Source organism: Bradyrhizobium sp. S3.2.6 (genome assembly GCF_040546885.1).
Classification (GTDB): Bacteria; Pseudomonadota; Alphaproteobacteria; order Rhizobiales; family Xanthobacteraceae; genus Bradyrhizobium; species Bradyrhizobium cytisi.
Window position 1 is genome coordinate 1 of record NZ_JBEPOS010000034.1, and the last position, 57,671, is coordinate 57,671.

At 59.1% G+C, this 57,671-nt stretch carries 44 protein-coding genes and 4 pseudogenes; 34 read left to right on the forward strand and 14 right to left on the reverse strand.

Annotated elements, in window-relative coordinates:
- Positions 1–119 precede the first annotated feature (119 nt).
- The 8 genes and pseudogenes from ABID58_RS34680 to ABID58_RS34715 all read left to right on the forward strand — a co-directional run.
- Positions 120–422, forward strand: a pseudogene (locus ABID58_RS34680) (zincin-like metallopeptidase domain-containing protein); the annotation flags it as partial.
- 107 nt (positions 423–529) lie between these two features.
- Complete coding sequence (locus ABID58_RS34685; RefSeq protein ID WP_354037402.1) at positions 530–2,647, forward strand: ParB/RepB/Spo0J family partition protein; 2,118 nt, start codon at positions 530–532, stop codon at positions 2,645–2,647.
- A gap of 183 nt (positions 2,648–2,830) precedes the next feature.
- Positions 2,831–4,111, forward strand: a pseudogene (locus ABID58_RS34690) (methylase); the annotation flags it as partial.
- Positions 4,108–5,130 (forward strand): annotated as a pseudogene (gene trbL, locus ABID58_RS34695) (P-type conjugative transfer protein TrbL); the annotation flags it as partial. The pseudogenes ABID58_RS34690 and trbL, both read left to right, overlap by 4 nt.
- 51 nt (positions 5,131–5,181) lie before the next feature.
- Complete coding sequence (gene trbF, locus ABID58_RS34700; RefSeq protein WP_085399897.1) at positions 5,182–5,862, forward strand: conjugal transfer protein TrbF; 681 nt, start codon at positions 5,182–5,184, stop codon at positions 5,860–5,862.
- 2 nt (positions 5,863–5,864) lie between these two features.
- Positions 5,865–6,836 carry a P-type conjugative transfer protein TrbG gene (gene trbG, locus ABID58_RS34705; RefSeq protein WP_085399898.1) on the forward strand — a complete coding sequence of 324 codons (972 nt, stop codon included), beginning with the start codon at positions 5,865–5,867 and terminating at the stop codon, positions 6,834–6,836.
- The gene (locus ABID58_RS34710) at positions 6,833–8,038 is read left to right on the forward strand and encodes a TraB/TrbI/VirB10 family type IV secretion system protein (protein WP_354037404.1); all 1,206 of its coding nucleotides are present in this window, start codon (positions 6,833–6,835) and stop codon (positions 8,036–8,038) included. The genes trbG and ABID58_RS34710 overlap by 4 nt, the downstream gene beginning before the upstream one ends.
- A gap of 6 nt (positions 8,039–8,044) precedes the next feature.
- Positions 8,045–8,287, forward strand: a complete 243-nt coding sequence (locus tag ABID58_RS34715; RefSeq protein ID WP_085399900.1) for a DUF2274 domain-containing protein — start codon at positions 8,045–8,047, stop codon at positions 8,285–8,287.
- On the opposite strand, the gene ABID58_RS34720 is transcribed toward ABID58_RS34715, so the two are convergent.
- From ABID58_RS34720 to ABID58_RS34730, 3 genes are all read right to left on the reverse strand, one after another.
- Positions 8,260–9,213, reverse strand: a complete 954-nt coding sequence (locus ABID58_RS34720; RefSeq protein ID WP_085399901.1) for a LysR family transcriptional regulator — start codon at positions 9,211–9,213, stop codon at positions 8,260–8,262. The two genes, ABID58_RS34715 and ABID58_RS34720, sit on opposite strands and share 28 nt — an antisense overlap.
- A gap of 71 nt (positions 9,214–9,284) precedes the next feature.
- The gene (locus tag ABID58_RS34725) at positions 9,285–9,917 is read right to left on the reverse strand and encodes an acyl-homoserine-lactone synthase (protein WP_354037405.1); all 633 of its coding nucleotides are present in this window, start codon (positions 9,915–9,917) and stop codon (positions 9,285–9,287) included.
- 95 nt (positions 9,918–10,012) lie between these two features.
- On the reverse strand, positions 10,013–10,735 hold the full coding sequence (locus ABID58_RS34730) for an autoinducer binding domain-containing protein (protein WP_085399903.1): 723 nt from the start codon (positions 10,733–10,735) through the stop codon (positions 10,013–10,015).
- A 581-nt stretch (positions 10,736–11,316) separates the two neighbouring features.
- Between ABID58_RS34730 and ald the strand changes: the two genes are divergently transcribed.
- Entirely contained in the window at positions 11,317–12,429 is a 1,113-nt protein-coding gene (gene ald / locus ABID58_RS34735; protein ID WP_085399958.1) for an alanine dehydrogenase, read from the forward strand.
- Positions 12,430–12,796: 367 nt separating this feature from the next.
- Here ald and ABID58_RS34740 read toward each other — a convergent pair whose 3' ends face one another.
- Both ABID58_RS34740 and ABID58_RS34745 read right to left on the reverse strand, forming a co-directional pair.
- On the reverse strand, positions 12,797–14,479 hold the full coding sequence (locus tag ABID58_RS34740) for an MFS transporter (protein ID WP_354037407.1): 1,683 nt from the start codon (positions 14,477–14,479) through the stop codon (positions 12,797–12,799).
- 691 nt (positions 14,480–15,170) lie between these two features.
- On the reverse strand, positions 15,171–15,647 hold the full coding sequence (locus ABID58_RS34745) for an Lrp/AsnC family transcriptional regulator (protein WP_085399906.1): 477 nt from the start codon (positions 15,645–15,647) through the stop codon (positions 15,171–15,173).
- Positions 15,648–15,837: 190 nt separating this feature from the next.
- Between ABID58_RS34745 and ABID58_RS34750 the strand changes: the two genes are divergently transcribed.
- The 3 genes from ABID58_RS34750 to ABID58_RS34760 all read left to right on the forward strand — a co-directional run bounded on the left by ABID58_RS34750 (position 15,838) and on the right by ABID58_RS34760 (position 20,401).
- Positions 15,838–17,316 (forward strand): NAD-dependent succinate-semialdehyde dehydrogenase, encoded by a 1,479-nt coding sequence (locus tag ABID58_RS34750; RefSeq protein WP_354037421.1) that lies wholly within the window; start codon positions 15,838–15,840, stop codon positions 17,314–17,316.
- Positions 17,317–17,327: 11 nt separating this feature from the next.
- On the forward strand, positions 17,328–18,728 hold the full coding sequence (locus tag ABID58_RS34755; RefSeq protein ID WP_085399907.1) for an aminotransferase: 1,401 nt from the start codon (positions 17,328–17,330) through the stop codon (positions 18,726–18,728).
- Between the two features lie 581 nt (positions 18,729–19,309).
- Positions 19,310–20,401, forward strand: a complete 1,092-nt coding sequence (locus tag ABID58_RS34760) for an alpha/beta hydrolase family protein (protein ID WP_085399909.1) — start codon at positions 19,310–19,312, stop codon at positions 20,399–20,401.
- 121 nt (positions 20,402–20,522) lie between these two features.
- On the opposite strand, the gene ABID58_RS34765 is transcribed toward ABID58_RS34760, so the two are convergent.
- A complete protein-coding gene (locus ABID58_RS34765) occupies positions 20,523–21,008 on the reverse strand; it encodes a MarR family winged helix-turn-helix transcriptional regulator (protein WP_354037409.1) in 486 nt (161 codons plus the stop codon).
- A gap of 490 nt (positions 21,009–21,498) precedes the next feature.
- Here ABID58_RS34765 and ABID58_RS34770 point away from each other — a divergent pair, with 490 nt between their 5' ends.
- Positions 21,499–23,013, forward strand: a complete 1,515-nt coding sequence (locus ABID58_RS34770; protein ID WP_085399912.1) for a porin — start codon at positions 21,499–21,501, stop codon at positions 23,011–23,013.
- Positions 23,014–23,229: 216 nt separating this feature from the next.
- Here the strand turns inward: ABID58_RS34770 and ABID58_RS34775 are convergent, their stop codons facing one another.
- Positions 23,230–23,400 carry a hypothetical protein gene (locus ABID58_RS34775; protein ID WP_161495786.1) on the reverse strand — a complete coding sequence of 57 codons (171 nt, stop codon included), beginning with the start codon at positions 23,398–23,400 and terminating at the stop codon, positions 23,230–23,232.
- Between the two features lie 302 nt (positions 23,401–23,702).
- Between ABID58_RS34775 and ABID58_RS34780 the strand changes: the two genes are divergently transcribed.
- The 7 genes from ABID58_RS34780 to ABID58_RS34810 all read left to right on the forward strand — a co-directional run bounded on the left by ABID58_RS34780 (position 23,703) and on the right by ABID58_RS34810 (position 31,528).
- The gene (locus ABID58_RS34780; RefSeq protein ID WP_144030671.1) at positions 23,703–24,152 is read left to right on the forward strand and encodes an ATP-binding cassette domain-containing protein; all 450 of its coding nucleotides are present in this window, start codon (positions 23,703–23,705) and stop codon (positions 24,150–24,152) included.
- Positions 24,038–25,210 (forward strand): M20 aminoacylase family protein, encoded by a 1,173-nt coding sequence (locus ABID58_RS34785; protein WP_085399914.1) that lies wholly within the window; start codon positions 24,038–24,040, stop codon positions 25,208–25,210. The genes ABID58_RS34780 and ABID58_RS34785 overlap by 115 nt, the downstream gene beginning before the upstream one ends.
- 624 nt (positions 25,211–25,834) lie before the next feature.
- Positions 25,835–27,622, forward strand: a complete 1,788-nt coding sequence (locus ABID58_RS34790) for a peptide ABC transporter substrate-binding protein (RefSeq protein ID WP_085399916.1) — start codon at positions 25,835–25,837, stop codon at positions 27,620–27,622.
- A 115-nt stretch (positions 27,623–27,737) separates the two neighbouring features.
- A complete protein-coding gene (locus ABID58_RS34795; protein ID WP_085399918.1) occupies positions 27,738–28,697 on the forward strand; it encodes an ABC transporter permease in 960 nt (319 codons plus the stop codon).
- Positions 28,663–29,580 carry an ABC transporter permease gene (locus ABID58_RS34800; RefSeq protein ID WP_354037411.1) on the forward strand — a complete coding sequence of 306 codons (918 nt, stop codon included), beginning with the start codon at positions 28,663–28,665 and terminating at the stop codon, positions 29,578–29,580. The genes ABID58_RS34795 and ABID58_RS34800 overlap by 35 nt, the downstream gene beginning before the upstream one ends.
- The gene (locus ABID58_RS34805; protein ID WP_085399921.1) at positions 29,580–30,560 is read left to right on the forward strand and encodes an ABC transporter ATP-binding protein; all 981 of its coding nucleotides are present in this window, start codon (positions 29,580–29,582) and stop codon (positions 30,558–30,560) included. The genes ABID58_RS34800 and ABID58_RS34805 overlap by 1 nt, the downstream gene beginning before the upstream one ends.
- Positions 30,557–31,528, forward strand: coding sequence for an ABC transporter ATP-binding protein (locus ABID58_RS34810; protein WP_085399922.1), 972 nt, complete (start codon positions 30,557–30,559; stop codon positions 31,526–31,528). Before ABID58_RS34805 ends, ABID58_RS34810 begins: the two co-directional genes overlap by 4 nt.
- 314 nt (positions 31,529–31,842) lie before the next feature.
- On the opposite strand, the gene ABID58_RS34815 is transcribed toward ABID58_RS34810, so the two are convergent.
- Together ABID58_RS34815 and ABID58_RS34820 are read right to left on the reverse strand one after the other, a co-directional pair.
- Positions 31,843–33,153 carry a type I glutamate--ammonia ligase gene (locus tag ABID58_RS34815; RefSeq protein WP_085399924.1) on the reverse strand — a complete coding sequence of 437 codons (1,311 nt, stop codon included), beginning with the start codon at positions 33,151–33,153 and terminating at the stop codon, positions 31,843–31,845.
- A complete protein-coding gene (locus ABID58_RS34820) occupies positions 33,143–34,015 on the reverse strand; it encodes a MurR/RpiR family transcriptional regulator (RefSeq protein ID WP_085399925.1) in 873 nt (290 codons plus the stop codon). Before ABID58_RS34820 ends, ABID58_RS34815 begins: the two co-directional genes overlap by 11 nt.
- Before the next feature lie 128 nt (positions 34,016–34,143).
- On the opposite strand from ABID58_RS34820, the gene ABID58_RS34825 reads away from it, so the two are divergent.
- The 11 genes from ABID58_RS34825 to ABID58_RS34875 all read left to right on the forward strand — a co-directional run bounded on the left by ABID58_RS34825 (position 34,144) and on the right by ABID58_RS34875 (position 46,448).
- Positions 34,144–34,986 carry an N-formylglutamate amidohydrolase gene (locus ABID58_RS34825; protein WP_085399927.1) on the forward strand — a complete coding sequence of 281 codons (843 nt, stop codon included), beginning with the start codon at positions 34,144–34,146 and terminating at the stop codon, positions 34,984–34,986.
- Positions 34,979–35,635 carry a cysteine hydrolase family protein gene (locus ABID58_RS34830; RefSeq protein WP_085399929.1) on the forward strand — a complete coding sequence of 219 codons (657 nt, stop codon included), beginning with the start codon at positions 34,979–34,981 and terminating at the stop codon, positions 35,633–35,635. Before ABID58_RS34825 ends, ABID58_RS34830 begins: the two co-directional genes overlap by 8 nt.
- 142 nt (positions 35,636–35,777) lie before the next feature.
- The gene (locus tag ABID58_RS34835) at positions 35,778–37,007 is read left to right on the forward strand and encodes an ABC transporter substrate-binding protein (RefSeq protein ID WP_085399931.1); all 1,230 of its coding nucleotides are present in this window, start codon (positions 35,778–35,780) and stop codon (positions 37,005–37,007) included.
- Between the two features lie 117 nt (positions 37,008–37,124).
- Positions 37,125–38,441, forward strand: coding sequence for a M20 family metallopeptidase (locus ABID58_RS34840; protein WP_085399933.1), 1,317 nt, complete (start codon positions 37,125–37,127; stop codon positions 38,439–38,441).
- A 33-nt stretch (positions 38,442–38,474) separates the two neighbouring features.
- Complete coding sequence (locus ABID58_RS34845) at positions 38,475–39,710, forward strand: ABC transporter substrate-binding protein (RefSeq protein WP_085399935.1); 1,236 nt, start codon at positions 38,475–38,477, stop codon at positions 39,708–39,710.
- An 81-nt stretch (positions 39,711–39,791) separates the two neighbouring features.
- Positions 39,792–40,547, forward strand: a complete 756-nt coding sequence (locus ABID58_RS34850; protein ID WP_085399936.1) for an ABC transporter ATP-binding protein — start codon at positions 39,792–39,794, stop codon at positions 40,545–40,547.
- Positions 40,544–41,275 (forward strand): ABC transporter ATP-binding protein, encoded by a 732-nt coding sequence (locus tag ABID58_RS34855; protein WP_245344012.1) that lies wholly within the window; start codon positions 40,544–40,546, stop codon positions 41,273–41,275. Before ABID58_RS34850 ends, ABID58_RS34855 begins: the two co-directional genes overlap by 4 nt.
- Positions 41,276–41,277: 2 nt before the next feature.
- Positions 41,278–42,156 (forward strand): branched-chain amino acid ABC transporter permease, encoded by an 879-nt coding sequence (locus ABID58_RS34860; protein WP_085399940.1) that lies wholly within the window; start codon positions 41,278–41,280, stop codon positions 42,154–42,156.
- Positions 42,156–43,223 (forward strand): branched-chain amino acid ABC transporter permease, encoded by a 1,068-nt coding sequence (locus ABID58_RS34865; RefSeq protein WP_085399962.1) that lies wholly within the window; start codon positions 42,156–42,158, stop codon positions 43,221–43,223. Before ABID58_RS34860 ends, ABID58_RS34865 begins: the two co-directional genes overlap by 1 nt.
- A gap of 87 nt (positions 43,224–43,310) precedes the next feature.
- Entirely contained in the window at positions 43,311–44,744 is a 1,434-nt protein-coding gene (locus ABID58_RS34870; protein WP_085399941.1) for an amidase, read from the forward strand.
- 147 nt (positions 44,745–44,891) lie between these two features.
- Positions 44,892–46,448: an amidase gene (locus ABID58_RS34875; protein ID WP_354037413.1), complete on the forward strand. Its 1,557-nt coding sequence runs from the start codon at positions 44,892–44,894 to the stop codon at positions 46,446–46,448.
- Positions 46,449–46,686: 238 nt separating this feature from the next.
- On the opposite strand, the gene ABID58_RS34880 is transcribed toward ABID58_RS34875, so the two are convergent.
- The gene (locus ABID58_RS34880) at positions 46,687–47,994 is read right to left on the reverse strand and encodes an aspartate aminotransferase family protein (protein WP_085399944.1); all 1,308 of its coding nucleotides are present in this window, start codon (positions 47,992–47,994) and stop codon (positions 46,687–46,689) included.
- A 1,027-nt stretch (positions 47,995–49,021) separates the two neighbouring features.
- Between ABID58_RS34880 and ggt the strand changes: the two genes are divergently transcribed.
- The gene (gene ggt, locus ABID58_RS34885) at positions 49,022–50,746 is read left to right on the forward strand and encodes a gamma-glutamyltransferase (protein ID WP_085399963.1); all 1,725 of its coding nucleotides are present in this window, start codon (positions 49,022–49,024) and stop codon (positions 50,744–50,746) included.
- A 63-nt stretch (positions 50,747–50,809) separates the two neighbouring features.
- The gene (locus ABID58_RS34890; RefSeq protein WP_085399946.1) at positions 50,810–52,243 is read left to right on the forward strand and encodes an amidase; all 1,434 of its coding nucleotides are present in this window, start codon (positions 50,810–50,812) and stop codon (positions 52,241–52,243) included.
- A 101-nt stretch (positions 52,244–52,344) separates the two neighbouring features.
- Here the strand turns inward: ABID58_RS34890 and ABID58_RS34895 are convergent.
- Together ABID58_RS34895 and ABID58_RS34900 are read right to left on the reverse strand one after the other, a co-directional pair.
- A pseudogene (locus ABID58_RS34895) lies at positions 52,345–53,555 on the reverse strand (CaiB/BaiF CoA transferase family protein).
- A gap of 20 nt (positions 53,556–53,575) precedes the next feature.
- Positions 53,576–54,334, reverse strand: a complete 759-nt coding sequence (locus ABID58_RS34900; protein WP_085399948.1) for a maleate cis-trans isomerase family protein — start codon at positions 54,332–54,334, stop codon at positions 53,576–53,578.
- A 658-nt stretch (positions 54,335–54,992) separates the two neighbouring features.
- On the opposite strand from ABID58_RS34900, the gene ABID58_RS34905 reads away from it, so the two are divergent.
- The gene (locus tag ABID58_RS34905) at positions 54,993–55,772 is read left to right on the forward strand and encodes a cysteine hydrolase family protein (RefSeq protein ID WP_354037414.1); all 780 of its coding nucleotides are present in this window, start codon (positions 54,993–54,995) and stop codon (positions 55,770–55,772) included.
- 142 nt (positions 55,773–55,914) lie between these two features.
- Here the strand turns inward: ABID58_RS34905 and ABID58_RS34910 are convergent, their stop codons facing one another.
- Positions 55,915–56,241 (reverse strand): AtuA-related protein, encoded by a 327-nt coding sequence (locus ABID58_RS34910; RefSeq protein WP_354037415.1) that lies wholly within the window; start codon positions 56,239–56,241, stop codon positions 55,915–55,917.
- Between the two features lies 1 nt (position 56,242).
- On the reverse strand, positions 56,243–57,571 hold the full coding sequence (locus tag ABID58_RS34915; RefSeq protein WP_354037416.1) for an acyclic terpene utilization AtuA family protein: 1,329 nt from the start codon (positions 57,569–57,571) through the stop codon (positions 56,243–56,245).
- Between the last annotated feature and the right edge of the window lie 100 nt (positions 57,572–57,671).

The following is a 57,671-nucleotide window of genomic DNA, read 5'->3' on the forward strand; positions in this document are numbered from 1 at the left end:
CTCTGATTATGCCGAACAGCCGCATGGCCAACACCGGGATATCCAGCCTCCAACAGAGGCCATGCGGCATAATCTGGATCGCGGCATTATGACCGTTATGCCGATATCGGCATAAGGGGCATGCCAGCGGCCATCCGTCACGTCTCAACCGTGACCTGTCAGGCAGCTTTGGTACCAAGAAGTATGCCTTTGAGGAGTTGGTTGCGGAAATCGCGTCTGCGTTCGGTTGCGCTTCGCTTGGTATCGTGCCGACGGTGCGGCACGCCGATTATATTGGCTCGTGGCTTGACGTGTTGCGCGAGGACAATCGCGCGATCGTGCGAGCTGCTTCGCAGGCCAGCAAGGTTGCCGATTATCTCCTTGGATTCCTGCCGGAAGTGGTTGTCGACATGACAACCGAGAGAGCGGAGGAGGCCGCGTGAAGATCTCACCTGTTGCCTCGAACAAGAGAGTGAGAGGGAGCGGCGTTTTTCGCGACGGGTTGGAGGCCGAGAGAGAGGCTCCCGGCCGCCCGTTGTGGAGAATCGACATGACCAAGGCTGTCCAAAAGATCACGCTGTCCCCCTCACGTGACATTCCGTTCAACAAGCTGGTGCTGAGCCAGTCCAACGTCCGGCGTGTGAAGGCGGGCATTTCCATCGAACAACTCGCCGAAAGCATCGCGCAGCGTACGCTCCTGCAAAGTCTCAACGTGCGGGCGGTTGTGGACGCCGAAGGCAATGAGACCGGCATGTTCGAGGTGCCGGCCGGCGGCCGGCGCTATCGCGCCCTGGAGCTTCTCGTCAAGCAGAAGCGCATGACTAAGACGCAGCCGGTTCCTTGCGTCGTGCGAGAGGGAGGCATCGCTGAAGACGACTCGCTTGCAGAGAATGATGAGCGGATCGCGCTTCATCCGCTCGATCAGTTCCGAGCCTTCCAGAGCTTGAGTGGCGCCGGCATGTCCGAGGAGGATATCGCTGCCCGGCACTTCGTGACGCCGGCCGTCGTGAAGCAACGCCTCCGGCTGGCGTCCGTGTCGCCAAAGCTGCACGACGTCTATGCTGAGGACGGCATGACTCTCGAGCAACTCATGGCCTTCTCTGTTACAGCCGACCACGCCAGGCAGGAGCAGGTCTGGGAGAACGTCAGCCGATCCGGCTATGATGAACCCTATCAGATCCGGCGAATGCTCACTGAAAATACCGTACGCGCATCTGACGGCCGCGTTCAGTTCATTGGTCTGGATGCCTACGAGCGGGCTGGTGGCGGCGTTTTACGGGATCTGTTCGAGCACGATCATGGCGGCTGGCTCCAGGACGTCGCCTTGCTCGACCGTCTCGTGACAGAAAAGCTCAAAGCCGAAGCGGAGACGATTGCAGCCGAAGGCTGGAAGTGGATTTCGGTTGCCGTCGAATTCCCCTACGGCCACACGGAGGGCCTGCGCGAGCTCGAGGGCAAACCCGTCGATTTATCCCCCGAGGAGCAGGCCACCATCGACGCCCTGAACGCCGAGCAGGCCAAGCTTGAAGCCGATTATCAGGATGCCGACGAGTTGCCCGACGAGGTCGACCAGCGTCTCGGCGAAATTGAGACGGCACTGGTCGCGTTCGAAGGCCGGCGGATGATTTACGATCCGGCTGAGATCGGCCGCGCTGGCGTCTTCGTCAGCATCGATTCCGAAGGGCGCCTCTCGGTAGACCGGGGATACGTCCGGCCAGAGGACGACGTGCCGGCAGCCGAGCCCGATGTCGGGCAGGGCGCCGACACACAGTCGATCGAGGGGAAGGCGGCTGGTGCTTCCATCCAGCGCACGGTCATTGCGGTCGCGGGCGGCGCTACTGATACCGAAGATGATGACGAGGACGCGACCAAACCTCTGCCGGATCGCCTCATCACCGAGCTGACGGCGCATCGCACGCTGGCGTTGCGGGATGCGCTGGCAGAAAATCCTGCGATCGCATTCCAGGCGGTGCTGCACAACTTCGTGCTGACGGCCTTTTACCGGTTCGCATCGTCCGGCAGCTGCCTTGAGATCGGACTTCGCACGCCGGCCTTTCCAGCTCAAGCGTCTGGCTTGAAGGAAAGCGCGTCGGCGAAGGCCGTCGAGGCGCGGCATGAATCCTGGAAAGCACGGTTGCCGAAGGGCGAGAACGATCTCTGGAATGCGCTCACAGCCCTCGACGGCTCTGCACAGGCATCCCTGTTCGCTCACTGTGCGTCATTTGCGGTCAACGCCGTCCATGAGCCGGCCAACCGCTACAATCAGGGCCGCGTCTCCGCCCACGGCGTCCGTACCCGGCTCGACCAGGCCGATGTGCTGGCGCGCGCTGTCGGCCTCGACATGGTTCAAGCGGGGTGGAAGCCCTCCGTCGACAACTATCTCGGCCGGGTCACCAAGCCTCGCATTCTGGAGGCGGTGCGGGAAGCAAGAGGCGAGTCTTCCGCACAATTGATCGACCACCTGAAGAAGGCCGACATGGCCAAGGAGGCCGAGCGTCTTCTCGATGGTTCGGGCTGGTTGCCGGAGCCGCTGCGTCTGGTCGATCCCAATGCGGCGTCCGGGGTGCAGGAGAGTGAAGCGGGTCCGCTGCCCGAATTCCTCGGCGGGGACGAGGATCCGGACAACGCCGGCGACGATGATCCGCAACAGCTTGACGCGGCTGAGTGACATCGTTGAAGGGACGGCTCCGGCCGTCCGGCAATCGCCTGGGGACCGGTGTGTCGCGCCGGTCCCCATTCTCATGGGCGAGGGCTGAGAGGGAGAGTCGGGCCGGGAAGGGTTTGAGCCGTCGGGTCTTAAGGAGAGCGCCTGATGGTTCGACCCGTTCCCGCTCTCCGAAAGAACCCTGTCATGACCGAATCTCTCGCCGGCGGCGCTGCCGCCGCGCCGCTCTCGATGCGTGCCGCTGCAACTCTCACCTCCGCCGCCGTCAGGGCCGCGCGACAGCTCGTGATTGATCTCGAGCGCGGCCGTCGCATCGATGCCGCTGTCCTGCGTAGCGCCATGGAAGCTGCCTTCGACGCTTCCGACGCCTCTGGCGTCTGGAACTGGAAGACCGCCTATGACGTCTGCGAGGCGGCAACCGTCCTGTTCCTTCGCAAGTTCGGTCCGGCCATCCGGACCAAGGCTGGCTCAACGGCCGCGATGCTGCCGATGCTCGCGAGAATCGCGCGCTGTCTGCCGACCCACACGCGGCGCTCCGAGGACAGCCAGGCCCTTCAACAATTCTCGACGCCGATCCCGCTTGGGCTTGCCGCATGCACCGCGGCCGGCATCACGCCGTCCGATCGGGTTCTGGAGCCGTCCGCGGGGACCGGCTTGCTCGCCATCTTTGCCGAACTCGCCGGCGGCGGCTTGGTATTGAACGAGCTGGCCGAGACTCGCGCAGAATTGCTCGACCAATTGTTTTCCAACGTTAAGGTCACGCGGTTCGACGCCGCCCAGATCGATGATCATCTCGATGCGGGTGTCGTACCGAGCGTCGTCTTGATGAACCCGCCGTTCTCGGCACTAGCAAATGTCGATCGACGGATGGCGGACGCGGCTTTCCGGCACATCGCCTCAGCCTTGGCGCGTCTTTGCGATGGTGGGCGTCTGGTCGCTATCACCGGCGCAAGCTTTGCGCCGGACAATCCGGCATGGCGAGATGCCTTCGTTCGCCTCCAGGAATGCGGGCGGGTGGTGTTTTCTGCCTCCATCGATGGCGCGGTCTACGCGAAACACGGCACGCAGACGGACACGAGGCTGCTCGTAATCGACAAGAAGCCGGCCGCAGATCCGAAGATCTTTCCAGCATCGCTGGGCGTGGCAGGCGATGTCGCCACGTTGCTCGACTGGGTAAGCCAGCATGTGCCCCCGAGGCTGCCCGTTGCCACCCCCGTCATGGTCGACGCCATCAGGCGCCCCACGACGTCGCGGCCGGTCAGCGCCTTTGCGCCACGGCCGTCGTCCACTTCCAAAGATGGCGCGACCGAGGGCGTTGAGCTCCACTACGAGACGGTCGACTGGACGCCTCCGGAAGGCGCTCGACTGACCGACGCGTTGTATGAGGAATACGCACTGCAGGCGATCCGTTTTCCGGACGCGCATGCGCATCCGACCAAAGTCGTGCAGTCCGCCGCGATGGCTACCTGATCAGCAATTGGAACAGCCTCGCGCGCATCGTCTTCGAGAGCTTTGCCGGTCTTGGCCTCAAAGCCTCGGGCACGAGCCTGTCCTCGGCAGATTTCTTGCGGCCAGGCCGCATCGCGCAGGTGGGGCTCGATGCCGGCCGTCCGATCCTGGACTCGATCTCGGGGCTGATGGGGTATGTCAGTTTTTTTGAAAATTTCGTCCAGATCGCGGTCCTGCTGTTCGCCTGGATCGTGGTGCTTCTGGCCTTCTTTATTCTCGCCATCCAGCTCTTCGTCACGCTGATCGAGTTCAAGCTGACGACGCTTGCAGGTTTCGTCCTGCTCCCTTTCGGTCTGTTCGGCAAGACCGCCTTTGCGGCCGAACGGGTGCTGGGCAACGTCATCTCCTCCGGCGTCAAGGTATTGGTCCTCGCCGTCATCGTCGGCATCGGCTCGACCTTATTCTCGCAGTTCACGGCAGGTTTCGGCGGCAACCAGCCGACCATCGAGAACGCGATGGCGCTTGTACTGGGCGCGCTCGCCTTGTTGGGCCTCGGCATTTTCGGACCCGGGATTGCCAACGGCATCGTCTCCGGAGGCCCGCAGCTCGGCGCAGGCAGCGCCGTTGGGACGGGACTTGCCGCCGGTGGGGTCGTTGCGGCCGGCGCTGGCCTTGCGGCCGGCGCTGCCGGCCTCGCCGGCGGAGCGATTGCAGGCTCGCTACGAGGTGGAAGCGCGATTGCAAGCGGCACCATGAGCGTGTTTCGGGCGGGGAGTCAGTCCGGCTCCGAGGCGAGCGCGTCCGGGGCTGCAAGTCCCTTGCGTTCGGTGGCAGCTGGTCTTGGCGGACCGGCGAGCAATGCCGGCAAGGGGGAAGGGGACGACTCGAGAGCTTCCGACAGTGCGCCCGCTTGGGTTCGGCGCATGAAGAGAGCGCAGACCATCAGTCATGGCGCATCAGCGGCGACCCACGCGATCCGTTCGGGTGATCACGGAGGCGGCGGCGGATCTGTCGACCTCTCCCAACATGACCGCTGACTCTTCTGATCGACCAATTCGGTTTTCTCACCCGTCACTTGAGGTCTAGCAATGTTCAAACGATCGGCCGTTCACTATGGCCGCACGCCAGAAGCCGTCACCCCCTATCAACGCGCAGCCCAGGTCTGGGATGATCGCATTGGGTCTGCGCGCGTGCAGGCCAAGAACTGGCGCCTGATGGCCTTTGGCTGCCTCTTCTTATCAGCCGGCTTTGCCGGCTCCCTGGTCTGGCAATCCGCTCAAGGGACGATCACGCCCTGGGTGGTCGAAGTTGATCAATTGGGCGAAGCGAAAGCCGTTGCTCCGGCAAATGCCAGCTACCAACCGACCGATCCGCAAGTAGCCTTTCACCTGGCGCGCTTCATCGAGCATGTGCGAGGCCTCCCGATGGACGCCATCGTCCTGCGCGAAAACTGGCTCCGCGCCTACGACTTTACAACCGATCGCGGCGCGGCCGCACTGAACGACTACGCCCGCAACAACGATCCATTCGCCAAGCTCGGCAAGACGCAGATTGCGATCGAGGTCTCGAGCGTCATCCGGGCGTCCCCTGAGAGTTTTCGCCTTGCCTGGGTCGAACGCCGCTACGACAACGGTCAGCTTGCCGCAACCGAGCGGTGGAGCGCGATCGTTAGCATCATCGTGGAGATGCCGCGCGATCTCGATCGCCTCCGCAAGAATCCGCTGGGCATCTATGTCAACGCCATCAACTGGTCGAAGGAGCTGGGCTAGTCATGCTGTCAGGTCTCATTGCGTCACACAGGGTCCGCCCGAGCCTGGCTCTGGCTCTCGCTATTGGTGTGTCCACCCTTGGCGGGTGCACCACGTTCAAGCCGCCGCAAATCAGTTACGATAGCGATGTCCCGCCAGCTCCAGATCTGCCGGCGCTTTCCGACGATCGGCCGCGGCCGCTGCATGTCCCACCGGCCTGGAAGGCGGCGCGCGGCGGCAAGAACGCGGAAGCCAAGGAGCCCGTCGAGCGGATTGAGACCGCGAATGACGCCGCACGTGTGCAGCCGCGAAAGGCTGGCTACTTCAATGCGGTGCAGGTATTTTCGTATAGTCCGGGCGCTCTCTATCAGGTCTATGCCGCGCCGGGGCAGATCACCGACATCGCCTTGGAGCCCGGCGAGCAGCTGATCGGCTCGGGACCGGTCGCCGCGGGTGACACCGCCCGCTGGGTGGTCGGCGACACCGAGAGCGGCAGCGGCGACACGCGACGTGTGCACATCATGGTGAAGCCGACACGACCGGCGATCGAGACCAATCTCGTCGTCAACACGGACCGGCGCACTTACCTGATGGAACTGCGCTCCCGGGAAAAGCCCTACATGCCACAGGTCGCATGGTTCTATCCGGAGGACCGGACCGCGCGTGGTCGAGCTCTGCCGCCCACACCCGTCATCCCGGATCAGGTGCAGCGCCGTTACCGCTACGCCATCGAGGGAGACAGCCCACCCTGGCGTCCTGTCAATGCCTATGACGATGGGCGCAAGGTCTACATCGAGTTTTCGCCCGGCATCGGCCAGGGCGAGATGCCGCCGCTGTTCGTGATCGGGCCTGATGGCAAGACCGAGCTCGTCAACTATCGCGCTTACGGCAATGTGCTGATCGTCGACCGGCTTTTCGCGGCCGCGGAACTGAGGTTGGGCGAGGAGCACCAGCAGAAGGTCAGGATCATCCGAACCGACGGGAGGTCGCTATGACAGAAACTGGCCAGCCGAATGACACGCCCAAGGACGCTCCTTGGGTTAAGCCGCCGGAAGATATCGCCGAAACCCTTCGGCTCCGACCGGAACGGCCGCAAGTTACGCGCCTCTCGCGCAAGGTGCTTGCGGGTGGCAGCGCCCTTCTGCTGGTGCTCATCTCTGGTGCGGTCTTCTGGGCTCTGCAGGAGAAGCGATCGCGCACGCCGGCCGCCGAGGAGCTTTACGCGACCGACCACCACAATGTCGCCGATCAGCTTGCAACCTTGCCGAAGGATTATGCTGAGATCCCGAAGGAGGTGCCGCGTCTTGGACCACCTTTACCCGGCGATCTTGGCCGGCCGATCGTAGCAGCACAGGGCGCGTCGACGCCGAGCCCGCTCGGTGTTGACGCCGAACAGCAGCGCGTCAATCAGGAGAGCGAGGCGGCACGCACCAGCAAGGTGTTTGCCAGCACGAACGTCCGCGCACAGGCCTCTGTCACATCGCCAAGTGAAGCCCCATCAAATGCAGCGCCATCATCCGACGAAGCATTTGCTCAGAATGGCCAGGATCGAAAACTTGCGTTCGTCAGCGCTTCCGTTGACCGTCGAACCATCAGTCCCGATCGCCTGGCAAGACCGGTCTCTCCCTTTGTGGTCCAGGCGGGAACGGTCATTCCGGCTGCTCTTATCACGGGGATTCGGTCCGACCTGCCTGGGCAGATCACGGCCCAAGTCACAGAAGCGGTATATGATTCCCCGACCGGGCGAGCTCGCCTTATCCCGCAAGGAGCCCGGTTGATCGGGACGTATGATAGCCAAGTCGCATTTGGCCAATCGCGCGTCCTCCTGGTGTGGACGCGCCTCATCATGCCAAATGGGCGGTCAATCGTGCTGGAGCGGCAGCCGGGCGCAGATGCCGCGGGCTACTCTGGGCTTGAGGATGAGGTCGACAACCATTGGAAGGAGCTGTTGGGGGCCGCTGCGCTTTCGACGCTGCTCGCCGTCGGCACCGAGGTGAATTCCGGATCGGATACGGGTAGCACTAACAGCGACCTCATCGCTGCGCTTCGCCGCGGGGCGGGGGACTCCATGAACCAGACGGGCCAGCAGGTGGTCCGCCGCAATCTCAATATCCAGCCGACCTTGACGATCCGTCCGGGATTTCCGGTTCGGGTGATCGTCAATCGCGACCTGGTGCTCGAACGGTATAGGGGGTGAGGTACGATGGCTAAGCTTAAACTTGGAGCGCTCGAAGACGATAAGCCGATCAAGATTACGCATGAACTCCCGGCGAGTGTGCACAGGGATCTCGCAGCGTACGCCGAAATCCTCGCACAGGAGAGCGGACAGCCGATCGGGGAGCCGGCCAAGCTTATCGCTCCCATGTTGGCACGGTTCATGGCAGCGGACAGAAGTTTTCGGAAGGCTCGACGGGCGCGTCAGCGTCCGAGCGGAGATGAGGGATAGCGCTCTGAGAGCAACTTGAGGAAGGCAGCTAGGACAGGGTTTTCATTGTCGGCACGCCAATAGGCCGAAAAGTCGAACCGGCTCGGGCCGGTGCCATCGCGCAGCTCCCGGTAGACCAAGCCGGCAAAATTGGCTCCAAGATCGGATTCGAGCACCAGGCTGATTCCCGACTTCATGCTGATCAGGCTCTTGATGATGCCGCGGCTGACATCGTGACGCTCGACTTTGGGACGATCCTCAGGTGAGACGAGCTTCGAAACCAAAAGGTCTTCAAACTCCCGCCCGGGATCGTAGTGGCTTAGCAGCACCGTCTCGCCGCGCAGGTCGGTCCAGTAGACAGTCTCGCGCGCCGTGAGCGGATGGTCCTCGGGTAGGACAACCAGAACACGCTCGCCCCACAACGACATGGTCTCGCTCTCCAATAGAGGCAGGCTCCCTGTGACGATCAGGATGTCAAGCACGCCGTTGCGGAGTGCCGTTGCCAACCGCGTCCGAGATCGTTCGACGGTCGCAAGTTCAATTTGCGGGAATCGCTGCTTGAGCTCGAGCAACGAGGCCTGCAGATTGCCTGCCGAAAGAGATGTGCAGAAGCCGACTGCCAGCCGACCGGTTTCGCTGGTCCGAACAGAGTTTGCCGTTGCTACCAGTGCGTCGAATTCTTCCAAAATCGTTCTTGCCAGGCGAAGAACGCTGCGGCCAGCCCGCGTCGGGCGTACACCTCCGCTGTAGCGCTCAAAGATCGTAAAGCCCAGGTAATGCTCAGTCTGATGAATTGATCGGCTGAGGCTCGACTGTTGCAATCTCAGCAACTCCGCGGCTTGACGAATACTGCCACAATCGGCCGCGATGACGGCAGATCGCAGGTGCTTCAGTTCGAGAGCTTTGATGCCTTGAAAGGATGGACTTGTTGGTTGGAAATTGCTCATCTTGAGACTTAACCGAGAAGCTTGCCGCCCGATGTGGACCTTGGGGCCGCCGTGTGCTTGATTCCAAAGGCCTAGGCCGCTGCTCGCATGACCGGAGCCCAGAGCACCGGACCTGAGATGCGACCCGCATTGCGGATCCGCTCCAAGGTATCAGTCGACACCTCCAGATAGCCCGCCATGGCCAGAGTGTTTCCGAGAGGTCGTGCTTTGCCGATCGGGCGGAGTGGCCACCCGGCGCGCCGAAGAATGCGCTCCATGCGCGCGTCAGTGACGGTGACGATTTCGGTCAAACGAATGGAAAGGCCGAACTCGACCATGCCCGCAAAGAGCTCGTACGTGGCAGCAGCAAGTCCACCGCTCGCCTTCGGCGCATCCGGAGGAACATCGAGAGCAAAGCGACTGCTCTCCCAGATGTGGTCGGTTCGTGGCGCCGGCTGCTCGTCCAGAAGAATTGGGAAAGTGTCCCTAAGCATAGTTGGACCGGTCGTCGGGAGAAGTCGAACGCAACCCTGAATCCGTCCATCCGCTGAGCGATGCAGCAAGTGGACTGGCCGAAGTACGTCAAACTCGTCCACCTCCATGTCGCCGCCGACCTGGACATCCCATTGCAGACGCTGTTTGAAAACGCGGTAGCGCAATCGATGCATCTCAGCGAGTTCGTCGACGAACTCGCCATAGTAGTCTGGTGTGATGAGCAGCATCATTGCTGTCCTCCCTGCTTTGTATCGGCGATCAAAGCAGAAGCTGACGCAAATGCATCCTGTGCAGATGCACAGCATGCTTATGTACGAGCGGTCGCTTATCTTCGAGATTTTGATTCAACGAGCCGCACGACTGCTTGGCGAAGCGTACGGACGCCGAGCTTCGCTCGTGCGTTATCCAGATGAAAGGCAGCGGTGCGTCGCGAGATGCCGAGAATATTCCCGATCTCCCAAGCAGACTTGCCGTGAGAAGACCATTCGAGACATTCAAGCTCACGAGGAGACAACAACACTCCATCGACCACGCGATCGGACCCCAACATGCGTCCAGCGTGCGCATGGAAGAACATCGCGATTAGCCGCAGAACTTGGGCGTGCTCGCTTATAGAGCGCTCGAAAGAAATTCGCCGCTCGTCGGACGCAAAGGTCACGGCGGCGATCGCACCTTTGTTGTCGTGGATTGGAATCGTGAATCCACACCGAATGCCGAACTTGGCGGCTTCTTCAAATAGTGCACGCTCGGATTCCGACCGAACTCGCGGTTCGAATCCAAGACCCCATCGGAACGGTTGAGTATGGCTTATCGCTCGGCGAACCACGGGATCGAAGGATTCATAATGGTGCTGCAGATAGTGTGCCGTCCAGGATGGGGGATATGTCGAGATTAGATTGGGGGCACCGCCGGGTTCGTGAGGCAGAGCAAGATATGCAAAGCACGACAGGTTCAGCGCGGCGGCCATATCCGCCATGCTCTGCTGAGCAGCATTTCGGTCGGTGCCCTCGGTCAGCCGATCGACGAATTTTTGAAAAGCGCGATACATCGTGGATAAACAAACGGCGTCCCTAGTAATCGGTACTTGCCACATCTGGATCTACTGAGCTGACTGACAGAACCTTGCAGTCCTGCGCCGCCATGGCAATCAATGCCGGTCAGTTGCGGGTTCGATCAGCGAGGCCATGCAGGCCCGGTTCTTAGCCCGCTGCGGGAGGCTTCGCCGTGAATGCGGCGAAAAGCAGGAAGACAGCTTCCTGAGGTCCGATCTATTGCATCGCAGTTTCGTTTTGATGGGCGATAGGCAGGACGGTGGGTGTTTGAGGCCAAATCGGCGTAGGTTCAGTACTTCCTGCTACTCTGTGGTATCCTTCGTCCTTCCAGCGGCGCTTCCCGCGCGTGACCGTCTTGCTTGATGGTCTCAATCGATTCGAGGGTGCGGCCTGACTGATCTGCGCATTGATACTAACCTCGATAAGAATTGTCAGATCGATCTGCCAGCGACCGCCTGTTGTGAATCCTGCGTTTTGTACAAAAAACCGCAGAATTTATGCGCCATTTGGCCAAGTACGTCGCATGTTTGCACCGCTCTTCCGATTAGAAAAGGTCGTCCAGTTAGGAGATTCGCAAATGAAGGTCGGTGTTCCCAAGGAAATCAAGACGCACGAATACCGCGTTGGCCTGACACCCGGAGCCGTCCGCGAATATGTGGCCGCCGGCCACAGCGTGCTAGTCGAAACCAATGCCGGCGCTGGCATTGGCGCTACAGATGAAAATTATCGCAAGGCCGGCGCAACGATTTTGGACTCCGCTCGCGAGGTATTTGCATCGAGCGAGATGATCGTAAAAGTCAAGGAGCCCCAGCCGTCCGAATGGGCGCAGCTACGAGAGAACCAGATCCTCTTCACGTATCTGCATCTGGCGCCAGATCCGGAGCAGGCCAAAGGCCTCATGAAATCTGGGTGCACTGCAATCGCCTACGAAACCGTGACCGATGCGCATGGTGGGCTTCCGCTGCTTGCGCCGATGAGCGAGGTCGCGGGCAGGCTTGCGATTGAGGCGGCAGGTAGCGCTCTGAAGCGGTATACAGGCGGGCGGGGGCTGTTGATCGGGGGCGTGCCGGGTGTCCAGCCGGCCCGTATCGTGGTGATCGGAGGCGGGGTCGTCGGTACGCATGCGGCACGGATGGCGGCGGGCTTGGGTGCTGAGGTCACAATCCTCGACCGTTCGCTACCCCGCCTGCGCGAGCTGGATGAGCTCTTCGAAGGGCGCGTTCGTACCAGGTTCTCAACAATAGATGCGGTTGAGGAGGAGGTATTTGCCGCGGACGTCGTCATTGGCGCGGTACTCGTTCCTGGCGCGAGCGCGCCGAAACTTGTCAGCCGCGGCATGTTGAGCTCGATGCGTAAAGGCTCCGTGATCGTGGACGTAGCTATCGATCAGGGCGGATGCTTCGAGACATCGCGTCCGACGACTCACGCTGATCCAACTTATGAAGTCGACGGCGTCATTCATTACTGCGTGGCCAATATGCCGGGAGCCGTCCCGCTTACCTCAAGCCAGGCACTGAATAACGCCACGCTGCCGTTTGGTTTGGCTCTCGCCAACAAGGGATTTGCAGCCGTGCTCGAAAATCCGCATCTGCGTGCAGGCCTCAATGTTTATCGGGGCCGGCTAACCTATAAGGCTGTGGCCGAGAGTCTCGGTCTGCCATTCTCACCGATCGAACAGGCTGCGGCCTGATCCCAAGAGGCTCCCTAGGGGGCGTTCCTCCCAGACTTGGTGGGCCACTCCTTCGGAGTGGCCCCTTTTTTTTTCGGCTACAAGTCCGCTCAGTCTTAAGGCTGTCCGGGCAATACGAAAACGTAAGCGTCCGGCGCCGCGATCGATGGCGGGCCCGTTTGCCTTGGTCATTTGCAGGAAAGATCCTCCGCTCATTTTGTAGAGAAGCAGACTCCCTACGGGCGTGATCCTCGGTTGTTGAGTAGGCCATCAACTGCTCGAGCGAGATTCAAGCGATCGCAGCAGCGACCCACCGTGGCTTTCTCCTGCTGCCAATGTCGACCTCCGCTTAGTCAGAAACGCCAGAGTTCTCAGTTCTTAGCGGAAACTACGAGTGCCTGCCGGCGCGCTTGCAATCACCGGGCAGGCCCTTGTTCGTGGCCCGGCCCGGGGCGTCTTCCTTCCGGCCCACAGATCCGAACGGGCGCTCCAGCATGCGGCGGACCCGCACGGGCGCAGGGCCGACGTGGAAATCCGCCGCTTGCGCATCCAGCGCGCGCTCCGACTGCGTCGAGCGGTTACGCTGGCGCAAATAGTCGAGCCATGTCGGGCAGTGAAAGCGCTCGGTCCACAATTCGGGATCGGCGATGTCCCGCGCAATCGACCATCCATAGGCGCCGTTGCGCTGGCGCGACCGCTGTACGTCCTGCATCACGTTGTGAAAGGCCCGCGCATTCTCTTGGGGCACGCGATATTCGATTTCGACCACAAGCGGCCCGCTGCGCCCGCTAAGCGCAAGTCGCACCTCAGGATCTGCCAGCGCCTCGGCATCTTCATCACGCGCGCTGATCGGCGGCATGCGGAACCACAGGCCGAGCAGCGGCGACAGCAGCATGAGCGCGGCGGAGACAAGCAGCCCGATTTGGACTCCAGCAGCGTCGGTGAGGCGTCCCCATGCCCAGCTGCCAACAGCAATCCCGCCCGACGCCGCCGCCTGGTAGGCCGCAAGCGAACGCCCCGCCACCCAGCGGGGCGACGACAGCTGCACCCCGATGCTGAACAGTGCCCAGGCCATCATCCACACGGCCCCCGCCACGATCATCGCAGCCGCCGTCAACGCGGGCTCGCGGCTGAGCGCCACCGCGGCGATGGCTCCGCCCATCGCCAACATGCAGGCGCGAATCGCCGCCTCGCCGCTCATGCGCTTGCGCACCTCGGTGATGTTAAGCGCGCCGATCACCGCGCCCAGACCAAAGGCACTGAGCATGATACCGTAGGTCTGTGCGCCACCATGCAGAAGATCGCGCGCCACCAGCGGCATCAGCGCAATGATCGCGCCGCCGATCACACCGGTGACCATAGAGCGGGTCAACACGATCTTGATCGACGGCGAATTGCTGACGTACCGGACGCCTGAAACAATCGCGCGGCTGAGCTTTTCAGGCGGCAGACGCGAGGGTTCGGAGATGCGTTTCCATAAGAACAGCGCGACCATCAGCGGCAGATAAAGCAGCGCGTTGAGCGCAAACGCAGCCATTGCGCCGGCGGTCGCCACAACGATCCCCCCGATTGCCGGGCCGATGCTGCGGGCGATATTGTAGCTGATCCCGTTGAGCACAACCGCGGACGGCAGCGCCTCCGCGGGCACCTGTTCACTGACCGAAGATTGCCAGGCCGGTCCCATCAGCGCCATGCCAGTGCCAACCGCAAAACAGAGTACCAGCAAGAGATTCGGCGTGACCAGGTCGAGCCAGGCGAGCGTCGTCAGTGCGGTCGCGCCGGCAAGCGTAATGCCTAGTGAGACCAATGCCACAATGCGTCGGTCATGCATATCGGCAATGGCTCCCGCAGGTATCGAAATCAGCACGACCGGCAGCAACAGCGCTGTCTGGACCAGCGCGACTTTGTCGGCCGATGACGTCATCTGCGTCATCGACCATGCCGCGCCGACGCCCTGAATCAGGATCCCGAGATTAGAGAGAAGGCTCGCGAGCCAAATGCGACGAAAGGTCGGATACTGCAGCGACGCCAAGACGCCATCTGCGCCGAGGGGGTTGGACGGATCGCTCATCTCGGCTCCTGCCTCGCTTCGGGCAGGGTGATTCTGGACCCGAACAGTGATGGCCCAGGAAGTTGGCCGCTAGCGAGCGGGTAAGCGCTTCCCCCACCTCGTGCATTTTGCGCACCTTGCGCTTGAGCATGAGCGCCGTTTATGTCCTGTGGCGTCCCACTTGGTTGGTGATCACTATCTCGGGCGCGAGGATCGGTATCTCGCGGTAGGAGAATAAGCGCAAAGTACCCCTCGCGCTGACTTGTCAATTTCCGATCAAAAGCGGTGCGATTGTCCGGATGAGGCGCGACGCTGTCCCGTTTTTGGGCGGAGCTCCCCGCGGTCAGGTACGGCCTACGTTGCTCGGCCGCGGCCTTGACTTCAAAATTGTTGCCGCTCGCGTAGCGGATGAACATGGCATTTTGGTCACGGTCGCTTCAGGCGAGGTCGCAATTCGTGAGCCGAACCTCAGATGAACGCGCCGAATTCCTATGTTCTGGATGTTCTCATCAGAGTGGAAGGGTCATGCAAACTGAATGAGACGTCGTGGACATTAATCTGCTCTCGAACACAATTCTGAAGACGACTCTCCTCAGCCCAACTGTCGCAGAAGCTTAGCGTAGAGGAGCGGCACCGCGGGTTTCTTGCGTTCTATGCGAATGAGCGAAGAAAAAGCGCGCAAAGCTCAGATCCGCGGAGTGAGACACCCGCATCAATCCTCAGACGGAGCCTCGATCGGAATGGCAAAGCCCGCCTTTACGCGGTCCATTATGACCATCGTCTTGAAGCCCTTAATGTCGGGATTCTCATAGAAGAATCGCCGAGTGAACTGCTCATAATCTTCCATTGTCCGCGCGGTAATGTAGAGGACAAAGTCGGCGTCGCCGGTGACGTAGTATCCGTTGACGACTTCAAGTGACGATTTGATGGCCTTCTTGAACCTGTCGATTATGTCTGAACGTTCCCGCTCTAGGCTCACTAGAACGAGCATTTGAATAGGTCTTCCTACCGCTTTCGCAGAAACAATCGAGACATCGGCCTCGATGATGCCTTCCGAACGGAGCCTCTTCAGTCGTCGCTGACAGGCGGTAGCAGAAAGTCCCGCCATTTCGCCGATCACCTCGGAAGTTAGACGGTTGTTTTTTTGCACGATCTCGAGGATGCGGGCGTCTATTCGATCGTATTGCATAGTCGGCTCCAGCCTTCAGGTGAATTTCGCCGCAAAATGCCCGTGCGATGCAGGAAATCCTCCGAACGGCAGGAAAATGCGACGCAAATATCTAAACGATACCAGTATCCTGAATGTATAGGGAATTTCAACAAGCGAGAGCGTGGGACCTGCAATGGCCCTTCAAACTATTCGGGACACAAGTCCGCATCTGGTCGGCCTTGCCGCCAGGCACCTGCAAAATCTGCGTCGTCGCGACTTCGTGGCGGGGGCTGCGCTGATCGACGGCCGTTGGATTGCGGGCGAGCAAAGAGACGTTGTGGTCGATCCGGCTACTGGGGAAGAGATCGCGGATGTTGCTCGTTGCGGTGCCGCGGATATGAACTTGGCGATCGCGGCAGCAGAACGATCGTTTGCTGCATGGCGAGAATTGTTGCCGGCAAGGCGCGGGGCGATCCTCAAATCTTGGGCGTCATCGATGCTCGACCACTCGGAGGAGCTCGCCACCCTGGTGACGATCGAGCAAGGCAAGCCCCTCGCTGAGGCGCGCCACGAGATCGCGTATGGTGCTGGATTTCTCGACTGGTTCGCTGCAGAGGGGGAGCGCGCATACGGAGAGACGATCCCCAGCCACAAGTCTGGAAGTATCCTTCAAGTGCGAATGCAGCCAATCGGTGTTGCCGCCGCGATCACTCCTTGGAATTTTCCAGTCGCCATGATTACCCGAAAGGCGGGAGCCGCTCTTGCCGCTGGTTGTCCGATCATTGTGAAGCCTGCCCCCGAGACGCCGCTGTCTGCTCTTGCCGTGGCCAGGCTGGCCGAAGAGGCGGGGATCCCGCGTGGCGTGTTTCAGGTGGTGGTCGGTAATCCCATAGAGCTTTCGACGCCTCTGTTGCGCGATACAAGAGTACGGGCTCTTTCGTTCACAGGTTCGACGGAAGTTGGCCGTCTCCTTCTGAAGGGGGCGGCTGACACAGTGAAGAAGGTGTCGCTAGAATTGGGGGGGCATGCTCCCTTTATCATTTTTGATGATGTCGATCTTGAAAAAGCGGTCAAGGGAGCGATGGCAGCAAAATTCGCCACGTCGGGTCAGGATTGCTTGGCTGCTAACCGCATCTACGTACAAAGAGGCATCTATGATGCCTTCGTCGAGGCATTTGCTGCGGCAATCGTGCAACTCAAAGTCGGTCACGGTCTGGAGCCTGCGACAGAAATCGGGCCAATGACAAAGGTGTCGGTTGCCAACAAGTGCAGGACCCAAATCGATGATGCGGTGAAAAAGGGGGCGCGACTAGTTTCCGCGCAACAAGGCGCCAGTCTAGGTCCGAACTTCGTTCCTCCGACGCTGCTTAATGAAGTCACCGACGACATGCTAATCGCGCGTGAGGAAACCTTTGGGCCGGTAGCTGCAGTCCTTCCATTCGATTCTGAAGAAGAGGTCATTGCCCGGGCCAACGCCAACGAAATGGGGTTGGCTGGATACGTCTACACGGACAGCTTACGTCGAGCGCTTCGACTCTCTGAGCAAATCGAATGCGGCATGGTCGGTATCAATACAGCTTCATTCACAGGGCCACCCATTCCGTTCGGGGGATGGAAGCAATCCGGGCTCGGCCGCGAGGGCTCACGACACGGCTTGGCGGAATACATGGAACTCAAATACGTCTGCTTCGGCGATTTGGTGGCTTAGGGAGAATTCGCATGGTGGATATCAAGACAATCGCTGAACGAGATCGCTCGACGGTTCTACATCCCTTCACTCAGCTCAAGGAATTCGCGACTGGCAAAATCGGTGATCCCACAATTGTTGTTGGGGGCAAAGGCATCCGAATCGAAGATGCGCAGGGTCGTAGCTTTATCGACGGCTTTGCCGGCTTGTACTGTGTGAATATTGGATACGGCCGAACTGAAGTTGCTGAAGCCATCGCGCGGCAGGCTTACAAGCTGGCATACTATCACACATATGCGGCGCACACGACCGAAGAGCTGGCTACGCTTGCGGATCGTCTCGTAAAAATGGCGCCAGGCAAACCGAGCAAGGTGTTCTTTGGGCTGTCCGGATCGGATGCGAATGAGACCCAAGCGAAGCTCGTCTGGTACTATAACAATCTACGAGGCCAGCCCAAGAAGAAGAAGATCATCTCGCGCGAGCGGGGCTATCATGGCTGCTCAGTAATCTCCGGTTCAATGACGGGCATGTCATTTTACCATGATCACATGGACCTTCCCTTTCCAGGCATTTTGCATACTGGCACGCCGCATCACTACTGGGGCGCTGAGCCGGGGGAAACGGAAGAATCGTTTTCTCGTCGGCGTGCGAGCGAGCTTGAAGAGCTGATCCTGCGAGAGGGCCCGGAAACGATTGGTGCGTTCATTGCCGAGCCAGTGCTCGGTACGGGCGGTATCACGCCGCCGCCTACGGGGTACTGGCGTGAAATTCAGGCCGTGCTCAGGCGCTACGACGTTCTCTTGATCGCCGACGAGGTGATTTGTGGTTTCGGTCGAACCGGCGCAGACTTCGGCAGTACTTTGTATGGGATTGAGCCGGACCTGGTGACAGTGGCCAAGGGTCTGACCTCGGGATACGTGCCCCTCTCGGGAGCCATCGTTGGTGAGAAAGTTTACGCCGTTTTGGAAGAAGCGGCAGACCGTGTCGGGGTATTCTCCCACGGCTATACCTATTCAGGCCATCCGATTGCGGCAGCGGCTGCCAATGCAGTCCTCGATATTGTCGAGAATGAGCGACTGAGCGACAGGGCGAGAACCGTCGGCGCGCACTTCCAGCGTCGACTTAAGGAGCGGTTTGCTCAACTCGAAATCGTTGGGGAAGTTAGAGGGGTAGGATTACTAGGTGCCATTGAGTTCGTGGCGGATCGGCAGGCCAAACGACGATTTGATCCGCAGCTCAAGGTGGGTGCGCGCATCTCGAAGGCCGCTCGCGATCGGGGGCTTATTGCACGAGCAATGCCGCATGGAGATATCCTTGGTTTTGCTCCGCCTCTCGTCGTATCCGAAGCGGAAATCGACGAGATCGTTGAGCTCGCCTATCGAGCAACTAAACAAGTGATGGACGAGCTTGCGAAGGAAAGCGGTCACGCTTGAAAGTCGACTCAAGTAGCCGCTGCGGATGCCTGCTCACGATCGAGCGGATTTGGCCAAACACGAAGAGCTGCACGTTAGCCGTGCAGCTCGGCATCGAACCGTCGATGGAAGAAAAATCGTCCCGCATGACGATTGTTGCCATCGCTTGCGTTTTGTCCGCAGGACGGCCTCCTGGTCCCTTGGATTCGAGTGTTGCCATCTAGGCTGATCGTGTCGTTGGAGCGATGCGCAACCCATACGCCGCCAGCGGTTCAGTCGATGATCCGATATTCCCGTAAATTGGAAATCTGACAGAGGTTTATTTAATGGCAACGGGCACGCGCGGGACCGCCCGACTTTAATAGTGTGAAAAGCTGCGAATTGTCGCACCCAGGCGCGGGATTTCGGAGTTACCCGGCCCGATATAGCGGAACTTCGACTTTAGTCTCCCCGTAGTATTTTCGTTACAAATGGAGATAAGGCAAAGCCTGAGAGCCGTCCTTTACCAATCTACTCGAGCGGCTCCTAGTATCTCCAGACGAGGAAACTTGCTGACCATTCCCGGGCAGGGATGAGGGGGCGGCACTAGGGGGGCGAATCGGATGGAGCAGGCCTTTTGGCGTCATGTGAGGGGCGATCTTTCGTCCGCAAGGCGCGGCGCTGCGGCGTTCCTAGACAGTCTACCTGTTGACGACAGCAATAACGCCAAACGTCGCCAAGACTGGATCGCCGAATGGAGAAAGATCGGAGATGAACACTACAATCTTGGTGACCTGAACCTGAAAAAGAAAGCGTTCGGTGAGGCGGCCGAGGCCTGGCTCTATGCGCTAACCGCTTTTGAGATTGCCAGACGGCTAATTGACGAGGACGACCTGCAAGGTGAAGACATTTCGTCCAAAGTCAACGGCGGCATTCGGAGGTTCGAATCATCCAAGGCCCAGAAGCTGGAGCGGGTGAAAATCCCATGTTGCGATCAGACTGAACTTGAAGCCTTCTACTTGCGCTCCGGTGGTCCCCATCTGCCCACTTCGGCAGTCATGTGCATTAGCATGGAAGATGAAACGGCGGCGACGCTGCTCGGAAGGCTCCTGCCTGCCGTGATCGGCCGGAGCATGTCAGTTCTCGTTCTCTCTCACGACGACGTCTCACGTCACTCACGCGGTCAATCGGAAACATTGTTGTCGTCTTGCTTGGACTATTTGGCAGTTCGGCCTGACGTTGATGCTAATAGAATAGCTATCTATGGGGAAGGGTTGTCGGCTGCTCTGGCCACCGAATTTGCCGTATCTGATCATCGCCTTGCTGCAGCGGTGTGTGATGGTGGACTTTGGAAGTGGGCTCGGATTCTGGCTTCCGTCGGCTGGATGACGAGGACTACAAATGGAGTTCCAGAGCAGGGCGCAATGTCGGCGCGACGATCCCAAATTATTCGACGCCTGAGGTGCCCTGTTCTCGTGGTTGCCGGTGGGCGTGGCATCGTTAGCGTGTCGGAGGCGATCAAACTGCAAGCTGATTGCATGGCCGAGCGCATTGATCTGGAGCTGGCCCTTCCCCGGATGATCAGAAGCCTCGGGGCGGACATCGAAAATTTCGTAACTTCCGATGATTGCATCTTCGGATGGTTGGAGCAAAAGCTCCACACACGTTGCAGCTCAGCAAGCGTTGCTGCTCAGCGACACCAGATCAGCAGCTAACCGTCTAGAAACTTCATGACGTGGGTTTCAGGCATCTTCGGTCGCGGATCATCAGATTACTTCGCGATCCCATTTTGCGACTTGCGGGATGCTGATTAAATGGCAGGGTCGGCTCTGCTGCCTACAGCGCGCCTATATTCAATTTTTGAGATGCCAATCGGCCATTCTTGGCGATCAAAGCTAGTCGCCTGTTGAGATATTCAATTGACGCCTCGTCCAATCCATCAAAGATTGTCGAGTTGAGGGCTTGTCTTTTGGCTGACAGCTTCGCTACTTCCGCACGCGCCTTTTGAGTCAATGACATCTGGAGGAACCGTGCGTCCTCGGGCGATGGTACGCGGGCGAGATACTCCATTGCTTCGAGTTTCTTCGTCTGGTTGGTAACGAAGGCAGGATGAATTCCTAGCTTGTTTGCGACTCCTGTGCCGGACACGCCGCGACCTTCATCAAGCTGTTCAATGGCCATCAGGATCAACCATTGTGGTTCGCTAATTCCCAATAGTTGAGCCCAGCTCTTGTGTATCTCCTCGAGCTGCAGATGTATCTCGACAATTTTCCAGATGAAGTCGGTAACGGCTCTGTCAAGTTGTTCGTGTTTTTCGACCATGTTGGTTTTCCGCCAAACTTCATGTCACCGATCGGCGGTCGGTGCCCATTTAAGCGACAGGTACCTGTCTTCGCTCGCCCGGGAAAGGCCGCGGGCGACATAGGATCTATGTAAGAAAGCAATTGACAAATGCAATTAATATGAGGTATTTCTGATCTCGGATCATTGCAGGCTCTTCTCCAGCAATCATCTTAAACCTCCAAGGAGAACCCCCGGGATGCCCCCTGGGGGTTCTTTTTTTGCGTCTGGCCTCGTATTAGAGCAGATGACGTCCGGAAACGGCGTATATGTTGCCGAAATGACACACAAACGGCCAATCAGATGATTGTTGAAATTAATTAATTGAAGCAATTGATGAACCGAATTAGTTGTCGATGGACAGCGAGGGGACGCCTCGAAGTCGTTCCGTCAAGCAGCATGCCTCATCGGAGGTTAGCAGCGGCGGATCTTTGAAGGGCGGAAACCACGTTTCCAACTTGGAGGTTCATCGATGAAGTTGACAAAGAGTCTTATTCTCGGGTCTGCGGCGATTTTGGTGGGGTCCGGGGCGCAGGCAGCCGATCTTCCCGTGAAGGCCAAGGCGGTCGAGTACGTGAAGATCTGTTCGCTGTACGGCGCCGGCTTCTACTACATCCCCGGCACCGATACCTGCATCAAGCTCGGAGGGTATCTGCGGGCCGACTTGGCGCTAAACACCAATTCGATTTATTCAAATGGCCGAGTGAACGGTGTGGGCGGGGCGAACAATCGCCTGAGCAATTATTTCACCACGCGTTCTCGTGAAGACCTCAGCATCGATACGCGTACGGCGACGGAGTATGGTGTGCTGCGCACCTTCTTTGAGGGCGTCTTCACGTGGACGTCGGGTAGCTACACCGGTGCCGGCGCTGGCACCGGCGGTGGTGCCACCGCCTACTCTGGTGATGGCATCGCGGGCGGTTCGCTCGGCGTCTACTACGCGTTTATGCAGTTTGCTGGTTTCACTTTCGGAAAGGCGCAGTCGCAATTCTCCGCGCCGTGGTCGAACTATCCTGGGAACAACTTCGACGGCCTGCCGGGGGGTGGCGGCTGGGATCCCGTGAACCAGTTCACCTATACAGCGGATTTAGGTCAGGGCATCTCGGCTTCCTTTTCGGCAGAGGATCAAGTTGTCCATAACACGACCAATATCTGGAACGTAAGCGGCGCCACAGCCGCAGGTCTCGCTACCGGCGCGTATGGTGCGAACGACATCGGCGGCTCGCGAGCTCCGGACCTCATCGCCATGCTTCGTGTGGATCAGGCTTGGGGGCTCGTCCAAGCGTCGGTCGCCGCGCACAACAATCAGGCTGCTTATTACGGTGCTACCGAACTCACTGGCCACCCGGACAACAAGTGGGGCTGGGCCGGTCAGCTGGCCTTGTCGATCAAGAACATCCCGACGGGCGCGGGTGACAGCATTAACGTCCAAGGCGTGTATACGAACGGTGCAAGCCGTTACAACTTCCAGCAATATGCGTCGAGCACCTACGCGATGTACGGTGGTACAGGCTTGGCGGGTGCTTACCAGAGCGTCGGCCTTGCTGGTCTCTCCGACTCTGTGTTTGTCGCAGGTTCTGGCCAGGAGTTGACTACGACTTATGGCTTCAACGGCGCCTTCAACCACAACTGGGATCCCCGCTGGAGCACCTCGATCTACGGTGGGTGGGGTGCTGTGCGGTACAACGACACGGCCAAGGGTTATATCTGTGGCGCCGTCGTCGCAGGCCTCGCGCTCTCGACCGGCGTTGCCGGCTGCAATCCCGACTTCAACTACTCGGTTGTTGGCACGATTACCCGCTGGACCCCGGTCAAGGGTCTGACCTTCTCGGCCGATCTGGCTTATACCATGCTCGATCAGAAGTACGCGACCGGAAGCACGGTGGTGTTGCCGACGCAGGCAGGTATCGCCAAGCCGGGCGCAACCTACGAGTTGAAGGACCAGAACACGCTGAGCCTGCTGCTCCGAGCTCAGCGCAGCTGGTAAACTTCCACCAAGAAAGGCCCCCGGCATGCTGCTGGGGGCCTTTCCGATGTTCGTACCACGGCTTGCGCTGGCCGGAGTCGCAGCCTCGCGACTGGAAGGGGCGGTCTAGTTCGCGCATCTTTGCGCTCCTATGCTGAAGCAGGTTCGAGCGTCAACAGTATCTGCCATTCTCGTCGGTCCATGAGGCGGGAGATTGGTCGCCCAGTTACTCCATCCTCACCTTGCAACTATGTCGTTGACGACAACACGCGCCATCGGCTGATCAGCGAACTTCAGGCAAGCGATTGGCATAAAAGCAGAGATTCCCCAGATAAATACGCGGAACTTCAGCGCGAAGCGGTTCTCTATCAGTGAAATGCGGCGGTCGAAGTTTAATACAATCGGCATGTCATAGTCTCTGGTTGATCAAGCCGCGGATCGAAAATCGCTGGGGAAGGAAAAAATGAGACATTCGCTCAAGCTAACGCCTCATGCTGGCCAGCACGTCCGCTCTCGCAGTCCGCAGTTGATCCTCTGCAGAGCGAATGAGTCTTTCTGCAAGCCAGTCGTGTGACCGAGGTCTTCATTGCTCCAGGCGCGATTTACCTGCTTCAGTCTTGACTTGACCGGGCACTTGCTTTGCTCAAGCGGACCTTGTTGCCCGCATCCTGCGAATCGCGCAGGGTCTCTCCATAAGCTCGGAGTAGCCCATGGCTGATCTACAAGAGAGCTGTCGGGTCACTCTCTCAATTTCAAACTTGCGAAAGAGCTTTGGAGATTTTCCGTTTCCAAAGGGCATCAATCTTTCCGCTCGTGAAGGTGAGGTGATGTCGGTCCTCGGATCGTCTGGATCAGGCAAATCTATGATGCTCCGCTGCATCAGCATGTTGGCGAGGGGCGTTCGGCCCAAGAATCATCACCAAGTCGATGGATTCAGGAGCTCGGTTGCAATGGTCTTTCAATCAGCGCCGCGCGCAACCGATACACGCACGCAAAGCTCTCGGTGTACGCGCCACCCGCACGACCTCGACCATAAGGAGATTCAATGCCAATTCTCAATCGTGTCGCAGACCTGCATCCTGACATCCAGGCCTGGCGTAGAGACATTCACGCCCATCCCGAGCTGGGCTATGACGTTTTCCGTACTTCGGCCTTCGTAGCAGAGCGCCTTCGTGAATTCGGCTGTGACGAGGTTGTGACGGGCATCGGCAGGACCGGCGTCGTCGGAATCATTAGAGGCAAGAAGGCAGCAAGCAACGGCACCATCAAGGTGATTGGGTTGCGAGCTGATATGGACGCCCTACCGATCGAAGAGGCGACCGGCCTGCCTTATGCTTCCAACAGCCGCGGCGTCATGCACGCATGCGGTCATGACGGCCACACGGCGATGCTATTGGGGGCGGCACGCTACCTTGCGGAAACCCGGAAGTTTGCCGGTGCGGCAGTAGTGATCTTTCAGCCCGCGGAAGAGAACGATGCGGGAGCAGCCGCGATGATAAAGGACGGCTTGATGGAGCGCTTCGGTATCGAACAAGTTTATGGGATGCATAACTTGCCGGGCATTCCAATTGGCGCTTTCGCCATCAGACAAGGGCCAATTCTGGCGGCAACAGACGCACTCGAGATCAACATTGAAGGCCGTGGTGGACATGCCTCGCAACCGCACAAATGCATCAACTCTGTCTTGGTCGGCGCGCAGCTCATAACGGCGTTGCAGCAGATCGTTGCGTACAACGTTGATCCTGTGGAAGCCGCTGGGGTTTCGGTCTGTGTGTTCCATTCCGGCACCGCCGCCAGTGTGGTTCCACAGACAGCAGAGCTCCGGGGCACCGTCCGCACGCTAACACCCGAGGTGCGTGAACTCGTGAAGAAGCGCGTGCGCGAGGTCGTCTGCGGCATTGCTCAAGTAACAGGCGCCAAAATAGATCTGACTTTCCGTCCAGGCTACCCCTCCACAGTCAATCATCCTGCGCCGACCGAGCTTGCGACCAATGTGGCAAAAGAGGTGGCCGGGCCAGACAATGTCCATGAGAAGCCACCCGGAATGGGAGGGGAAGATTTCGCCTACATGCTCCAGGAGCGGCCGGGCGCCTTCATCTGGTGCGGGAACGGGGACAGCGCAGGGCTTCATCACCCCGCCTTCGATTTTAACGACGAGGCGATTCTATACGGGACGTCGTTCTGGATAAAGCTCGTCGAAACTGCGCTTGCTGCTTGAGTTGCTCGCGATCGGGAAGCATCGCGGTGGGCCGATTGATTTTTGGTACTGTAACGATTGGGCGACAGGCTCCTTGCAGCTATTGCGCCTCAAGAGTCCGCGTCGAATTCGGTCCGTTCGAAGCCCAGAAGCTTTTCGTACGCTCAGCTCTAGATCCGACGCACGATCGAACGAAATGATTGGATTCTCCTAGTTCGGCGCAGGATTTCGGCAATGAGAAGCTGTGCATTGAAGAAAGTCGGCCTTCTGCAGCAGTAATATTGGGTCAACGTTGAAGTGCCCGTCGACCAAGATCGCGGGTCGGCTGGGGAGCGAAACTATGAGCCAAATTGGCGGAATCCCTGCGAACTCGTGGACTCTTCGCAGTCGGCACTCAGAAATCGTGCCTGCCGAGCGTTTGGCCGGAAAGCTAAAGCTTGGCCGGTTATGCGCCGTGAGCAAGGACTGATCGCGTGAAATTTAAGAAACCTCGAATCCATGCCGGTGATCCGAACTGGTCTGCAAACGCGCGGAAAATTCGGCAGCTGCAGCCGTCAGTGGACAAGCATCCACGCCTTTAACTCCGACCTGGCGTCAACGAGTGCCGATGCGAAATTTGACGACCGAAAAACCTGGAGCAAGCTTATGAAAGAAAATGAATTGCCTGAACTTATCGGAGATGTCAGGGAGGGGAGGCTCTCGCGGCGTGCCTTCGTTCAGCGTATGATAGCAGCCGGGCTCACTGCGCCGATGGCGACCCAGATACTCGCCTTCGGCGGCGTCGCGATGGCCCAGACTCCCACGTCATACAAGCCGACCAAGGCCGGTGGTGGCGGGCCGCTCAGGTTATTGTGGTGGCAGGGACCTACACTGCTAAATCCGCACTTCGCTACCGGCCAAAAGGACTCGGAGGGCGCACGCCTGTTCTACGAACCGCTCGCCGTCTGGGATGCCGACGGCCATCTTAAGCCGATCCTCGCCGCCGAAATCCCTTCTCTTCAGAATGGCGGCCTCGGCTCCGATGGTAAATCGGTCACATGGAAGCTCAAGCCGGGCGTCAAATGGCACGATGGCAAGCCATTCACCGCCGATGACGTTGTTTTCAATTGGGAGTACGCCAGGGATCCCGCAACCAGCGCGACCACGATCGGCACGTATCGCGACATCGTGGTTGAAACGGCTGACGAACTCACTGTTCGCATCTCGTTCCGCAAGCCAACACCGTTCTGGGCCAATGCTTTTGTGGGCGGCGGCATTATCCCGAAACATCTGTTTGCGGAATACAAGGGCAGTAAATCCCGTGAGGCTCCTAACAATCTGAAACCGATCGGTACAGGCCCTTACAAATTCGTCGAGTTTCAGCCAGGGGACCTGTTGCGAGGTGAGATCAACCGCGACTACCACATGCCAAATCGCCCCCACTTCGACACGATCGAGATGAAGGGCGGGGGCGATGCGGTGTCGGCCGCACGCGCGGTGATCCAGACCGGCGAATATGATTTTGCCTGGAACATGCTGGTAGAAGACGAGGTGCTGCAGCGTCTGGAAAAAGGCGGCAAGGGCAAAGCCGTCTACGTTCTGGGCGGCAACAGCATTGAAAGTATCTTTATTAACTTCACCGATCCGAATACCGAAGTCGATGGTGAGCGCTCGTCGCTCAAAACCAGGCATCCGGCGTTTGCGGATCCGGCGGTGCGCAGAGCGCTATCGATGCTGGTCGACCGCGAATCCATTAAGAAGGTGATATATGGCCGGGCCGGCAACACCACAGCAAATTACCTAAACGGACCCGAGGAGTTCGTGTCCAAGAACTCCAAATGGGAGTTCAGCATCGATAAGGCGAGTGCGATCCTCGAAGAAGGCGGTTGGAAGGTTGGTTCCGACGGCATCCGCGAGAAGAACGGCAAAAAGCTCAAATTTGTATTCCAGACGTCGATCAATGGCCCGCGCCAGAAGACACAAGCGATCATAAAGCAGGCCTGCCAAAAGGCCGGTATCGAAATGGAGCTCAAATCAGTGGTGGCCTCGGTATTCTTCTCCTCGGATGTCGGGAATCCAGACACGTATTCGAAGTTTTACGCCGACATCGAGGAGCTCCTGACAGTGATGATTCAGCCCGATCCGGGCAGCTATATGAGCCGCTTCCACTCGCGCGAAGTGCCCACCAAGCAGAACAAGTGGCAAGGGATGAACTTGCCGCGCTGGATCAGCAAGGAGTATGACGCCATTGTTGATGCGGCAGACACCGAATTTGATCCCATCAAGCGGGCCGCCCTTTACATCAAGTGCAACGACTTACTGTGGCAGGACACGGTCGTCATTCCTGTGATGCAGCGCTTCGGGGTTAACGCCTGCTCCACTACGTTGCGGCCATCGCTTTCTCCTTGGGCCTTCACGACAGACGATCTGCAGGAGTGGTACCGGGACGCCTGAGAAGCCGGCGAGGACTCTTCGCTTGCAAATTCGTCTCGCTCCAGTTGTTCGAGCACGGTCACATCGGAAAGCGGCGTCGCCTTCCTCGATCGTGCTCTAGCCAGATCGTCCCGTCATGAGCCAGTATGTCTTACGCCGCCTAATTGTAGCGCTGCCGAGTCTCCTCGGCATTTCGCTGGTACTATTCGTGGTGCTAGCCCTTGCGCCAGGTGATCCATTCTCGGAGTTGACTACCAATCCGAACGTGCCGCCCGAAGTCGCTGCGACACTTCGGGCGAAGTTCGGTCTCGACGATCCGATTTATCTTCGTTACCTCCACTGGATTTCTGCCATGAGCCATGGCGATTGGGGGTTTTCTTTTGTCAGCCGGCAGGATGTGGATACTCTCATCCTTCAGCGCCTGCCGACCACGCTGTACGTGATCGGCTCGGCGCAAGCCCTAGCTGTTCTGATCGCGATTCCCGTCGGAGTCTATGCCGCGACGAAACCGTATTCGCTGTTCGATCAGATCGCCAATACTTTCGCTTTCATTGGCTTTTCGTTGCCGACGTTCTTCACGGGCATCCTGTTCATCTTGGTCTTCTCGATCACGTTGGATTGGCTACCCTTCGTCTATTCGACCGATATCAAGGCGACAGGCATCCGCTGGGTGCTCGAGATGATCCGGCAAGCGATCATGCCGGTGATGGTGCTTGGCCTGTTCCAGGCTGCCTCGATGACGCGCTTCGTGCGTTCGGCGATGCTCGACGTGATCCGGCTCGACTACGTCACAACAGCCCGTGCTAAGGGGCTCGGAAAAACGAAAGTCATCATCAAGCACGTGTTACGTAATGCGATGATCCCGGTCGTCACCCTGATTGCGCTTCAGATGCCGGCTGTGTTCGGCGGCGCCATCGTTACCGAGCAGATTTTCCGCATCCCCGGTATAGGCTCGCTGCTCATCTCCTCCATTCTTGCCAACGATACGCCGGTGGTGATGGCCATCACACTTGTCTTCGCGTGCCTCGTTGTGCTCTTCAATCTCATCGCGGATGTACTGTATGGCTGGCTTGACCCTCGCATCTCCCTCCGCTAGGCGGGGCGTCTACTCGCCGTGGCGCGAGACGTGGCGGCGCTATAGCCGTCACCGGCTCGCCGTCGCCAGTGCATTCCTCCTGCTTCTGCTCGTTTTGGCGGTTGTGGTCGGTCCCTTCGTCTGGCACGTCAAGATCAACGACATCGACATCGTGGCGGGGATGCAGGGGCCGTCGCTGGCCCATCCCTTCGGCACCGACGATCTCGGCCAGGATATTCTGGCGCGCATGATCTATGGCGGCCGCATCTCGCTCGCCGTCGGGCTGGCCGCGATGCTGGTCTCGGTCTTCATCGGAACGCTGATCGGTGCGCTCGCCGGCATGTCGCGCGGCACGCTCGGGCATGGGTTGATGTGGCTCACCGACCTGTTCCTGTCGCTCCCGCAATTGCCGCTGCTGCTCCTGCTCATCTATCTCTTTCGCGACGGCCTGAAGGCCGGATTCGGCGCCGAGGGCGGCATTTTCATCCTGATCGTGCTCGTGATCGGTGGCCTGCGCTGGATGCCGGTGGCGCGGCTCGTGCGCGCGCAATTTCTGTCGATTCGCGAAAAGGAGTTCGTCGAAGCTGCGCGTGCGCTCGGTGCAAGTCCCGTGCGGCAAGTGGTGCGTCATATCCTGCCAAATGCGCTGGGTCCGGTGATCGTCGCCGGTACCATCGACGTCGCCGCCGCCATCATCGCAGAATCGACGTTGTCCTTCCTCGGCCTCGGCTTTCCGCCGGATACGCCGACCTGGGGGCGGCTCTTGTTCGACGCCAAGGACTTTCTCGACATCGGCCCGCATTGGGCGCTGTTTCCGGGTGGCGCGATCTTCATCGCGGTGGTCGCCATCAACTTCATCGGCGACGGCCTGCGTGACGCGCTCGATGCGCGACGGGTTATCTGATGGCGGCGCTGCTGGAAATCAAAGGGCTCAAGATCCACTTTTCGACGGACGTCGGCATCTTGCAGGCCGTCGACGGCGTCGATATCTCCATCGAAAAGGGCGAGACGCTCTGCGTCGTGGGCGAGTCTGGTTGCGGCAAGACAGTGACCGCGATGTCGATCCTGAAGCTGATCACGATGCCGCCGGGCCGCATCGCGGCGGGCCAGATCATCTTCGAGGGCCGCGATCTTGTGCCGCTGACCAGCAAACAGCTCGACGAGATCAGGGCCAAGGAAATCGGCTTCATCTTCCAGGAGCCGATGACCTCGCTCAATCCGGTGCTCACGATCGGCGAGCAGATCGCAGAGAGCCTCCGCCGCCATGAGAACGTTACCAGAAAGCAGGCGATCGAGCGCACCATCGAGATGCTGAAGCTGGTGCAGATCCCCAATGCCGAAGGCCGCGTGCACAACTATCCGCATCAGTTCTCCGGCGGCATGCGCCAGCGCGTGATGATCGCGATGGCGCTGGCCTGCAAGCCCAAGCTCCTGATCGCCGACGAGCCGACCACCGCGCTTGACGTCACCATCCAGGCCCAGATCCTCGATCTGCTCCAGGACATGAAGGAACGCTTCGGCATGGCGGTGATGCTGATCACCCACGCCATGGGCGTCGTCGCCGAGACCGCGGAGCGCGTGGTCGTGATGTACGCCGGCAAGGTGGTGGAGGAGGCGGACGTCGACGATCTGTTCGCCCATCCCGGCCATCCCTATACTCAAGGCCTGATCCGCTCGATTCCGCGCATCGACCTCGCCGCCGAGCACAAGATACGGCTGGAGGCGATCGGCGGCTCGGTGCCGATCCTGATCAATCCGCCGGTCGGCTGCCGTTTTGCGCCGCGCTGCCGCCACGCCATGAGCATCTGCACCGCGAAGGAGCCGCTGTTGCGCGAGATCGCGCCGGGCCACCGCATGGCCTGTCATCTGGGAGACGCGGCATGAGCGAACCTTTGCTGCGTGTCTCCAACCTGAAGAAACATTTCCCCGTGCTCGGCGGGCTCTTGTCGCGCCAGGTCGGCAGCGTCTATGCGGTCGACGGCGTTTCGTTCTCGGTCAATCGCGGCGAGACGCTCGGACTTGTCGGCGAATCCGGTTGCGGCAAGTCGACGACGGGGCGCTGCGTGCTGCGCCTGATCGAGCCGACCGACGGCGAGGTCACCTTCGACGGACAGGACGTGCGCAAGCTCAGCGGCAACGATCTGCGCGCGATGCGGCGGAACATGCAGCTGGTGTTCCAGGATCCGTTCGCCTCGCTCAATCCGCGCATGACGGTCGGCTCCATCCTCGGCGAAGCCCTCATTATTCATAAGCTTGGTTCATCGGCCAAGGAGCGTGAGGATCGGGTCGCAAGCCTGCTCGTCAAGGTCGGGCTCAAGGCCGAGCACATGCGCCGCTACCCGCACGAATTCTCAGGCGGACAGCGCCAACGCATCGTGATCGCGCGCGCTCTCGCTGTCGAACCAAAGCTGATCGTCTGCGACGAGCCGGTGTCCGCGCTCGACGTCTCGATCCAGGCACAGGTCATCAATCTGCTGGAAGACGTCCAGGCCGAGCTGAATCTCACCTATCTGTTCGTCGCCCACGATCTCTCGGTGGTCGAGCACATCTCCGACCATGTGGCGGTGATGTATCTCGGCCGTATTGTCGAAATTGCGAGAGCTCGCGATCTGTACCGCAATCCGCAGCATCCCTATACCGAAGCACTGCTTTCTGCTGTGCCTATTCCGGCGCCGAAAGTTAAAAGAACTCGTATAATGCTGCAGGGCGAGGTGCCAAATCCAGCTAACCCGCCGACTGGATGTCATTTCCACACGCGCTGTCCAATTCGCAAGCCCATTTGTGCCGAAGAAAAGCCAGAACTCAAGGCTGGCGCGAAAGGGCACGCGGTCGCCTGTCATTTCCGAAGCTGACGGGTGATTGCGAAAGTCCGCATGGCCGCCAAAACCGACGACGATGCGGGCTCGTGCCACTCCCTGATTAAGTCGATAGCTCTCGGCAAGTCGCTAGAGCCGCCGCCGTGAGAACACGCGGCTTCTCGTGTCGCTGATATGAGCTCTGAGAGCAACAGGACAGATCTCGCTTCAGTCCTGTGATCCTGTGACAGGTCGTGACGAAGAAGCTGCGCTCAAGAAGTATCCCGAGGCTGGGATTCACTGCCTTGGCAGGTTGTCGAGATTTATCCTGCTCGGCCGCCGACCGCGCTCGACTCTGGGCTCGCAATTGTTCAGTAAACCTGCTCGTACAATGTGCAGACCTCCTGCTGAGGTTTTCCCTCGAGGAAGGCCATCTCACCTTTCTTATGCTTTGCGTAGGTATCAGCGAACCCTGGAGGAAACCATCCAATGACTGTTGGATTTGCGAGGAAGCGATCGAGAGCCTCGGGCAGCGATTTGGGCAGCCGGACATGACCACGCGCTGCCAAAGTCGTCGAATCAAGAAGGGAAAGGTCTTCGGTTGTTGCGTCCGGTGTAGGCAGTTCTTCTTCTATGCCTTGCACTCCGGCGTGCACGAGAGCGGCGAGTTGCAGATGTGGGCTGGCGGTAGCGTCGGCAGCGCGGAACTCGAAATTGAACTGAGCGGCTTTAGAAATATCACTCAAATCAGAAACCGGGCAAATGCGTACTGAAGCTTCACGGTCGCGGAAGCCGAGGTTGTTGAAAGCCGCGCTCCAGCGATGCGGGGTCAATCGAAGGTAGGATACAACGCTTGGCGCTGTGATCGCGACGATCGCGTCGAGATACTTGAGGATACCAGCAATAAATTGGCCAGCGGGCCTTGCAAGCTCGTGTTTCCCGTTCGGATCCCAGGTTGTCGGCTTTTCCCCATCCAGAAAGCTGAGGTGGATGTGCACGCCGTTGCCTACCCCGGCAGGGTCGCGGATCGGAGTGAACGTAACCTCCCTCCCGGAAGCGTTTGCAACCAGGCGCACGAGCTCGCGTACAATCGTCGACTGGTCCGCTATAGCGATCCCGCGTGATGGCCCCATCGTGACTTCATACTGCCCAGCGCCAAACTCCTTCATAAAAGTGTCCGGCTCCAGACCTGCCGCGCGCATGGCCGCCACGAGCGTCTCAGCTAGACGCCGCTCGGCACGGAAGCCATTAAGGCTGTACGCCTCTCCAATCAGACTGGCGGCGCTCCGGAATTGGAATTCGTGTTCGAAGGCGCCGAACAGCGTCAAGCCCGAAACGCGATTGAGACGGTCAAGAGCGCTTCTAAGGATAGAACGGGTGCAGAATTCCCATGGCCGACCATCGGTGTGGCGAATGTCACCGAGTGCAAAATGTTCTGTTGGCACATGATCGCCAAGTTCTACTCGGACCCTCGCCGCTTCGTCAGGAATAAGAACCAGGTCGCCGAGCGAGCCGAACGGACTTTCGGCTATTGTGTCGAAACAGGTGATTTGGACGTTGGTCGGCGTCCAGCCAATCCCTCGTTTTCTCCGCTTTTCTAACTGCGAAGCTGGGAAAGCCTTGCCTCGAACCTTGCCCGCAAGGTCTGTACAGCAGGCAATAACCAATTCCTCAGCGATCATCCTGTTCCTCCAAAGGCTTACCTGGCGACACCAGGCGAAGTTTGTCCCAGGCCTCCAACCGCTCTTTCGCCGTGGGCCAGTTCAGTTCTGAAACCTTGACAATCAGCGCTTCGACGAACGCGATCGCGCAAACGAGCGTGTCCCACGCGGTTTCAATCTCGATCGGCAGGGCCACGACGTGGTCGCTATGACGCGCGATAGGCGACATCCATTTGTCAGTAATCAGCACAATGGATGGTCGACATTGGGTCGCGACAATCTCAGCTAGAGACTCCAGGTCCCGCTGATAACGGCGAAAATCGAACAGCACCAAAACATCTTGCCTACGCATCGAGAGCAGCAAATCCGGCCAGTGCTCCGGGTTCGCTGGAAAATGATGAACCTTTTGTCGTATTTGTTTGAGGTGCACTGACAGGAAAGCTGCAATGTTGTCGCTGGCTCGTCCACCAACTAGGAAAACGGCCCGAGTCGGATCCGCCAGGAGCGCCAAGACGCGATCGAATTGTTCTTGCGGAACGCCTTCACTCATTTCGAGTATGCGGTCTGCGGCACGCCGGGCATAGTCGGCGAGAAAGGCTTCGGCGCTACCGAGTTTTTCAGTAGCCTTAAGTTGTAGCGGGGAGCTTCGGCTTTCTCGCAACTCTGCTATTAGCTGGCGTTGAAACTCCTGATAACCCGCAAAGCCTATCTTGCCGACGAAACGCGTGATCGACGGCGCGCTCACGCCTGTGCGCTCGGCCAGTTCCTGGATGGTTTGCAAAGCGCCGAATGGATAATCCGCCAGTACGGCGTCGCCAATCTTGCGCTCACTAATGGTCAGATTGGCGCTTTCACGCCTTATGATCTCTCTCACCGTAGCCATGCCACCTGACCCGTTTCCGCAATCCAATCTGTCATGGAAAGCTTGATTTGGGGAATACGGCTATGAAAAAAATATGTCAAACGGAATAAAATAGTTGACATTGATCCAAAAATTTCGTGAGTTCGGCTATGCAGCTTGGCGATAGGTGCCATGCAGCAACCGAGGTTGACGCCTTGCAGCATTCTTCAACTCCAGCGAGTGTGCTCTCACCATCCGACCCGGCGCCTGTCGAGATTATCAATGCCAATGGGCAGTCGGATTTCGTGCTGGTTTGCGAACACGCGGGAACTGCTATTCCGAAGCAGCTCGCTGATCTTGGCTTGCCTGCGGCCGAAATGCTCAGGCACATCGCCTATGACATTGGCGCTGAGGGAGTGGCCCGCGTGCTCGCAGCCCAGCTTGATGCGCCGCTCTTCCTCCAGCCCTACAGTCGGCTCGTTATTGACTGCAACCGTCCCCTTGAGGCGCCTGACTGCATCCCGGAGGTAAGCGACGGGACAATTGTGCCGCGCAACTTGCAGCTATCGGAGCGCGATCGTCGTCAGCGTTACACCGAGATACACGAACCATTCCATCGGGCAGTGGCGCACCTTCTGAATCGCCGCGCAGCCGAGGGTTCGCCAACAAGTCTGGTCGCGGTGCATAGCTTCACGCCACGGCTGGCCGGAGGACTCGAGCGACCCTGGCACCTCGGTGTGCTGTCGAACCGTGATCCTAGCTTTGCAAAATGTTTCCTGGCTCTCTTCCAGAGCCGAAATCCGGCGACAATATCGGCGCATAACGAGCCGTATTTGGTCGACGACATAGGGGATTACACAATCCCTGTACATGGCGAAGCGCGCGGCTTGCCGCATCTGCTGCTTGAAATCCGTAATGATCTGATCGGCGATGCGAACGGGCAGCAGCGGTGGGCCGATTTGATCGCGGAGACATTGACCAACACCAAAGCAAAAGAGCCCATCAATGGCTGATTTCCCGACGACGCGTGACGTACCGCTCAAGCCGAAAGAGTCGGCGCTGCTCTTTATCGATGTGCAGAACTTCTGCGTGCGACGAGATGGCGGTGAGTTCAAGGACGTGACTGAGGCCGACATAACCGGCAAGTACGGTTATTATTTCGATTGTTTGAAGTCCGTGGCGATCCCCAACATGCAGCGGCTGCAGGCCGCGTTCAGGGCCGCAGGCATTGAGGTGCTCTATACGACGATCGAGAGTCTCACACGAGACGGCCGCGATCGAAGCCTTGACTACAAGATCACCGGCTTCAACGTACCGAGGGGTTCGTGGGACGGAAAAGTGATCGACGAGATCGCTCCCGGCGATGACGAGATCGTGCTGCCGAAATCGTCTTCGAGCGTTTTTGTATCGACCCACATCGATTACCTCCTGCGCAATCTTGGGGTCAAGCAGCTCGTGCTGTGCGGACTCGTTACCGATCAGTGCGTTGAATCTGCAGTCCGCGATGCCTGCGATCTCGGCTACCTCGTGACCCTCGTGCCAAACGCATGCGCTACCTATAGCCAAGAGCGGCACGAAAATTCTCTGCGAGCGATCAAGGGATATTGCCGCCAGGTCAGCACAGATGGGCTGATCGAAGAGATTGGCGGAGTTCGCCCGTGACTGAACGAGGAGCAGCCCGAATTCTCGATGCTGAAGCCTGCAGCGAAGGCCGCCTGAAGTAAGACCTTGGCGGCCCCGAAGATCTACTAACGCCACGTCGGATTATCTGACGGGTGCATTCTGAGGAGAGGGGAGTAAGGACATGAAAGTTTCTAGTCTTTGGTCAAGTGTGGTTTTTGCCGCTCTGGTCGCGGCAATGCCTTCTCATGCTGCCGACAAGGTCACCAAGATAGGCGTGCTTGCACCGCTAGCGGGAGGCAGCGCGGCGGACGGCAGCGAAATGGTCGACGGAGCCAAGCTCGCCGTCGAGGAGCTAAATGCGGCTGGCGGCGTGGCCGGCTACAAGCTGCAGCTCGTTGTGGGCGACACGCAGAACATGTCCGTGGATTCGGTGACCAGCGCGGCCCAGCGCCTTACCAGTGACCCTGACCTGAATGCCATCGTCACAGGTTATGCAGATTATAGCAACTTTGAAATCGAGCTGATGGCCGAGCAGGAAATGCCATACCTGCTCTACGGCAGCACCGATGCGACGCGTGGAATCATTGCGCCGCATCCGGACAAGTTCCCGACGGTCTGGTCCTTGAACGCCTCGTATGACGCCTACAAAACAGCAATGATTCCGGTGCTGAAGGGCTTGGAACAGAGCGGCAAGTTGAAGCTGCCGAGCAAGAAGGTGGCTCTGATCTCCACCGACAATCCCTATTCGAAGGGAATCATGAACGGCTTGAAGAAGAGCTTCGAAGAGGACGGTTGGACGGTCACATCGGCTGACCTTCTGCCGACCGGGGAAATCGGCGACTGGCGGACATTCCTCGTTCAGGTCCGCCGCGACGATCCGGCGCTGATTATCAACACGGACTCTAGGCCGGACAACGCGGCGAAGTTCTTGACCCAGTTTCTGGAGCAACCGACCAACAGCCTGGTCTTCATCCAGTATGCGCCCCACATACCCGAATTCCTAAAATTGACCGGCGAGAAGGCGACAGGCGTCATCTATGACCTGATCGGGGGCACCCTCCCAAAAAGCCCACGCACTGCTGAAATTGAGCAAAAGTTTAAGGCCAAGTTTGGCTACGAGCCGGGATCAAGCGGACCAGCGGTCTACGAGGAAGTGATGCTCTACGCCGACGCATTGAAGAAAGTCGGCGACCCGAAAAAGCGGCTTGCCATCGGAAAGGCCATCGGTGAGGCCAACAAAGCCACCGCAGAGGGTATGCTTTCGTTCGATCCGAAGACGCATCTTGCCATCCAAAGCGACGACGGCTTCCCAATTCAATTCTATCAGGTTTGGGACGGCAAGCGGATCGTGTTTTCTCCGCAGCGGCATGCGACCGGCGAGTTCCGCGTGCCGCCCTGGATGAAGCAATAGCATTGCACCGCCTGCGGCCACGCGGCATCGCCGTGTGGCCGCAAAGGAGGCGGCGATCACGAGCTTGGTGGTGCTCAATCGCTGCAAACCAAATCCAGGACGAGGAGCAAACCAAAAATGGCCAGGGTTGAAGCTGCGGTAAAGGCCGCCTGGAGGGCCATCGAAGAAGAGCGGAGTTACGCGACTGAGCTTACGCAGAAGCTTGTTCGGATTCCCTCGGTCAACCCTAAGTTCATTAAGGACCCTCTCCAGAACCGCGAGAGCGATGTCCAAGACCTGGTCGAATCCGAGCTGACTTCAATTGGCATGTCGATCGAGCGATGGGACGTTTTTCCGGACAGGCCAAATGTGATCGGTCAGATCGCCGGCTCGGAAGAGCGGAGCCTGCTGTTGTGCGGTCATATCGACGTGGTGCCGGTCGGTGAGCGCGGTGCCTGGACGGTCGACCCCTTCGGTGGCGAGATCAGGGACGGCAAGCTCTACGGCCGGGGCGCGATCGATATGAAGAGCGGCATCGCGGCGGCCATTGGCGCCGTCCGAGGCATCCGGGCCGCCGGTATCGAACTCGACGGCCGAGTTGCCATACATTCTGTCGTCGACGAGGAAGCTGGCGGCTTTGGTGCGATCGACGCTGTCAAGCGAGGCCATCTCGCCAAGGCCGCCATTATTACGGAGCCAAGCTGGGGGGATATCCTCATCTGTGAAGGTGGCCTCGAATGGATACGCATCACCATCACTGGCCGGGCGGGCCATTCGAGTTTGCGCTACAACGAGATTTGGCCGCAGCGCGACGGGCCTGATCGGATGCGGCGAGCGGTGAATGCGATCGATATCGCAGCACGCTTCCTGGACGCTCTTGGGAGTTTCGAAAGCTCGCGGTGTCGCAATCGCCAGCATCCACTGCTGCCGCCGGGGATGAACACGATCAACGTCGGCGCGATACGCGGCGGCGCGGGACTTGGGCCGGATGGCTTGCCGCTCATAATGACCAACCCCGCCATCATCCCGGACGTGGCCGTCATCGACCTCGACTACAAGTTCCTTCCTAATCAGACGAAGCAAGACATTCGTTCTGAGTTTGAAGCCTTCGTGCACCACTTCTGCCAGCAGGATCTTTGGTTGCAGAAGAATCCTATCAAAGTCGAATGGGAGCTCGGCGGCCTCCATTTTCCGCCTATGGATACGCGGCCTGATCACCCGATCGCTCAATCGCTTCTGAACCGCCGCACACAACTCGGCGGAAAACCCAAGATCTCAGCGATGATTGCCGTCACCGACGCTGCGCACTACGCCGGTGCGGAGTGCGCCTCCGTAATCTGCGGTGCATCCGGCGATGGCGCCCATGGCGAAGACGAGTATGTGGATATCGCCTCACTGGAGGAGACGACTAAAACACTAGCGGCAGCAATCATCGCCTGGTGCGGCGTCAAATGATTCAGCCGGTGCCAATGAAGAGAGGACGTGACCATGAGATTTTCTAGTCTTTATGCAAGCCTGACTTTTGCCGCGCTGATTGCGGCGACGCCTGTCCATTCTGCTGACAAGGTCGCAAAGATCGGCGTACTTGCGCCGTTGACCGGAGGCTCGGCAGCGGACGGAAACGAAATGGTCAACGGAGCTAAGCTCGCCGTTGACGAGATCAATGCAGCCGGCGGAGTAGCCGGCTACAAGCTGCAGGTGGTGGTAGGCGACACTCAGAACCAATCGGCTGATGCGGTGACGAGTGCGATCGAGCGGCTCACCGGGGACCGCGACTTGAATGTCATCCTTACCGGTTACGCGAGCGGCAGCAATTTCGAAATTGAGACGATGGCTGAGCAGAATATGCCGTACCTGGTCTCGGCAAATTCTGTCCAGACGAGGGACATCATTGCGCCCCATCCCGAAAAGTTCCCGACAGTTTGGTCGATGACCGCGTCCTATGATTCCTACAACACGGCCATGGTGCCAGTCCTCAAGGGTCTCCAGGCGAGCGGCAAACTGAAGCTCCCTAATAAGAAGGTCGCCCTGATCTCATCCGATAATCCCTATTCCAAAAACATCATGGAGGGCCTGAAGAAGAGTTTCGAACAGGACGGCTGGACGGTTACATCTACTGACCTTCTGCCGTGGGGGGAAATCAACGATTGGCGGACGTTCTTCGCCAAGGTCCGCCAGGACAATCCCGCAGTCATCATCAATGCGGATTATCAGCCGGGCAACGCGGCGAAGTTTCTGACCCAGTTCCTCGAGCAGCCGACTGACAGCTTGGTCTTCATCCAGTACGCGCCTTCCGTGCCCGAATTTCTCAAGCTAACGGGCAAGCAGGCCACGGGCATCGTCTATAATCTGCAAGGCGGCGTTCTCAATACGCCGGCGAATCCTCGGGCCGGCGAGGTCGTCAGCAAATACAAAGACAAGTACGGCAGCGAACCGGGTTCATACGGGCCGGGGCTCTACGAGGAGGTCATGATCTATGCAGAGGCGCTGAAGAAGGTCGGCGATCCGACAAAACGCCTCGAGATCGGGAAGGCCATGGGAGAGACCCGCAAGCAGACCGTAAGCGGTATGCTCTCCTTCGATCCGAAGACGCATCTTTCCGTCCAGGGCGACAACGGGATTCCAATCACGTTTTACCAGATCTGGGAAGGCAAGCGGGTCCTGTTCTATCCCGCGCAGTATGCAGACGGCGAGTTCCGCATGCCTCCCTGGATGAAGCAGTAGGATCGCATCCGCTTGCGGCCCCGCGATGATATCGCGTGGCCGCCCTTTTCACACAAGCTGCAAAGACAAGCAGGATGCAGGATGGCAGAGCCAAACTATATTGAACCACTGCTTGAGGTCCGTGAGGTCACTCGCCGCTTCGGCGCGCTGGTTGCTGTCGACAGAGTGTCGTTCTCGATTCGAAAGGGTGAGATTTTCGGCATCGCCGGTCCGAACGGCAGCGGCAAGAGCACGCTCTTCAACGTGATCACCGGCATTCCCTTTCCTCCGAGTGATGGTGAGGTGCTTCTCTCAGGCAAGCCGATCCATCGACTGAGGCCTCATCAGATCAGCCAAGCGGGCGTCCTTCGCACATTTCAGAAGGATGCCGAGTTCACCACGTTGAGCGCGCGCGAAAACGTGTATGCAAGCGCGGTCTATTGCGGGCAGATGACCCCGGCCGAAGCAAAGGATGCCGCCGAGCAGGCGCTCGATGATGTATCGCTGGGCTGTGAACGGCGGGCGAAAGCCGCTTCCGACCTCTCGGTCTTTGAGCGCAAGCAGCTCATGATTGCTTCTGCAATCGCTGGCCGACCCAAAGTGCTACTCCTAGACGAGCCGGCCGCAGGTCTCACTAAGCCCGAGGTATCCGGTCTTTCCGACCTTATACGTACCGTGCACGGACGCGGCATAACCATCGTCTTAATTGAACACGTGCTGCCGCTTCTCCTGAAAATGTCCGAGCACCTGATGGTCCTCAACCACGGCGCCATCATCGCTTCAGGCAAGCCGGATGAGGTGGTGCGCAACCCGGACGTCATCGAGGCCTATCTGGGCAAGCGGGAGGCCGCGCTTTGAGCAACAATATGAATGCACTCGAAATTATCGACCTGCGCGCCGGCTACGATGCTTCCGACGTGCTGCTCGGCATGAGCCTCCACGTCGGGCCCAACGAGCGCGTCGGGCTCTTTGGGCCCAACGGGCATGGCAAGACGACACTTCTGAACACGATCTCACGAGTGATCTGCCCGCGGGCAGGCAGTGTGCGCTTCATGGGCGATGCGATAGACAAGCTTGCGCCCCAGAAAATTGTGGCGCGCGGGTTGATTCACGTGCCGCAGGGAAATCGTCTCTTCCCCGACATGCAGATCATGGAGACACTCGAGCTTGCAGCCTTCACACCCCGCGCACGCGGGCAGCTAAAGGCAAATCTCGACTATGTGCTCAATCTCTTCCCTCGACTTGCCGAGCGCCGCCAGCAGCAGTGCAAGACCTTGTCGGGCGGCGAGCGGCAGATGCTGTCTATCGGCGTAGGGCTCATGTGCGCCCCGCGCATGCTGATGCTCGATGAACCGACGCTCGGGCTGTCTCCCAAGCTCAAGGACGAACTCGCGGAGGCAATCGCGGAGATATCTGCGCGCGGCATTCCGCTCTTACTCGTCGAGCAGGACATCGCCTTCATCCTGTCGCTGGTCGACCGTATGTATCTCGTCGACCACGGCGAAATCAGCCGAGAAATTAAGCGAGGCACAGAGGTCGACCATCAGGAGATCATGGACATGTATTTCGGGTCGGAGAGTGTGTGATCATGGCAGACATTCTTAGTGCCATCCTCATCAGCGGTATCGTGCTCGGCTCAGGCTATGCCTTGATGGCCAGTGGATTATCGTTGATCTGGTCGACCCTCGGTATCTTCAATTTCGCTCACGGCGTTCTGATGACACTCGGTGCCTATGTCGCCTGGACGATATCCGACGCGGCCGGACTCAATTTCGGATTGGCCGCTGGGATCGCGGTCTCGGCAGCTGCCATGGTGGGGACCGGGATTTTGATTGAACGGCTGGTCGTTCGGCCATTTTATGATCATCGCGATATTCTGCTTATTACGGTGATGACGACGCTTGCCGCGATGATGTTCCTGCAGAAGGGAATTCAATTGATCTGGGGCGCAAGGCTCAAGCAACTCGCTCCGATCATGCCGGGCAAGATCCGCCTTCTCCAGACGACGATCTCGGCGCAGGAGGCGCTCATTATAGTCGTGGCACCGTTGTTGCTCGCTGCACTTTGGTTTTTCCTCAGCCGTTCGCGGATTGGACGTGGCATACGAGCAGTTGGACAGAACCCGGATGGTGCCCGGCTCATCGGTATCGATGTCTCCCGTCTCTTCATCATTACCTTTGCACTCTCGGCAGTCCTCGCTGGCTTAACGGGAGTACTTATCGGTTCCGTCCGTCTGCTGACGCCGGAATTCGGTTCCGAACCGCTCGTCAAGGCCTTGATTATCGTGATCTTTGGTGGACTTGGCTCGCTGGGTGGAACGGTACTCGCCGCCTATCTCATGGGCCTGCTTGAGGCGGCTCTGGTCTTTGTCGTCGGAATTTACTGGGCGCCATCCATTATTTTTCTGCTGCTCATTGTCGTTTTGCTTGTCAGGCCGCAGGGCCTTCTCGGAAAGGTGGTGCGGTGATGGAGGCTCTCGGCAAAAGGAAGACCTGGATCATCGGCGCCCTGCTGCTCGCGGGGCTCCTCGTACCTGTTTTCGTCCAGGACGTCTATCTGAGGCATCTATTCATCATCTCGTTCGTTTACGCAATCATTGCCGCAAGCTGGGATCTCACGCTCGGCTATGCCGGCATTTTCAACTTTGCCCATATCGCCTTCTTCGGCGTCGGAGTTTATGCGACCGGGCTGACCGCTAAGCTTCTCGGCGTCGATCCGTGGATTGCGATGCTGCTAGGGGGGATGGCAGCTTCACTTTCCGCCATCATCGTCGCACTGCCGGTTGTTCGCCTTCAGGGCGTCTATGTGGTCCTCGTTACCTTTGCATTCAGCCAACTCGTGATGCAGCTCATTATCAGCCAATCGGACCTCACAGGTGGAACACAGGGCTTGGTTCGCGTGCCAACGATATGGCTGCCGCACTACAATTTTGTGCGCGACTACAAGTTCGGCTACTATTACGTCGGCTTCGCGCTGCTCGTGTCCACGATCGTCTCTCTGCGTTGGCTGGTACGTTCCGATTTCGGCCTTTCAATCAAGGCTCTTCGCGACAACGAAGATTACGCTGTGTCGCGAGGTATCCCAATCGCCCGGCAGCGCCTGAAGGCGCTTGTCGCAAGCGCCTTCTTCACCGGCGTCGCCGGAGGCTTTTACGTCATCTACCTGCGCGTGGCCTCGCCGGAGGTTTTTGACTTTTCGACCGTATCGCTAGTCCTAAGCATGGTGCTCGTCGGCGGCACGTCTAGCATCTATGGTCCACTATTTGCTGCGCTCTTCCTGACCTTCATTTCGGAAGGCCTCGCAAACATCAATAACTTCGCTGAAGGCCGCTTCATGCTGGTTGCGGTGGCCATGATCGTCGTCCTTGTGTTCTTCCCGAAAGGCCTTGCCTCGATACTGCCAATGGTGTTGGAGCGGCGACGTAGGAAAGATCAAAGCGATAGCAGGGATGGGAAGAAAGCGCTGGTGCTGCCGCAGGACCACCAAAAGAACGGGACTGCTATAACTCCAATTTCGTTGGATCGTTCGGCTTGAGCCCTGACCATCACCAGCGCTTGTTCTTCCCTTTGCTTCTCCGAAACCAAACGATCACGACGGGGAGCGACCCCAGAGGAGACGCTTATGTTGACCAAACTCTACAAAGAGAACGATGCGGTGGGATTGTCGGAACTCGTAAGGAAAGGAGATGTGGCGCCGCTCGAATTGGTCGAGCAAGCGATCCACGAGATTGAACGGCTCAACCCCAGGCTCAACGCGGTGACTGCCAGGTTCTATGATCAAGCCCGCAAAACCGCTGCCGGCCCTCTTCCCAACGGCCCCCTCGCGGGCGTTCCGTTTCTGCTCAAGGACCTCTCCGTCGAATGGAAGGGGTTTCCCGTCACGAATGGCTGCCGGTACTTCAAAGACTACGTGGCGACGAGCGACTGGGAAATCGCAAGGCGCGTGCGAAACGCGGGCTTGATTCCGTTAGGTAAGACGAATGTTCCTGAGAACGGCTGGTGCATTTCTACCGAGCCAAAACTTTTCGGTCCTACAATCAACCCGTGGAATGCGAACGTGAGCGCCGGCGGATCGAGCGGCGGCTCTGCGGTTGCAGTTGCAAGCGGAATGGTTCCGCTTGCCGAAGCGAGTGACGGCGGCGGATCGATCCGCGTACCGGCCTCCAACAATGGGCTAGTCGGTCTTAAGCCCTCCCGCGGCCGCGTAACGTTTGGGCCGGATGTCGTCGATTACTGGTATGGCGCGGTGGTCTTCCTCTGCGTCTCGCGCACAGTCCGCGACACCGCCGCCTACCTGGATGCCGTCGCGGGGGCGCATCCCGGCGATCCATACGCGCTGTCGGTTCCGGCAACGCTGTACCTCTCCACACTTTCTCAGGCACCGCGCCGCCTTCGCATCGGTCTAACTACGCGCTCTCCTGACGGATCTTCAATCCACCCGGACGTTAGGAAAGCAATCGAAACAGCAGCAAAAATTTGCGGTGATCTCGGCCATGGTATCGAAGAGCATGATTTGATTTACGACGTCGAAGCATTCAAGCAGATCTTCGCCCGCATCACCGGCGTCCAGACTGCGGCCTTCTTCAATGCTTGCGCCAAGCGCTTCGGCAGACCGGTAACGCCAAAGGACGTGGAGTCCGCAACCTGGGGAATTATTGAACTCGGCAAGGCGGTATCCGGGACTCAGCATTCCGACGATATCGAAGCCATGCGCAAGCTCTCGCGCAAGATCGTCGACGAGTTGACGCGTTTCGACCTCTATCTTGCGCCCGTCCTTCCAGTTCCGCCACGGCCGGCCGGTTGGTACGACATGTCCGAACCTGACATTCACGTGTACAACGAGAGGCTCATCAGCGATATCGTCTTCACCGCGCCCTTCAATTGCACCGGCCAGCCTGCGATTACGGTCCCCGTCCATTATAGCGCTGAGAACGTCCCCATAGCAGTGCAATTCGTCGGCCGGATCGGTGACGAGGCGACTCTTCTAAGACTCGCCGCCCAGATCGAGACCGCTTATCCGTGGAGGGACCGACATCCGCCCGATTTTGAAAACTAGCGGAGCCTTCCGTCCTGCGGGATCGTTGCCCATCGTCTGTTCGAGGGTATTGATGCGGTGATGCTGCTGCCCACGTTATTCTGGGACGATGCCATTTCACGAAGTTTTCAATGTGGCGGCGACTGGGCTATCAATTCGGAGAATCATATGAGCATCAAGGATCTCTACGTTAACAGCGACGCACTGGGTCTGGCCGCGCATGTCAAGAAGGGCGAGGTCTCCGCGCGTGAGCTCGTTGAGGTCGCGATCGAGTGCATCGAGGACATCAATCCTCAGCTGAATGCCGTCGTCTCCAAACGATACGACTATGCGCGCGAACTTGCCGACAGCGCGGTTTCTGATGCGCCCTTCGCGGGTGTCCCCTTTCTGCTGAAGGACCTGACACTCGAGTGGCAGGGCTTTCCTGTCACGAACGGCAGCGTTTATTTCAAGGATTATATTGCGAGCTCAAGCTGGGAGCTTGCAAAACGGATGAAGTTGGCGGGCCTGATTCCCCTAGGCAAGACCAATACCCCCGAGATGGGCCGCTCATCATCAACCGAGCCGCATCTCTATGGCGCCACCAAGAATCCGTGGCATCCGGATATCGTAGCCGGCGGATCGAGCGGAGGGTCCGGGGCGGCTGTGGCTTCGCAAATGGTCCCCATCGCGGACGCGAGCGATGGCGGCGGCTCGATCCGCATGCCGGCGTCGCTCAACGGCCTCGTCGGCCTGAAGCCGTCACGCGGACGGATCACCTTCGGGCCTGATGTGGTCGATCTTGTGTATGGCGGGGTGGTATACCTGTGCCTATCGCGGACCGTCCGCGATACCGCCGCCTATCTCGACGCCGTCGCCGGCGCCATGCCCGGCGATCCGTACGCGCTGCCGCTCCCCGAGCGCTCTTATCTTTCTTTGCTGTCGGACGGAAAACCGCCGCAGCTCAAGATCGGCTTCACGACGACAGAGCCCGACGGGCGACCATTGGGCGAGGAACAGCGTCGGGCGGTCGAAAGCGCGGTCAAAGCGTGTGATGCGCTGGGACACGAGTTGTCGGAGGTCGACTTCAGATATGATTTCGAGCACATGATGAGGCTGTCTGTCCGGATCCACGCGGCGAAGTCGGCCGCATACTTCAACAGCTCAGCCTCGAAGATCGGCCGTGAAGTAACGAAGGAGGACGTCGAGAATGTCACGTGGGAGGACATCCAGCTCGGCCGCTCGCTGAGCGCCATACAGCACTCTCAGGACATCGAAGCCATGCGCTTGTTCGCCCGAAATCTCGTGAGGCAATTCCATGCGTTCGACGTGGTGATCTCGCCGGTCCTCGCCGACTTGCCGCATCCCCGGAAATGGTTGGACATGTCGCTGGACCTTGAGAGCTTCGATAAGCGTCTGTCCGGCGACCTCAAATTTACCGCACCGCTCAATCAAACTGGGCAGCCAGCGATTTCGCTTCCACTTCATCAGACGGAAGATGGCAAGCCGATCGGCGTGCAGTTCGCCGCCCGGGTCGGCGACGAGGCGACGCTCATCTCGCTCGCAGGCCAGGTCGAACGGGTGCTGCCTTGGAAGGACAGGAAGCCGCATGTTATCGCCGGGCGACGTGACATCGAGCAGTGGTCGCGTCGGCGCCATTCGGAGCACGGAGAATCGAACCGAGAGCCCAGTGTAAATATTACTCTTGGGCTGTCGGATGCGGCGGCATCTAACGAAACAACATGAGCTTGAACAACGGAGCCAATTGCTGTCACCACCAGCCTTGGCAACCATCGTGCCTACTCGAGCGCTCGCATCCCATTCTGCCTGTCCTTCGTAGCAGTTCCGCCTTGACGGGAATGTCTAGGTCTTTGGAGACCGCACAGGCCAGACTGAGCCCATTCTACGCTTCTGACATATTGGCAGACTTTTCGGAGCCATTCGGAAGGCGGTGCACCATTGCGGTTTTACTCGAGTGCTATAGTCACCAGCCAGTGAAGGCGCTCACCAGTGAAGGATCGGTTTTGCCCTCTTCGACGTCTGCGAGAGCGATATCGAACATCTCCACGCCGCGGTCCGCCTCATCGAGGCTTAACGTCAAGGGTGGGGTAAACTCAAGCACGTTCGAGCTAACGCCAACATAGAACAACACCAATCCGTGTTCGAAGGCGCGATAAGCCGTCATCGCGGTCTCTCTCTTGGCTGGCTTCCTTGTCGCACGGTCGCTGACCAACTCGACTCCGATCGCCAGGCCCTTGCCGCGCACGTCGCCAATCAGCCGATGCGTCTGCTTCAGGTTCTGGAGACGGGAAAGCAGATGCGAGCCCACTTTTGCAGCGTTCTCCGCCAGCCGATCGGTTTCGATTGCCTCGAGCACAGCTAACGCCGCTGCGGCGCAGACTGGATTTCCATGCAAAGTCTGAAAGGCGAAGGCTGGCGCAAAATTCATGATAGCTTCCGGCCCGGCGACCGCTGAGATAGGCAAGCCGCCACCAAGACCCTTCCCGAACACCACGATGTCGGGCTCGATGCTATGATGTGAAAAGGCATGTAATTGCCCGGTTCTGCCAAGTCCGACTTTCACTTCGTCGCTGACGAGCAGGATTCCGTACTTGCGGCATCGCCGCTCGATTTCTTTAAAGAAGCCGTCTGGAGGAACCAACATTCCGCCGTCGGATTGGATTGGCTCGATGAAAAAGGCCGCGACCTCTTGCGGAGGCACAGGGCCCGCAAGAAGGCGATCGAGTTCAGCAAGGGCCTTTTCCGCCGCTTGTTCGCCTTCGGCATAGCTGTTCGGATAAGGCACAAGCGTCAGGCCGGGTGCCTTCGGTATGACTTGCGACGGGTGGCCAGAGACTGCGGCGGAGCCGGTCGTGCCGCCATGATAGGCCCCCGAGAAGGAGATGATGCGAGGCCGACCTGTCGCGGCGACAACAGTGCGAGCGACTGTCTCGTTGGCGTCCGAACCGGAGTGGCCGAACCAGATCCTACCCGCAGCCCGCGGAGGCACGAGTGAGAGGAGCTTTTCCGCCAGTTGCACTGTCGCTGCATTGGCACTGGAAAGATAGCTTGCTCCAGCCTGGTTGGAGAGCGCGCGGTCAACCGCCGCCCGTATGCGAGGATCGGAATGACCCAGGCTTGCAGCGCCCCAGGAGGCCGCGAAATCTAGAAGCTCCCTGCCATCATCTGCTTTCAGCCTCGCGCCCGTCCCGCCTGTAAGGGCCAATGGATAGAAGCGGAGATGAGCGAGCGTCGAGATTGATTGTGCTTCACGCTTGTACAAGGAAGTCATATCTCGTTCCTCGCTTCGAAACCGGTCGCGGACAAAGCCTGCAGGGCCAACCTCGCGACGGGCCAAACGTATGCAGAATTTTTTGCATCAAAGTCAACAAAAAATCTATATTTGATATCATATTTTCAGGCAGCGCTTCGTCGGCAGCCGAGGGTAGCGCCGGCCAATTCGCAAAACCGGCGCTTCGCCAACACGAAGAGTTGCTCTGGTTGGCGCCCAGTTTCGACATGTAGGTCACGCGGTCGCTCACAACGCGCACAACTCAGATTCTCTGACAGTCGAATACCATCCGGTACGTCAGGTAATCTACAAGTTGCCCTTATGTCGGGCTTTTTTGAAAGCTCTCTAAGAAAAGCCGATACGCCTGCGGGCTCGCGCTCGTGAGGTACCGAGCAAACCCGATCCCGCTCGCGAAAGCGGGAGAGCAAGCGAGAGCAGCGAGATCGCTGGATATCAGCCGATTGTCTCCAGTAGTTTGTAAGAAGCAGTCAGCGGGTGATTTCCACGACGAATTTCTGCGGCAAAGCCGGAAAGTTAGCGGGATATCTGCGCATCCCGACAAAACCCGGTCACCTTCCTTCTTCATGACAGGATAACTCTTTGCCAGAAGCGTAGCCGCCTCGGTCCGCCAGAGAGGCTATTCACGAAACCTTCTGCGGCGCCTCTCCGGTTCTCGATAAAATACGGCGTCAATAGAGGCCCACTTATGTACGACCAGCCGCCCGTAAGGTGGACGAACATGTGCGCATCGCACTCGCGAATGACTCGCGCTCGCTCTTCGGACGTGGGCGGTCACTGCTGGGACCTGCTCGCCGGCATCTCGGATGAAAGCCCTTATGATGCGCAAAGAACCTTTGGCCTGGTCGCCTCCTTCGATGTCGAACAGGAAGTGGTGGCGAGAACCAATGAGATCGAACCCGGGCTCGTCGCTTCGTGACTGGCAACCACTCGCGGCAGCATCGCACTTTGCGAGCCTTCGCGTGAATAACGGGCGATTTGGAGGACAGAAATGAAGAACGGAACGACGATGGCCGCGAACTGGCGCGCTTTGGCCGGAACGACATTTGCCTGCGAGAAGACTTCAGTGACCGCCAGCAAGGGCGTGGTCGTGACAAACCATCCGCTCGCTTCCGCGGCTGCTGTCGAGATGCTGGCGATGGGCGGCAACGCCATCGACGCCACGATAGCGGCGCTCTTCGCTCTGAATGTCGTCGAGCCGATGATGGTAGGTCTGTTCGGCGGCGGCACGGCATTGATCAGGCTAGCCAGCGGGCAGATCGTCGTGCTTGATGCACTTTCCACGGCCCCTGCGGCGGCGCGGCCGGACAGCTACAAACCCGTATCGGACATGTGGCCGGGCTACATGGATGCCGAGGGCCGCGCCAATGCCATTGGCGCGAGCTCGGTCGCCGTTCCCGGCGCGCTTCTTGGATGGTGCGAAGCGCTGGAGCGTTTTGGCAAGCTAGACTTGGACACCGTGCTGCAGCCCGCGATCCGTCATGCGGAGCGGGGCTTCGCGGCGACCGAATATCTCTGCATGAGCACCAAGATAGTTGCCTCCGACTTGGCGAAGGATCCAGCGATCTCGGCGATCTTCCTGCCCGGCGGCGTGCCGCTGAAAATGGGCGACCGCGTTCGCCAACCTGAACTGGCGGAAACGCTGCGCATAATTGCGCGCCACGGCGCAAGTGCGTTGCATGGCGGAGAGCTCGGCCGACACTGCGTCCAATATTTGGGAGGCGAGGGATCCTTTCTGTCCGCAGCAGACCTGGAGAGATACAAAACGATCGAACGGAAACCGGTTCGTGGCGACTACCGCGGCCTGGAGATCATCGGACCGCCGCCGCCTTGTTCAGGCGGCGTGCATGTCGTGCAGATGCTCAATCTGATTGAGGCGTTCGATGTTGCGGGAATGGGGTTCGGTACGAAAGAAGGCGTCCACCTGCTGGCCGAGGTGATAAAGATCGCGGCGTCCGACCGCCGTTCGAGTACAGCCGACCCCGATTTTTTCGACGTTCCGATGGAGCGACTGACCTCGAAGGCCTATGCGAAAGAGCGGCGCGCCGAAATCAGCATGGAAAGCGCCGGCACCTATAACGCTATGGCTGTCGGTAACGACTCCGCGAACACGACCCATGTCACGATCTCGGACGCGGATGGCAATATCGTATCGTCGACACAGACGATAAACAGTCTGTTCGGCGCGCGGCTGATTATTCCGGGCACTGGCATCATCCCGAACAATTACATGTATCTTTTCGATCCGCACCCGGGGCTGCCCCTTTCGCTGCAGCCGGGAAAGCGCATCACCAGCACGCAGTCCCCGTTAATCGTTCTGAAGGACGGCAAGCCGCGCTACGCACTCGGCCTGCCAGGCGGCCCCAGGCTCTACCCTTCAGCTTTTCAAGCGGTGGTCAATCTCATCGACCATGGGATGACACTGCAGGAGGCCGTTGAAGCACCGCGCATCTGGACACAAGGGCAGGACCTCGAGGTCGAACGCGCTTTCGGCGAGGGCGTGCTCGCACACCTGCGGGCGAAGGGCCATCCCGTGACACAAATCGCTCATGTCGCCGGCGGCATGTGCGCTATCGAGTTCAACGAGGATGGTTCGGCGACTGGTGCCGCCTGTTGGCGCGCTGACGGCACGCCGCTGGGTGTTGGGGGCGGGTATGCCCGCTCGGGAACCGCCTTCTGGGCGGACTACGAACGCGGCAAGCCCACGAAAGATGACCAAAGCTCAGATCAATAATGTCAATACAGGACGACAAGGAGACCTTTAGGTGCTGTCCGAAACACGAGAGGAATTCTTTGCATGACCGGGTTTAAGAACTTCGGTGACTACGACGCGCTCGGGCTCGCAGCACTCGTGCGCAAGGGCGAGGTTTCGCCGGCAGAATTGCTGGACGAAGCGATCGCGCGGCTCGATGCCGTCGACCCGAAGCTCAACGCCGTGCCCATCCGCCACGAGGATTTCGCTCGCCGGCAGATAAAGGTGGGCCTGCCTAACGGGCCATTCTGGGGCGTTCCCTTCCTGCTCAAGGATCAGGCGCTGCTCGCAGGAACGCGAACCAGCTTTGGCTCGCGTGTGTATCAGAGCTACGTCGCCAATCATTCGAGCACCCTGGTCGAGCGCCATCTCAACGCCGGTTTTACGATCTTCGGCAAAACGGCGACGCCGGAATACAGCTTGGACTATACCACCGAGCCCGTCGCCTATGGCCCAACGTGTAATCCCTGGAACATCGACCATTCTGCTGGCGGTTCCTCGGGTGGGGCAGCCGCGGTCGTCGCGGCACGTGTCCTTCCACTCGCCCATGCGACCGACGGCGGCGGCTCGATCCGCATTCCAGCCGCCTGCTGCGGCGTATTTGGCCTCAAGCCTACGCGCGCGCGAACTCCGCAGGGACCGGACAGGCTGGAGGGCTGGGGCGGTATGTCATGCGCGCACGCCATCAGCCTCAGCGTGCGGGACAATGCGGCCTTGCTTGATGCGACGCAGGGCCCCGAGCTGGGCAGTCCGTACGGCCTGCATCCACCGGAACGTCCGTACCTCGATGAGGTCGGCCGCGATCCCGGCCGCCTGCGCATAGCCTTTGTCGACCGCCATCTTGACGGTTCGGCGATCGACGGAGAGATTGCGGCGGCTACGCGGGCGACCGTGTCTCTCCTTGAGGGACTGGGCCACTCTGTCGAAGAAAAGGCCCCGCCGCGGCTCAGCGCTGATCGGTCCGACGTGTCGCGCGCAATTGTCTACCCCGAAATCGCCGCGTCCTTGAATAAGCTCAGCGCCGAGCTCGGCCGTTCTTTGAAGCCCGACGATTTCGAAGGCGGGACCCTCGCGGAGATGGAGATCGGCAATCGGATGACTGCGGTGGACTATATTGTCGCCATGCAGGCACTGCGCCAGATCGGCCGAGACCTGGCGCTGTTTTTCGCCGACTTCGACGTCTTGTTGACGCCGACACTCTGCCTGCCGCCGCTGCCGCTCGGCCAATTGGAGATGAAAGGCCGCGATCTTGACGCCTACTACCGTCTCGCCGGCCGTTATGCGCCGTGGACCGGGATGTTCAACATGTCCGGCCAGCCCTCAATGTCTGTGCCCCTCGCCTGGAGCAAGGACGGCCTGCCGCTCGGCATGTTGTTCTCCGCCCACTTTGGCGATGAGGCGACCCTGTTTCGGTTGGCAGCGCAGTTGGAGCAAGCGCAGCCGTGGCGGCACAAGAGGCCGCCGGTCGCTGCCGGGTGAGAGGATCGTCGGCCGCGGTCGCGACTACATCGACTTGAAGGTCGCCGCCGTAAAACGCGGTGCCCTCTTTATCTCCTGCGGGAGGAGTCTTTCGCCCGGGCTTACGCCGCTGACCGTGGCGCCGGAAAGATCACGGCCCCTCGTTGTCCAAGCCGATCGATTTCATCGGTCGAAAAGCCGCCTTCGCGCAGAATATCCTGCCCGTGCTCGCCGAGCGTCGGCGCAGGACCGCCCGGTTGGGATCGGGTGATACTCCAGGTGGAAGGTACCTGCATCTGCCGAATGCGTCCTTTGACGGGATGCTCAACGGTCTTAAAAAAGCCGACGGCATCGAGGTGAGGGTCATCGAGAATCGTTTCCAGCGTATGCATCGGCATGACCGGAATGTCGACACTTTCCAAGAGATCGCGTCATTCTGCCGTGGTACGGGAAAGAAAGATGCGGCGAACTTCTTCGTAGATTTCATCGATGTGCTTGTGGCGCGCAGCGTGGTTCGCAAAGCGGGGCTGCAAAAGAAACGCCGGGCACCCGATACTTTCGAAGAAGCTTCGCCATTGCTTGTCGTTGTAGATCAACGCGCAGATGTCGCCGTCGCTAGTCTTGTAGGCGCGCCGATGCTTGGAAAGCAGGCGCGCATACCCGCCATAATCAAGCGGCGGCGCGTAGGTGAGGCCGCCGAGATGATCGGTCAGCACGAAATCGGCCATCGATTCGAACATCGGCACATCGATGCGCTGGCCGACACCGGTGCGGATCTGATGCATTAAGCCGCCGAGGATGGCGTTGAGCGCCATCAGTCCGACCACGCGATCAGCGATAGTGATCGGTACGTACCGCGGCGTACCGTCGCCAGCGGTGGCCATGAGGGTAGGCATTGCCGACGCGCCCTGGATCAGATCATCGTAGGCGGGCTTCGCGGCAAAGGGCCGGACTGCCCGTAGCCGAAGACGCCAAGATACAAGATTTTCGGATTGATCGCAGCAAGTGTCTCATACTCTAGGCCGAGCCGCGCCATCGCCTGGGGACGCACATTGCAAACGATCGCATTCGCCTGTCGCGCGAGCCTCAGCAGCGCGTCGCGCCCTTCCGGCTTCTTAAGATTGATGACGATGCTTCGCTTACCACGATTGGTATTGAGGAACATGCCGCCCATGCCTGGACTGCGGCCCGGCCCAATCTGCCGGACGATGTCGCCTTCAGGGCTTTCCACCTTGATGACGTTCGCCCCCATATCCGCGAGGATTTGCGTGGCGTAGGGCCCCATCAGAACGGTGGTCAGGTCGAGGATTGTAATGCCGCCAAGTGGGCCCATGAGTCGCTTCCCAAAGCCTGTCAACGTCCTGAGGCCAACAGTCGACCAAACCCATCGATCGGATCGCGAAAGCCGGCAAGGCGAAGCGCATCCCAAGCCATGGCCTGGCTACTTGTGACCACCGGGATGCCGATCTCCCTTTCGAGACTGTCAATGTGCGGCACGATGGGCATTGCTGTGCAAGATATCAGGAGCGCATCCGGCAAGTTATGACGAGTGAGCTCCTTCGCTGCTGCAAAAATAGATTCGCGACGCAACGAATTGTTTTCCGTCCCGCTCGATGTGGCGAAACTACCGTCGGCGGTAATTTCGAATCCATTCTCACGAAAGAAGGGAATCAATGGCCGGTGCAGGACGAGCTCATACGGCGAAAGCAGCGCAATTTTCTTTGCTTTGAGCTGCCGCAACGCTGCTACGGCTGCGTGGGCAGGAGAAGTGTACTTGATGCCGGTTCTTGCTTCCTTAAGCTGCGACAGTACGATTTCTGCACCCATGGCCACCGTCCAAGAGGTGCAACTGAAAGCAAGCACATCAAGGCGTCCGGCGGGCGGAAGAGTGTCGGCAACATCCCGGAAAGAGGTCGGCATCGAGAATCCGCCACCGCTGTACTCGTAGGCGATCCTCGTCTGGAAGACGGACACCTTATCCTTGGGCATCATGGACACGAAGGCGTCGCCTCCCATCTCATCCGTGGAGAGCAGGATGAGACCGATGCGAGCAACCACCTTTGCTGGATTTGTATGCCGTTCGAAAATTTTCGTGGAAATTTGTTCGTGCATAGTTTCCTCTCAAGAAGCACGACGACTCGACTAATGCCACCGAATGCCGACGCCGGCTCAGAGACCATCCGAACTGGTGAAAACCAGCCGCTGGCGTTTCCGTGCAGACCGTTTCGCCCCCTCGTGTGGTCAGGTTGACAGATTTGCGTGTTCGTAATCGGTTTTGTACCGGACTGACGAACGTGTCCGGGCGCTCGGGAAGCTGATGTAATTTGCCTTCGCGGAACGCGATATTAACGTGCCTTCAGGGGCGAATTTCCCCATAACGGCGGCTTTATGCCCGAAATGCTGCGTTTTGGTCGGGAAATACGAATGTTCCAAGGGAGCTTCGAGTCCCTGGGCCCTATCTGAGTTCTTGAAGATCGAGCCTGTCCAACGCAGCGCTGCGGAACGCCGATATCCCTTTATCGATCAGACGTTCAGCCTCTTCCAGCATTGAAAAGGCCGTGGTGGATCATCCAAGCTCTCAAAACGTCAATCTCGCGCGTTAACTGGTGCGGCCAAATAGCGTGGAGACCGGGAGCACCAGGTCCGGGAGATCCATGGCCAATCAGACGAACTGCTCAAGTGCGATGCATCGACCGAGAGGCTCGAAGCTTGATCTCGTCGTATTCTCGCCATCAAGCACAGGAATTCAGCGATAGGAGATCGTACTTTGATGAAATTCGGCCTTGAGGAGACCGCAGTATATTTTAGCTACACCCATCTCATCGGTCGCTGTGCCGACTTGCCAACGCAACAAAAGTCAATTGCGAGAAGTGTGTCCCGCTTCCAAAATCAACCAACGGAAAACCAAATGGAACTCACCCGCGAAACAATCTGGTCTGCGATCCGCATCGAGCCAAAAAAGACTGCCGTCTTGGTGGTCGATCTGCAGAACGCCGAAGTTTCCGAGGAAGTGCAGCTCAAATATCCGGACTACGTCGATCGCATCAAGCGTCTCGTAGTGCCCAACGTACGGCGGCTCCTCGATGCCGCTCGTAGCAACGGTGTGGAGGTAATCTATACGACCATCGAAAGCCTAACCCAAGATGGGCGTGATCGTTCGGTTCTGCACAAGTTGGTGAACCTTCACGTGCCCAAGGGATCGTGGGGCGCGAAGGTGCTCACAGAGATCGCGCCGGTGGGCGACGAAATCGTTCTACCAAAGACCGGCTCGGGTGTGTTCAACACGACCGTTCTTGAATATGTGCTTCGAAATATCGGGATTGAGGCCGTCATCGTGGTTGGCGTTCTCACTGACCAATGCATCGATATGGCTTTGCGAGATGGCGCTGACCGTGGCTTCTTGATGATTTGCGCAAGTGATGCATGCACGTCGTATACGGAAAGCCGACACGAAAATGCGCTCCGTGCGCAGTATCGGCCCGTAAAGATCGCAACAACAACAGATCTCGTGCTGGAGTTGACGGGTAAGGCGACCAGCACCAACCCCTAAAGCAGGGCGAGTTTAGCTTTAATTGATTCGGGATTGAACGAAGCCTGACGAAGATTTCATCTGGTAGCAACGCGCCGATCCCGTCAGCGCTGAACACTGCCGCCCTTAGTCGTTGAGCTCCCCGAAGCGCGCGCAGAACTGCCTACGCGTCCTTCGACCAATCCGGCTCAGCAATCTGGATATCAAGCAACGCCGAGCTGACCGACTTGCCGTGCGCGTCCAGCGCGAGTGAGCGCGTCACACCCCCGCCGAGCGCATTGCCGAGGACGAAATTTAGCGCGGCGAGCTTCGGCAATTCGTAACGTGTCACGCGGCCATGCACCACGTTACCGAGCCACGCCTTCACGCGTTCCGACGTCAGTTCGGCGCACAAATGGGCATAGTGTTTCGGGTCGTGACAGATGACCGACACGTTCAGCGTGTTGCCCTTGTCGCCGGTTCGCGAATGGGCGATCTCGCGAAGCTTCATATCAGGTCTCCACGAAGGTGAATGTGGGTTGGACGAGTTCTCGTGGCAGCAGCACGGACTGCACAGCGAGCACATCGCGCGCGGATTTCGTCACGCCGCCGCCGCCGGCCGGACCATTAGTGTAAAGCGTCTCGACCTCGTTGCCGATACGCTGCGCCTCGAGAATCGTATCTGTCCGTCCTGCCACTCTCACGCGCACTTCCGCTGGTTCGCCAGCCGATAATGTGTCGCCGTACAGCGAATCGACGCCTATCACGTCGAAGCGCAATTCGCTCGTCTTCACGCCGGTCAGCGCGAGCCTTTCCCGCACGATTTGCAGCGCGAGCTGCGCGCGCGCCACTGCGCCGGGCCCGCCGTACGAGATCTGGCCTTCGCCGATGAAGCCGTCGACATAGCCGACCGAGACCTTCAGAGTCGGGGGTGGCGCGCTGCCGCGTCCGCCCGTCACGCGCACCCGGTCCGGCGCGATTTCCGTCACTTCCACTCCGGTGAAATCCGCGACCACGTCCGGCTGCAGATATCGCACTGGGTCGTGGATCTCATAAAGCAGCTGTTCCTTGCAGGTTGCCGTACTGACGCGGCCGCCCGCGTGCGCGACTTTGGTGACCGTCACCGCGCCGTCTGCCGTCACTTCGCCGATCGGAAAGCCCAGACGCGCGAGATCCGGCACGTCCTTGAAGCCAGGATCAGCGAAATAGCCGCCCGTCACCTGCCCCGCGCACTCCAGCAGATGACCGATGACCGTAGCCTGACCTAGCGTCATCCAGTCGTCCATCCGCCAGCCGAAGGCGTGGATCAGCGGCGCCGTGAAAAGCGACGGATCCGCGACGCGTCCGGTCAACACGATATCCGCGCCCGCATCGAGCGCGCCGACGATTGGCGTAGCGCCGAGATAGGCGTTCGCCGACACGATGCGATCGCGATACGCGGCGACTCCGTCACCGGTTTCCTCGAATCGCCAGGGCCCGCTCAGCACCGCATCGAGCACGTCGTCGCCCGTCACGGCGGCGATCTTCAACGCCCGCAGGCCGAGTTCACGCGTAATTTGCGCCGTCCTCTTCGCAGCGGCAACAGGATTTGCAGCTCCCATGTTCGACACAATGCGCACGCCATTCTTCACCGCCACTGGCAGGACCGCGCGCATCCGCCCTTCGAGCAGCGGATCATAGCCCTGCTGCGGATCTTTACGCCGCGCCTGCTGCGCGATCGCGATGGTGCGCTCTGCAAGGCATTCGAAGATCAGGAAGTCGAGCTGGCCATGCTCCGCCAGTTCCACCGCCGGCTCAACGCGGTCGCCCGAATAACCGGCACCCGCGCCGAGGCGGATCATGCGCGGGATTCCGCCTGAAGTCGTGGTCTCACCGTCTATCATCTTGCCCGTACATCGAGAGGAGCCCCACGCGACTCATTGCAATCAACACGCCACATAT

Coding starts and splice junctions, on each gene's coding strand:
- ABID58_RS34685 (WP_354037402.1), top strand. CDS start 530: ATGACCAAGGCTGTCCAAAAGATCACGCTGTCCCCCTCACGTGACATT.
- trbF (WP_085399897.1), top strand. CDS start 5,182: ATGTTCAAACGATCGGCCGTTCACTATGGCCGCACGCCAGAAGCCGTC.
- trbG (WP_085399898.1), top strand. CDS start 5,865: ATGCTGTCAGGTCTCATTGCGTCACACAGGGTCCGCCCGAGCCTGGCT.
- ABID58_RS34710 (WP_354037404.1), top strand. CDS start 6,833: ATGACAGAAACTGGCCAGCCGAATGACACGCCCAAGGACGCTCCTTGG.
- ABID58_RS34715 (WP_085399900.1), top strand. CDS start 8,045: ATGGCTAAGCTTAAACTTGGAGCGCTCGAAGACGATAAGCCGATCAAG.
- ABID58_RS34720 (WP_085399901.1), bottom strand. CDS start 9,213: ATGAGCAATTTCCAACCAACAAGTCCATCCTTTCAAGGCATCAAAGCT.
- ABID58_RS34725 (WP_354037405.1), bottom strand. CDS start 9,917: ATGATGCTGCTCATCACACCAGACTACTATGGCGAGTTCGTCGACGAA.
- ABID58_RS34730 (WP_085399903.1), bottom strand. CDS start 10,735: ATGTATCGCGCTTTTCAAAAATTCGTCGATCGGCTGACCGAGGGCACC.
- ald (WP_085399958.1), top strand. CDS start 11,317: ATGAAGGTCGGTGTTCCCAAGGAAATCAAGACGCACGAATACCGCGTT.
- ABID58_RS34740 (WP_354037407.1), bottom strand. CDS start 14,479: ATGAGCGATCCGTCCAACCCCCTCGGCGCAGATGGCGTCTTGGCGTCG.
- ABID58_RS34745 (WP_085399906.1), bottom strand. CDS start 15,647: ATGCAATACGATCGAATAGACGCCCGCATCCTCGAGATCGTGCAAAAA.
- ABID58_RS34755 (WP_085399907.1), top strand. CDS start 17,328: ATGGTGGATATCAAGACAATCGCTGAACGAGATCGCTCGACGGTTCTA.
- ABID58_RS34760 (WP_085399909.1), top strand. CDS start 19,310: ATGGAGCAGGCCTTTTGGCGTCATGTGAGGGGCGATCTTTCGTCCGCA.
- ABID58_RS34765 (WP_354037409.1), bottom strand. CDS start 21,008: ATGGTCGAAAAACACGAACAACTTGACAGAGCCGTTACCGACTTCATC.
- ABID58_RS34770 (WP_085399912.1), top strand. CDS start 21,499: ATGAAGTTGACAAAGAGTCTTATTCTCGGGTCTGCGGCGATTTTGGTG.
- ABID58_RS34775 (WP_161495786.1), bottom strand. CDS start 23,400: ATGCCGATTGTATTAAACTTCGACCGCCGCATTTCACTGATAGAGAAC.
- ABID58_RS34780 (WP_144030671.1), top strand. CDS start 23,703: ATGGCTGATCTACAAGAGAGCTGTCGGGTCACTCTCTCAATTTCAAAC.
- ABID58_RS34785 (WP_085399914.1), top strand. CDS start 24,038: ATGCCAATTCTCAATCGTGTCGCAGACCTGCATCCTGACATCCAGGCC.
- ABID58_RS34790 (WP_085399916.1), top strand. CDS start 25,835: ATGAAAGAAAATGAATTGCCTGAACTTATCGGAGATGTCAGGGAGGGG.
- ABID58_RS34795 (WP_085399918.1), top strand. CDS start 27,738: ATGAGCCAGTATGTCTTACGCCGCCTAATTGTAGCGCTGCCGAGTCTC.
- ABID58_RS34800 (WP_354037411.1), top strand. CDS start 28,663: ATGGCTGGCTTGACCCTCGCATCTCCCTCCGCTAGGCGGGGCGTCTAC.
- ABID58_RS34805 (WP_085399921.1), top strand. CDS start 29,580: ATGGCGGCGCTGCTGGAAATCAAAGGGCTCAAGATCCACTTTTCGACG.
- ABID58_RS34810 (WP_085399922.1), top strand. CDS start 30,557: ATGAGCGAACCTTTGCTGCGTGTCTCCAACCTGAAGAAACATTTCCCC.
- ABID58_RS34815 (WP_085399924.1), bottom strand. CDS start 33,153: ATGATCGCTGAGGAATTGGTTATTGCCTGCTGTACAGACCTTGCGGGC.
- ABID58_RS34820 (WP_085399925.1), bottom strand. CDS start 34,015: ATGGCTACGGTGAGAGAGATCATAAGGCGTGAAAGCGCCAATCTGACC.
- ABID58_RS34825 (WP_085399927.1), top strand. CDS start 34,144: ATGCAGCTTGGCGATAGGTGCCATGCAGCAACCGAGGTTGACGCCTTG.
- ABID58_RS34830 (WP_085399929.1), top strand. CDS start 34,979: ATGGCTGATTTCCCGACGACGCGTGACGTACCGCTCAAGCCGAAAGAG.
- ABID58_RS34835 (WP_085399931.1), top strand. CDS start 35,778: ATGAAAGTTTCTAGTCTTTGGTCAAGTGTGGTTTTTGCCGCTCTGGTC.
- ABID58_RS34840 (WP_085399933.1), top strand. CDS start 37,125: ATGGCCAGGGTTGAAGCTGCGGTAAAGGCCGCCTGGAGGGCCATCGAA.
- ABID58_RS34845 (WP_085399935.1), top strand. CDS start 38,475: ATGAGATTTTCTAGTCTTTATGCAAGCCTGACTTTTGCCGCGCTGATT.
- ABID58_RS34850 (WP_085399936.1), top strand. CDS start 39,792: ATGGCAGAGCCAAACTATATTGAACCACTGCTTGAGGTCCGTGAGGTC.
- ABID58_RS34860 (WP_085399940.1), top strand. CDS start 41,278: ATGGCAGACATTCTTAGTGCCATCCTCATCAGCGGTATCGTGCTCGGC.
- ABID58_RS34865 (WP_085399962.1), top strand. CDS start 42,156: ATGGAGGCTCTCGGCAAAAGGAAGACCTGGATCATCGGCGCCCTGCTG.
- ABID58_RS34870 (WP_085399941.1), top strand. CDS start 43,311: ATGTTGACCAAACTCTACAAAGAGAACGATGCGGTGGGATTGTCGGAA.
- ABID58_RS34875 (WP_354037413.1), top strand. CDS start 44,892: ATGAGCATCAAGGATCTCTACGTTAACAGCGACGCACTGGGTCTGGCC.
- ABID58_RS34880 (WP_085399944.1), bottom strand. CDS start 47,994: ATGACTTCCTTGTACAAGCGTGAAGCACAATCAATCTCGACGCTCGCT.
- ggt (WP_085399963.1), top strand. CDS start 49,022: ATGGCCGCGAACTGGCGCGCTTTGGCCGGAACGACATTTGCCTGCGAG.
- ABID58_RS34890 (WP_085399946.1), top strand. CDS start 50,810: ATGACCGGGTTTAAGAACTTCGGTGACTACGACGCGCTCGGGCTCGCA.
- ABID58_RS34900 (WP_085399948.1), bottom strand. CDS start 54,334: ATGCACGAACAAATTTCCACGAAAATTTTCGAACGGCATACAAATCCA.
- ABID58_RS34905 (WP_354037414.1), top strand. CDS start 54,993: ATGAAATTCGGCCTTGAGGAGACCGCAGTATATTTTAGCTACACCCAT.
- ABID58_RS34910 (WP_354037415.1), bottom strand. CDS start 56,241: ATGAAGCTTCGCGAGATCGCCCATTCGCGAACCGGCGACAAGGGCAAC.
- ABID58_RS34915 (WP_354037416.1), bottom strand. CDS start 57,571: ATGATCCGCCTCGGCGCGGGTGCCGGTTATTCGGGCGACCGCGTTGAG.